Below are 56,812 nucleotides of genomic sequence, written 5' to 3'. Positions count from 1 at the left end.
GCTCACCTTCGCCGAGTTCGACGCGGCCGTGGACATGCTGGGGTCAGCTGGGTTCCGGGCCGAACGCCCGCCGAAGGAGGCGTGGCCGCACTTCCGGGGCTGGCGGGTGAACTATGAGGCGATCGCCTACGAACTGTGCCGCCGTTGCGACGCCGTACCCGCGCTGTGGACCGGCCCCCGCGACTTTCCCGGCGGCCCGATCCCGCCCGCGCGCCCTGCGGACCGGCGGCCTGATGGAGGGCGGGCGGAACTGCCCCCCGCCTCCGGGTAGTTCCCGGCCCGTGGCGGGAAGACCGCAGCGAAGTACAGGTCGGCTACAGGCAGTAGCCGCCGCCATGACGCCGAATACCGGAATCGGGCGCCAGGACGCGGTCGCAGTGGAGCGTGCGGGCTGGATTGTTGGCTCCAACCCTGATAAATGACCTTGTCATGGCCATGAATGCGATTGAACTGCACAGTATCAATCGTTGGGAGGCGTCCTTCCTGCGCGAGGAGGTGGGCGGCTACTTCACCCACGGCGTCGAGTGCATGCCGGGCGCGACGGTACTCGACGTGGGCGCCAACATCGGTGTGTTCTCGGCGGCCGTCTATGAGCGGCTGGACGGGGACGTGCGGATCTACGCCTTCGAGCCGGTACCGCCCCTCCACGCGACACTCGAACGCAACGCTCGCGAATTCTTCGACGGACGTCTGACCGCGCTCCCTTACGGTCTGGCGTCCCGGGACGACGAGCTCGACTTCAGCTACGTTCCGGCCGCCACGATCTTCTCGTCCTCCTCGCGGGATCAGGGGAACATCGAGGCAGAGCGGCAGCGGGTCACCGCCAGCGTTGTCGAAATGATCCGCCAGGGCGGCCTGGGGCCGGTCCCGCGCCGCATACCCGCTCCCCTCCTCACTCTTCTCGTCAGCCGCAAGCTGCGGGTCATGCGGCGGATTGAGACGCACCGGGTGAAGGTCAGGCCCCTGTCATCAGCGCTCGACGAGCAGGGCATCGACCACATCGACCTGCTCAAGGTCGATGTGGAAGGCGCCGAACTCGACGTACTCAGCGGCATCGAGGAACGGCATTGGCCGCTGGTCCGCCAGGCCGTCGTCGAGGTGGAGCGCTGGCAGCAGAACCGCGACACGGTCTGCGAGGTCTTCGTCACGCACGGCTTCACGGTCAGCACCGAGCAGGACCGGGTGCAGCAGGCCGGCGACATCGGGATGGTGTTCGCGCTCAGGCCCTGACCCCGACGGGCCCACGGATACGGGCCCCGGCCCCGCCGCCGCCCCGTATCAGCTGCTTCGTCCGAGCAGTGCTGGTGGGACGAGCACGGCCTCGGCCCTGACCACTTCGAAGGCCGTTCCTGGCCCGTCCGGTACCACCACGTCCCTCTCGTGACCGCCGCCTACGCCTTCCTCACCGAACAGTGCCTGGCCCCAACAGTGCCTGCACCGGTCTCGCCTTCTCCCAGGTCCCCGACGCCCACCCTGCAGAAGGTGCGCAGGCAGTCGACACCCCTGTCGGCGCCCATCTCCGGGCAGGTCCTCGAACTTCTTCGGCCAGGGAGTCCGGCGGTCTCTCCAGTGGGGGCACTCACGTTGACCGCTGTTCGGTGGACAGCACCGCCTGTTGTCCCCGCGCGCCGGGCCGGCCGAGTGGACAGTGGTATCCGTGGGCGAGACGGCTAGGACCGTCGGTATATGTCAGTACATGTCAGTACATACGGTCATGGCCGGGCAAGGAGGAGCATGGGGATCATCACGCAGGACATGCGCGGGATCGTTGACAGCGCGAAGCTGGCGTTCGTGGCGACGGTCTGTGAGGACGGCTCCCCGAACCTGTCGCCAAAGGGGTCGCTGCTCGTCTACGACGACGACCACCTGGTGTTCATGAACATGGCTTCCCCCACGACGGTGGCGAACCTCAGGAGGGATCCCCGGCTGGAGGTGAACGTGGTCGATTTCCTCCTGCGACGTGGTTACCGGTTCAAGGGCACCGCCGAGCTCCGTGGTGAGGGCGATCCGGTGTACGCCTGGTCGCGACAGTGGGTGATGGACAGGCACGGGCCCGCCTACCCGTGTCACGAGGCGGTGCTGATCCGGGTGTTGCGGGCGCTGCCCGTCGATTCGCCGGCCTACACGTTCGGGCACTGGAGTGAGGCGGACTTGAAACGGGCCTGGGCCGACACCTACGGCGTGGCACATGACTAGCCTGCCCGCGATGGTCACTGCCGCGTGCGTGGACGCCCACGGCGGCGAACCGAAGCCCACCGACCGGCCCCGCCGTGCTCCCTGCCCGTAACCGCGTTGTGCGAGAGGGGGAGTTGGTGTCTAGTGGCCTGGCGCATCAGACACCGAACAGGGGAGTAGAGTGATCAGACTCAGCAAACTCAGACGCGTGCTGGCGTCGATGACCGGCGCCGGAGTCGCGTGCGTGCTGAGCGCACCCGGGGCCGCCGCGGTGCCGCACGGCACGGTGGCACCGGGAGCCGCCTCGGCGATGGGGGTTTCGACGCTGTCGTTCAGCGCCAAGTCGGTCGACGCCACCTCAGGGTCGGCCACCATCGAACTGAGCTGGACGATGACCTCGTCCAACCCGAGCGCCTCCGGCTTCGGGGGTGACGTCCATCTGCGCAGGATGAACCCGAAGACCGGCGCCTACATCGGCACCGAACTCGCCGCCGGCTTCGACTCGCAGGGCTCACCGTCCGGCGACGTCACCGTCAAGCCGGGCGCCACCCCCGCCTCGGCCACCTACACGTGGACGGTCGCCGTCCCGCAGTTCGGGGCCACTGCGAAGACAACCTGGGCGGTCTCGGAAATCCAGGCGGGTGATGGGTCCGGCGACTCGATCGACTGGGACGCGAGCCGACTGTCCGCGTTCCCCCGCACCTTTGCCGCCCAGACCACCGCGGACAAGGGCTACCCGAGCCTGGACCGGATCGCCCTGGCGCAAGGTGCGCAGACCACCGTCTACGAGGCCCCGGGCCAAGGTGCCACGCTGCGCTACCAGCTCGACAGCCAGGAGCCCGAGTCCGGCGTGTACGGCGGAACTGTGGTGGCCACCGGGCCGGGGGGCCGCAAGGCCAGCGGATCGTTCGCCATCGGCTGGGACGACAGCGAGGGTTACCAGGGCTGCGGCTTCATCGACTGGACGCAGCGGCAGTTGCTCGACTGTTCCGTGACCGTACCGTTGCCGGCCGGCCTGCCGGAAGGTGACTGGAAGGTCACCGAGGTGGACCTGACCAGCAATGCCGGGGTCACCCATGCCTACACCGGGCTGTCCGAAGCCTCGGTGCACGTGACGTCCGACAGCGTGCTGTCGGCGAGCGGCTTCGCGTTCACCCCGAACCAGGTCGACAGCTGGCACTCGCCCGTCCCGACCGCACAGCTCTCGCTGCGGCCTTCCGGCGCCGTGGGCGGTGTCAGCTCCGTGCAGTTGACGAACTGGGGAAACAACGCCAACAACTGCCAACAGCTGTCCACCACTCCGACCGAGCACGCGGACGGCACGATCACCGTCCCGGTACGCGGGCTGCCGGGCCAGTTCAGCTGCCAGCTCACCGGTCTGGTGATCACCGACGGTCAGGGCGACCAGGCCGCGTACGGTTCCTCGCTGGGCGCCCCGGACATCGACGCGACACTGACCAACGTCCCTGACACCGTGCTGCCGACGGTGGACGCGGCCACGCTCAGCCCGGGTACGGTCGCGGCCAACGACACCCAGACATGGCTCAAGCTCACGATCGACGTGTCCGCCTCCACCGCCGGGGTCAACGGCCTCGACCTGTATCTGGTCGACGCATCCGGACACGCCGTCGAGGTGCAGTCCGGTGGTGTGTCGACCACCTTCTCCGGCCCGCTGGACGAGTACTTCACGCTGCCGCAGGGCACCGCCCCCGGCACTTACACCATCGGCTTCCGGCTCCAGGACCAGGGCTACAAGACCGTGAGCTACGGCCTGCCCGGAAGCGGTAGCCAGCCCATGCCCGGCGGACCGGTCACCCTTGAGGTGACCGACCCGCCAACCGCCGGCTAGCCACCCAGGACAGTCCGGACGCGCCCCCCGCCGCACACCTGCCGGGACCACGTCACACACGCCAAAGGGCCGGCTCGGGAGACCCCCTCCCGAGCCGGCCTTCTCCGCGCCCCGGCAGGATCCGAACCTGCGACACCCAGCCCGGCGCCTCACCCGCTCCTTTCTCCGCCGGGCCATGCAGTCCAAGTGCATGCCGACCGTCACCATCCCGCACCGATCGACGGCGAATCCCGCGCCGGTCACCCAGCACCAACGGCTCGTACTGCTGCGACAGCACGTAAACCGCGACGCAATCCCGCTCCAGGACCGCGTGGCCGCCGCCCTCGTCCTCCTCTGCGCTCAGCCACTTACGCGGATCACCAGGCTCAGCAGCGACGACGTCCAGCACGAGGACGGAGAAGTCCTCGTGTTGGTTCGGCGACCCACCGTCACCCGTTCCCGCCCCGGTCGACGGAATGCTGCTCAACTACCCGGGGCAGTGAGCGAACACCAAGACCGCGACCAACCCCAATGCCCGATGGCTCTTCCCCGGCCGCCGGGCCGGACAGCCCATGACCTTGGAAGCCGCGGCACCTCGGCTCCGCCAACTGGGCTTCCCTACCGGGCCAGGACGCACACCGGCGATACGCCAACTCGTCCTCCAGGCCCCGGCCCCAGTGATCGCCCGGATGCTCGGCTACACGAAATCACAGCCCGGCTCGCCAAAGAGGCCGGAGGAATCTGGAAACGCCATGCCCCCGGGGGTCACGCGCGGTGCCCCTTGGTCAGCGACGGATGCGGGAAGCCGGTCACGCACGACCTTCGTCGCCCCGCAGGTACGCTCCCGCACGCGCTGCAGCCACTGCGGCCTCGGCGGCCTGGTCCGCGGCGGCTTCGTCGAGGCCGTAGCTGCTGGTCAGCAGGCGGTAGTAGAGGGGGGCGGAGACAGCACGGATCACCTCGTGGACATCGGTGCCCTCGGGCACCTCTCCCCGGTCGATGGCCTGTTGGACGCAGGGTGCCCACTCCTTGACGCGGATGTCGTAGAAGCGGTGCAGGGCCTCGGCTGTCTTCGCCTCGCAGGTGGCGGCGGCGATCACTGCCTTGAACAGCGCTCCTTGCCGCGGGTCGGCCAAGGTGCGCTGCACGAGCCGGGCGTTGGCCTTGAGATCACCGAGCAGCGAGCCGGTCTCGGTACGCGGCAGTGACTGCTCGGCCATGTCCAGCAGCAAATCGGCCACCAGGCTGGTCACCGTTCCCCAGCGGCGGTAGACGGTGGTCTTGCCCACCTCGGCACGGCGTGCGATGTCGGTGAGGTCCAGGTGGACAAACCCGTGTTCCGCCAAGGCGTCCCCAGCCGCCTGCAACACCGCCGCCCGCACCCGCGCCGTGCGCCCACCAGGACGGATGGTCCCCGGATCCGCACCCTCAAACTCCATAACGGGACTCCAGTTCCATTAATCACTTACACCTGCTACGTTGAGGTACACACTAACGGAACTCCAGGACCATTAGTTGGGTCAGGCGACGAAAGGAACAGCTATGGAATACAGGCGGCTGGGCGCATCCGGCCTCAAGGTCCCCGCACTGAGCTTCGGTGCCGGCACCTTCGGCGGCCAAGGGCCGCTGTTCGGTGCCTGGGGCAACACCGATGCCCAAGAAGCACGCCGTCTCGTGGACATCTGCCTCGACGCCGGGATCACGATGTTCGACACCGCCGACGTCTATTCAAACGGAGCCTCCGAGGAGGTGCTGGGCGAAGCGATCAAGGGCCGCAGGGACCAGGTGATCGTGTCCACCAAGACCGGCCTGCCGATGGGCGACGGCCCAGGCGATGCGGGCTCCTCTCGTTCGCGCCTGATCACCGCATGTGAGGACGCCCTGCGCCGGCTGGGCACGGACTACATCGACCTGTTCCAGCTGCACGCCTTTGACGCCGGCGTGCCGATCGAGGAAGTCCTGTCCACACTCGACGATCTCGTACGAGCTGGGAAGGTCCGCTACCTCGGCATCTCCAACTTCTCTGGCTGGCAGGCGATGAAGTCCCTCGCGAGTGCGGAGAGATACGGCCACTCGCGCTATGTCGCGCATCAGGTCTACTACTCACTCATCGGCCGCGACTACGAATGGGAGCTGATGCCCCTCGGACTCGATCAGGGCCTTGGAGCCCTCGTCTGGAGCCCGCTCGGCTGGGGACGGCTCACCGGCAAGGTCCGCCGCGGCCAGTCGCTCCCGGCCAACAGCCGACTGCACGACACCGCGGACTACGGCCCGCCGGTCGAGGACGAACACCTCTACCGCGTGGTCGACGCCCTCGACGAGATCGCGCAGGAGACCGGCAAAAGCATTCCGCAGATCGCCATCAACTGGCTGCTGCAGCGACCGACCGTCTCCTCCGTCATCATCGGTGCCCGCGACGAGAACCAGCTTCGCCAGAACCTCGGTGCTGTCGGTTGGACGCTCACGCCCGACCAGACGGCGAAACTCGATGCGGTGAGCGGCAAGACAGCTCCCTACCCGTACTTTCCTTACCAGCGTCAGGAAGGCTTCGCTCGCCTCAACCCACCAGTTATCGCACCTCCGCCCGCTGCGTGACATCGACGTCAAGCAGATGAAGCGCATAGCCAGGCCGCCCCGGACTCGGACGGGGGGGCTGGCTCACTCAACGCCTGCCCGGGGCCTGGACAGCTGTGGTGACAGCCTCTCCCTCTGTCCGCCAACTTGTCGGCACGACCACAGTCGGTCACCAGGGAACCTCACGCACAGAGGAATACGCGACAGCCGAATACGCGGGGTCGCCGGTGCGATCCCCCCCCATGAGTGCATCGGCGTGCTGGCCGCCCAAGCTCCTGATCTGCACGAGGTGTTGGACCGCTGCCGCCCCGGAGCACAGTGTGGTGCAGGGGCCGGGGAGCATCCGCTCAGCTGTTGGTCCTGCCCGTAGCGGGATTCATCCCTGACAGACGCCGCGTGCGTAGTCGTACGTGGCCGTCGCCTGCGAGTACTGCCACTGCGGCGCGAGCAGCTTCGCCTTGAGCTGGGTCGCAGCGTCGGGGCTTTCGATCACATAGCCGAAGTCCTGGAGCCAGGACGGGTAGAGGTTCTTCGAGCCGATGTAGAAGGCCGCGTCGTCGACCGAGACCAGCTTGTGGTGTTGGGCGTAGGGGTGGCCGTCGGCCCACTTGGCGTCGTCCGAGCTGCGGAAGGCGGCCAGCTGGAGGGTGGAGCACATCGTCGTGCGGGCGGTGCCCTTGTCGCCGGTGAGCAGGGCGAGGCGGTCGCGCAGGGTGTCGCTGATCTCCGAGAGGGACTTGATCTGTGAATAGCCTCCGCTGCCGACCGCGCCCCGGTTGGCGGGATCGCTGACCACGATGCGTACCTTCACGCCCGCGGCCATCTTCGCGGCGAGGGCGTCGTAGAGCCTGATGTCGTAGCGTGGCAGTGGCGGGCAGGTCGCGTTGAGGTCTTGCTGGGAGATCTCGATGTGGTCGCGGGCGCTTGCGACGAGGGCGCGCAGAGCGCTCTCCTCGGGGTTGACGGTGTCGTAGTCGCGGTCGGCGTTGGTGTTGTCGTGCAGCCCGACGACGCACCTGGTGTCGGCGGCGGTGGGCAGGGTCGGACTGAACTTCGACGCCGGGTCGCTGTTCTTGATGCCGACGCCGAGGCCGCCGACGGCGATCGCGGGGACGTCACCGGTGGGGCTCGGGGTGCCGGCGTACCCGGCCAGCGACGGCATGCAGCCCGCACCGTTCGACGAGGCGAACCAGACGCTGGCGATGTTCGACTTGTTCTCGCATGTCCAGGACCACAGCGTGTCCAGGTACTTGCCCGCGGACTTCGCGGCGGGGCCGGTCAGCGCGAGGTCGACGTCCGTCACCGGGTGGGCGGTGTCGAGGTAGTCGTGCTTCCAGCCGTTGATGCCGCCGGTGACGACCGACTGGTTGTCGACGACGAGCAGCTTGGAGTGGTTCCAGGAGAACGCGGTTTTCGAGGTGGTCATCGATGCCACGTTCAGCTCGATGTTCTCGGCAGCCTTGCCGAGCTTGGCGGTCAGTTCGTCGCGGTATTTCGACGGCAGCACATTGAGGTGGTAGATCGGCGCGGCGCCGACGAGGATGCGGACCTTCAGCTTGTTGCCCGCGGCGGCCGATGCCTGGAGACCGTCGACGATCGCGTCCTGGAAGGCCCCGTCAGGGAACGGCGCGAGGGAGGATATGTCGACGGTGTGCGTGGCCTTGGAGATGTTCTCGGTCATCTTGGCGAGCAGTCGCCTGGTGCCGGGCCGGTCGGCGCACTTGTCGTCACCCCAGCAGCCGGGGGTCTGGAGAAGCCAGTCCGAGGGGTCGGCCGTCGAAGAGTCGAGCCGGTTGCCCGCGGTGCGCTCCCAGACACTGCCTTCGAGGCCGGGAGAGACGTTGCGTAGCGCCTGCTCCACCGCGTCGAGGTGCGGGGTGCCCGAAGGACCGGGGGAGTCCGCGAGAGCCGGAGCGGCGGGCAGCCCCGCGATGACCAGAGAACAGGCAACGACGCGGCCCGTGAGACGGAAGCGACGGCGAAGCTGACGGTGGTGAACCATTTCTTTTCGCATTCTGGCAGGCACCAAGGGGCGCACCTTCAAGATCAACTTTCGGAGACTACCAATGACGTGGAGACCGCCAGACCGCTCTGCGGCGCCGTTGGCCGAGAACCGCCTATCGCCCCCGGCGGTGTCGGTGAGCGCCCATCGGACGTACCCGCAGCGGTTGCTCGACCGTCACGTCCGTCCTCATCGCCGACGACCTGTCGTCCCCGCGCCTGCCGGGGCAGCTCCGGAGTCGTCAGCGATCACCGCGGCCCTCCTGTGCCGGACGCCGCCGTAGCCCTGGCGCGGGCCATAGCAGTTCGGCGAGCGGCGCGACGGACTGCCAATGCTTGGGGTACTCGACGGGTGCGTGCGGGTTCGTGTCGCGGTTCTTCACCATCCGGGTGCGCTCCGGCACGGTTTCGTTGTCCGGGAACAGGGCCCTCAGGTGCAGCTCGGCGATGGTGAAGTCGTCGCGGTCGCCGATGTCCACCCAGCGCTTGAGGCGGCCTGGTGAGCGCAACGGCTGTGGGTGCAGCGGTCGGCGGATGATGGAGCGCAGGCCGAGCGGTGAGTTGAAGGTGACCAGCAGCGGAACCGGCTGTTCGAGCCGGTGCAGGGCCTAGGGCGAGTATTCGGTCGTGATCAAGGGGTGGTCTTGGTGAGCCAAAGCGCGATAGGCGTCACCTAGGCAGGCTTGTTGTCACCTGCGAGGTTGGGCGCCGGACTCGGAGGTGTCGGCCGACTCCATGGTGGTGGGTCGGCGTCCGCCGCAGCAGGCCACCACTACTGTCGCCGTGGAGTTCAGGAAGATCGTGAACCAGGATGACCTGTCCACCGCGTCGATGGATCCGGTACGAAGCGGCTCTTCCCCGGCTCGCCGAAGGATGTCGACACTGTCGGCCAGGCCATCGATCGTGTGGCCACGCTTCAAGGAGTGGTGCATTCGACCCCGGAAGACGCCCGCGTGCCGGTTGGCCGGGACCAGGCCGTCCCAGACGACGAAGTCAGCCCCGGCGATCAAGGCGTTACGTGCAGGCCCGCATGCCGGAGTCTGTTCGCGGAGCATGGCGATGAGGTCGTCGCGAGTCACACTGCGCCCCGGCGACAGGAAGACCAGTGATCGGCGATGTGTGACAACTCCAGCGCCTCTCTGGTGACAGTCCGGCTGCTTCGACCCGGTTTCTGTGCAGCCTATGCGATGCCGTCGGTGACAACTACCGAGCCTCGGCACACTTGGCCAGGTCCTTGATCCAGACCATTACGCCGCGAAGGTGGACGCCGCCGAGGTAGCTCGCAGGGGTCTTGTCGTAGCGAGTGGCGATGCCTCGCCAGGCTTTCAGCTTGTTGATCAGGCGCTCGACGGTGTTCCGCTTCTCGTAGAGCTCGGCGTCGTGGCTGACGGGCCGGCCGCCCGTGGAGCCTCTCTTCTTCCGGTTGGCGGCCTGGTCCTTCTTTTCCGGGATGCCAACCGCCGCAGGAAGGGCTCGGCCGGCGGCCGCCCCGTTGCCTTCGACACCAACCGCTACCGGCAGCGCAACACCGTGGAGCGCTGCTTCCAGAAGATCAAGACCTGGCGCGGACTCGCCACCCGCTACGACAAGTCTCCCGAGAGTTACGAGGCAGGAGTGCATCTCCGAGGATCGCTCATGTGGTTGAAGCACATCACCTCAACCACATGATCCAAACCCCGAACAGCTCCTAGTAGGACGACGGTTCCGAGCGAGTGCGGGAGTACGGCCTTGGTGTCCGGGGCCACCTGGGTCAGTACGGCCTCGATGGCCCTCTCGCGGACGGTCTCGTCGTCCAGATACCCCGCAACTTGTCCGAGGTGGAACACGCCGGTGCCGCTCAGCGCCGCGAATCCGGAGCGGGCGACGGAGCCGAGCCGCCCCAGCATCGCGACGAACATGCGCAGTATCCCGGCCGGACCTTGTTCAAGGCCGACTTCGGCGCGGGTGGCAGGATCGGATGCGTGTTGCTGGATGCTGTTCATGATTTCGGCGGTGACGTCCTCGCCGGTCGCTGCTATCGGGTCGGGCAGCGGCATGGCCCAGTCGTCCTGCGGAACTTGGGGGGCGTGCAGGCGGCGGTAGTGCGCCATGGCGGTCGAGAGGGAACCGTCCTCCGGGCGGGCGGCCTGTTCGGCACGGCTGTTGTCCCGCAAGGGCTTTGCCGACGGACGCCTGCGGTCACCACGCAGTTGCTCCTCGGTCTCCTCTTCGGGACCGATGCCGTGCGCCATGACCAACTCAGCCCGCCCTGAGCCGGGCTTGTGGCCGGGTCGCGGGGCCGCTGTCGTCGGTGACGCGATCATGGTGACGCGGTGGCGCGGGGCGTGGTGTCATCGGGTGTGGGTGACTCGCGTCGGCCGGCGCCCTGCGCCCTTCCGGGCGAGCGTCTCCCGAACAACCACCCCGGTCCGGTCCGGACTTCTGCCCCCTTCCAGTCGGATCGGGTGATCGTTCCTCGCGGGCCCACAACCGATCGGCCGGATACGGTGGTCAGCCGCCAGTGCTGACCGCGGTCACCGGCACTCCTACTCGGTCGTGTGCGTCGGGTAGACCTCGACGTCGGTGTAGGCGCCCTTGATCGCCCCCGCGCCCGCGGGCCACTTCAGGCTCACGGTGTGGGTCTCGTTCGGGGGAGTCACCAGGATGTTGGTTGGGGACGCAAGGCTGTTGCCGCTGCTGTCGATGTCGTAGGCGAGGTCGAAGACAGCGGCGTCGCCGGGCTTCAGGGTGGTGATACGCGGCTGGGCGTGGCCGCGCTCGATGGGGCTCGAGGTGTGGTCGGCGTCCTTGATGTCGACGCCCGCGAAGCCCGTCGCCGAGCAGGTGGTCGAACCCCGGTTGATCATGGTGATGTCGATCCTGCCGGAGGTCTTGTCCGGCGAGGCGTCCCTGGCGTCGATGGCCAGGTCCGCCGTCTTGCAGAACGTGACCTTGCCGCCGGTCTTCGTCGTGCCGTTCGCGGCGCCGGCCGCGGTGTCCTTACCGGAGCCCGGCTTCGCCTTGCCGGCTTCCGAGCCGCCGGAGCCCGAGCCGGCCTCCGACTTCGAACCACCGTCCGAGGGCGAAGAAGACGTAGGCGAGGACGAAGAGGCGGACGATGAGTCCTTGGCGGACGAGTCCTTCCCGGAGTCGCCGTTGCCACAGGCGGTGAGTGAGAGGGTGACGGCGACGCCGATGGCGGCGAGAGCGGTGATGCGAGTGGACTTCACGGTGTTCCCCCAGAAGTAGCGCGGTGCACGTGGTCGGAAGTATTTGTATCTCGCAGCCAGTTACAGGCGGTTCTCCGGATTGTCTTCGTTCCGTCACTGACGTATTGACCTCACGGTCCGCCAAGGCGCCACCGCACGGTCACCATCCTGGCCCGAGCTCGCTCATCCGGACCTTGTCCCGCGCACCGGTCGACATGCCGCGTACTCGACTACGAGCGGCCACCACGGCGGCCAGTACTGGAAGTTGTCCGTAGGGGACAGCACCGGCGTGATGTCCATGAGCGTCTCGCCGACCTTCTCGGCGTCGAACACCCCTGAAGCCGCGCTCAGTTGCTGCACGTGCGTGCTGGTCGTCGTCTTGCCTGGGCCACGGGTGCCGTTGGGCCGTACGATCACGAGATTCGACGCCAGCGTCGAGCGGGCCGCGGGAACAGGCACATCAGAAATCCGGTATGGCTTCGGCGTGGCGGTGACCGGCCACGGTGTTCGTGACGAGCCGAATGCCTCGTTGATGTCAACCAGGCTGTCCCGACGAAGCCCTGTCCTCCGGCTCCTCCGGCCCGGCTCCTCCAGCTTCGCCGGTGACAACTATCGTGCTTCGGCTCAGCAGTGGACCGGCGGGGCAGTCAGCACAGCTTCAACGCCGCGCACGCGATCAGCGCCGCCGCGAACAGTTGCTCGCGGCGGTGCGCACCGTCCCCGCCCCGGCCCGCTCGGCCGTCGCGTCCGAAACGGGGCGGACGCGCCCGGGCGCGCTCTGCGTTCTGCCAACTGCCCTATGGCACACGGCTGTTCACTGATCCGGGCCCGCAACTCGACCAACTGCTGGCGTTGGCCAGGTCGGCGCCCGCGGGCAGCGCCTCCGGCACGGTGGTGATCTCGGCGAACGTCGGCATGGACGGTGTGGGCAAATCGGCGCTGGCCATGCGCGCCGGGCACCGGGCGCGTGAGCAATTCCCTGGCGGGCGGCTCTTCGTGGACCCCCACGTCTCTCGGGAGGCGGCGGAGCAGGCAGGCGAGGATCACGCGGTCGGCGTCGGTGAACGCGGCCGGCGCGGCAGCCGTCGCGGACTGGGCACCATGGAGACTGCTGGTTCCCCGATGCCGGCTCAGGTGGTGTTCGCGTGGTCCAGGTCGAGCAGCAGTCTCTCCACGTCCGTCATCAAGGAGCCGTAGATGTGCCACGCGCCCGGTTTGGTGAGGGTGCCTCGGCCGATGAGGTCGGTCATGGTCTCGTGCCATGTCAGGGCGCCGTCGATCGCTCCGCGAAGTCGCTCCCGGGAGGCTGCGTCCGGTGTGCCGGTGGTCGGGCGCGGTTCGGCGAACTCCTCGACTGCCGTTCCCGCCAACCTCAGGGTTTCGGCGTACTGATCCAGGAACTGCTGGCCCAGATGGTGATCGGTGTGGTCGTCGTGCGCGTTGTCGGCCAGTGTCCGCGCTATTCCGCGTACCTGGAGAAACACTCCGCGCAGGGTTCTGAACGCCTCGCCATGGGTCACGTCCTTGCGCCGTGCGTGTGCGGTGCACCGGGTGTTCCAACGCAGGCTCTCGTCCGCCTGCCGTACCTGCTCCTCCGCGCCCACCAGCTCTTTCTCCAGATCGCGCGCCTGGTGCAGCCATGTGTGCGCCCTCGCCGCCAGCTGGCGCTCGCCCAGTCCGGCACCCATCTCGCGCAGCAGCGTTCCCATCGCCCGGGCGAGGCTGCGCACCGCAGAGTCGGATTCGTCGAGGTAGAGCGGTGGCAGCACGAGGGCGTTCACGACGATGCCCACCACGGCACCCGTCAGGGTCTGGACCGCAGGGGCCACCAGACCGCCCACCGGTGCCGCTGTCGTGGCGGCCAGGGCGATGAGCGCGGTCGAGGCGATCTGAAGACGATCGTCAACGGCGCGACGAGGCCCGACCACCACTGCGATCACAGCAATGGCCGCGACACTTCCCGCGGTCGATCCCAACAGCCAGGCGGTCACCAGGGCGAGGGTCAGGCCGGCCAACCTGGCGACCACGCTGTGGAGCGCCTGTGTCACGGAGCGATACACCGTGGGGGCATTGGCCATGATCAGTGCCGTGGCGACAGCTAGATACGGGCGGCCCCCGGGGGACCACGGAGCCACCACCCCCCAGGCCAGCAGCGCCGCCGTCAGGCTCTTCACGCCGTGCACCGCATGGCCGGCTCGCCTGCGGCCGGTGCGGCCGGCGGGGCGGGCGCATCCCGCTCCGGTTGTAGTCACGAGGGCGCGCAACGGCCAGATGGTTGAAACTTGCATGACCGGATGCTGGCATGTTTGTCCCTTTTGCGGTATGGCGCGCCTCACGCCCGTCAACCTTGCTATCGGGCGGACGGGCGAGGAAAGGGTGCGGGCGCCCCGAAAGTCGGCGCGACTTATTGCCCTGTCTATTCCGGGCCATTTGGGTGATTTGCTTCACGCGCAAAGTTTATTGTTCAACTATGAATATGTGCGTAGCTTTGCCAGGGCCAAGACAGCGGGGCGTCCGCCGCCGGCAGACACGGAGCGGCGGACAGTGCAAGGAGGAAAGATCATGAAGAAGCTCATGCGACGCACCGCGACCGTGAGCGCTTCCGCGGCACTCGCCGCAGGCGCTCTCCTCGCCGCCGCCGGCTCCGCGGCTGCGGCCACTGCGCAGGACGCCGGGCCCACCCGTGCCCAGGCCGTCCTGACCGCGGACGCGAAGACCACCGGCCTCCACGGCGCACATCACGACCGCTGCGGCCATGTGTACGGTCACCGGCTCCATGGCCGCGGTGTCCAGGGCTACGGCAGCTCGCATCAGGACTACCGCGGCCTGTCCGGCGACGGCCACGTCCACACCGGCACATACCGGATGGCGAGTGTCCGCTTCGACCCTTGGGTGGAAGGCCAACTGCTGGCATTCGACCCCTGGATCGAGGATCAGTTGGCGACGTTCGTCCACCCCGGCGAACCCGGTCACCGGCACTTCGTGAACGACTGGCGCCGTAGCATGCACACGCACTCGGACCGCTCGGGGCAGAGTACCCGCCGCTGAGTGCTCGCCTGCGGCACGCTGAGGTGCGTCCGCCCCTGCGTCGGCGAGGTCGTCCCTCCGCCGACGCCAGCAGCCACCGGCTCGAGAACCGTCTCCAGGTCATCGAACGGGACACCGACGTGGTCTGATTGGTGCACATATCCCGTGTTTGGTGGCGCACTCACACGAGTACGGGGAAGACACCTCGCCGACGACACCGACCCGAGCATGTTCGCACCGGCTTCCCTGGCCCGCCCCCGCCCGTCGGCGCGAGGCCGAACCCGGACCAGCCCCCTGGCCACATGCCTGTCCGCGCGGCCTCTTAATATCATTTCGCATTCTTCGACGGACGCTGATGCCTGCTTGGCCGTGCCCGCCGTCCAACGCCCAACGCGACACAACGGCTCCACGTATGGCGATGGAACCGTGTACCGAGGAGGAACGTTCATGCACGCTCGGAGGATCGGCACGGCCGCCGCAACGGCAGTGGCGCTTCTGGCTGCCCGTGACCTCATCCAGAAGAGGCACGCATTGCTCCGGAACTACCCGGTGATCGGGCACGCCCGCTACCTGTTGGAGACGATCGGGCCGGAGTTGCGGCAGTACATCGTGACGTCCAACGAGGAGGAGCGGCCGTTCAGCCGTGACCAGCGGTCGTGGATCTATGCGTCGGCGAAGGAGGAGAACAACTACTTCGGGTTCGGAACCGAAGTCGACGTCGAGCACGTGCAGGGGCACGCCTACCTGAAGCAGCGCACGTTCGCCGGCACACTGCCCGACGCGCACGACCCGCAGGCGCCACTGCCCTCGGCCAAGGTGCTGGGCGGGCCGCGCGGGCGTACCAGGGCGTTCCGGCCGGCGAGCGTCGTGAACATCTCGGCGATGAGCTTCGGATCGCTCTCCGGCGCGGCCATCACTGCGCTCAACAAGGGGGCGGCGCTGGCGGGCACGATGCACAACACGGGCGAGGGCGGCCTGTCGCCGTACCACCGCAACGGCGGCGACCTCGTCCTCCAGATCGGTACGGCGTACTTCGGCTGTCGCAACGAGGACGGCAGCTTCAACATCGACAAGCTCAAGGACGTGGTCGCGGGCGCCCCCGTCAAAGCAATCGAGATCAAGCTCTCCCAGGGCGCCAAGCCGGGGCTGGGCGGAATGCTGCCGGGCACGAAGGTGACCCCGGAGATCGCCCAGATCCGCGGCATACCGGCCGGTAAGGACTGCGCCTCACCGTCGCGGCACACCGCGTTCAGCGACGTCGACTCGATGCTCGACTTCGTCGAACTGATCGCCACCGAGACCGGTCTGCCGGTCGGAGTCAAGAGCGCGGTCGGAGAGATGGGCTTCTGGCAGGAGCTGGCCACGCTGATGGCACGTGGTGACCGTGGTGTCGACTTCGTGACGATCGACGGCAGCGAGGGCGGCACCGGAGCGGCGCCCCGGATCTTCGCCGACTCGGTGTCGCTGCCGTTCCGGATGGGCTTCTCCCGGGTCTACGGCACCTTCGCAGAGCTGGGGCTGACCGACGAGTTGACCTTCATCGGCTCCGGCAAGCTCGGCCTGCCCGAGAACGCCGCGGTCGCCTTCGCCCTGGGTGCCGACATGATCAACGTGGCCCGTGAGGCGATGCTGTCGATCGGCTGCATCCAGTCGCAGAAGTGCCATACCGACAAGTGCCCCACCGGCATCGCCACCCAGAACCCGTGGCTGGCCCGCGGCCTCGACCCGGCCTCGAAGGCCACCCGGGCCGCTGTCTACCTGCGCACCCTGCGCAGGGAGCTGATGAAGGTCTCGTCGGCCGTCGGCGTCGCCCACCCGGCCCTCATCACGGCCAACGACGTCGAGATCATGAACGGCGACTACGAGGCCCGCACTCTCGCCGGCGTCTACGGCTACAAGGACGGCTGGGGCGAACTCGGCCCACACCTCGCCAAGGAGATCACGGCACTGCTCGCCACCCAGCCGGCCGACGTCCCGAAGCCGGCCGTCTGACGCACCGACAGTGACAGGCACAGCGCTCGGGCCTCCCCTGCGCGGAGCACGCGCGCGGCGCCGTCGGGTGTGTCACGTTCGCCCTGCAACCTGCCGGAGAACTCGCGGAGTTCGGGTCGCTGTCGGGCAGCCGCTCATCGAATGCCCTCTTCCCGGCCGGGCTGAAGGAGGCGGCGCGGTGTTCGCCCTTGCCGGCGTCCGGGCCAGGGTGACTCCGACGTCGCCGGCGTCGATCCACCGTACGAAGAACCTCCCGGCCTGTGACCAAGCCGGCCGGGAGGCACGCCCCTGACTCGTGCAACCCGTGCAGGGCCGTCAGGCTGGCCGGAGCAGCGTGGGCTCTGTCCGGTGAACGCGCTCGTCCAGGACGGCTGCGACGCCGTGATCTCACGAGCCACGGTGGTGACCACTTCACCTCGGTCCGGGTTCCTCATCCAGCCTCCCGACCGCCGGCCAGACGGCGCCTCCACCAGAGGTCGGAACGCCACTGCCGACGAGTGGCGAAGGGATCAGGCAACGTGCGCTCGACGTACCTGGCATCCAGGACGCGCACTTGGCGTTCGAGTTCGGTGCGGGACCTGGGAGGCAACCGCCGTACGACCTCCTCAAGCACGTCGCGTGAGTGCCGCACGTCGTCGAAGGCACAGCCACGGCAGGAACACTCCGCATCCTGCGGATACACGGGCCGACGTCCCGACGGTTGAAGAAACACTCGATACCGCCGCAGCGCACGGTCGGTGGCGCCGGGGTAGATGTAGTAGTCGTCTGCAAGCCGCTCAACTCGGTCTATCGCGACGCTGGTTCGGACAGAGAGCCCATGGATCCGCTCAGGAGGCAGGCTCCACGCGACACGGGGCGTCTGTTGGGCGCGCAGCGCGCCGGGCCGCTTACGCGGCATCGGCCTTTCGGGTGGCTGGCATGAGGACCATCATGCCAGCCCCTACGGTCCACCGGCGGCCGGACAGCCGCATCCGGTACCGGCTCGCCGCACCAGGGGCCAATCCCACGCGGTCCGGAGCGGAGTACTGGGACAGTGCTCAGGCCACCCGAGCCGCTCAAGCCGAGCCGTTCGAAGCCGTACGCCGTCAGCCGGGACCCGCCCCAGGCGATGCGCCGGACCTGTCCATCGACCGTCTGCCCCTCGACCGTCCGCGTCTGGCGAACGTGCGCTCGCGCTCGCGGGAGCCGGGCCCCCGGGGGCATCGGGCCGGGCCGCCTGGACCGGCTGCACGGCGGCCCGGGCGGGCCCGGTGGGGTTCACGGGTTCAGGGGGTTCAGGGGGCCAGGGGTTCACCACGCTCCAGCGTTCGGCCAGGATGTCGTTGCACGGGGCGAGGCTGACGCTGCCGACGCTCCGCGCCCAGGTGGACCAGGTGATCAAGGGCGGCGCGGACAGGATCGAGCGGACGCCGCCGGACCTCGCCCAGCGATGCGCACCCACTGCCTCAACTTCTGTGGGGCGCTGAAGAAACATCACGGCGGCGAGGACATGGCCATGTTCCCGACGCTGGCCAAGCAGTTCCCCGCATTCGCCCCGGCGCTGGTGCAACTCGGCGAGGAGCACAAGGTGGTGGCGCGGATGCAGGAGGGCATCCAGCAGCTCGTCGACAGTGTCGTCCCAGGTGTCATCGACCCCGTACGGCTGCGCGCCGACCTGGAGCGGCTGGCGAACCAGCTGGAGTCCCACTTCAGATACGAGGAGGAGACGATCGTGACGGCGCTCAACGCCACGGCCCCGGCGCCCGACTACGCCTGATCATCCACCAGCGCCGTCTCCGGGCCGACCCATTCCTCGGCCCGGAGGTGTCCGCTGCGCGCCGGAGCGCGGCAGGAGCGTGCCGGGGCCCGGAAATCCGGGTTCCGGTCGCCCTCGACTGCTACCACGGGCGGATGAGGACGGTGCCGTCTTTGCCGGGCCGTACCGCGTGCGCCACGGCGTCGGCTAGCTCGCCGAGGCCGTACGTGGCGGCCACGTCGAACTGCTCATGGAGCGCCAGCGCGATCTGTTTCGCGGTGGCGATGTCGGACGCCCGCCTCTCGGGAGACGCCTCAGACGGCCACCCGCTGATGATGTTCTTGCCCCGCAGCGTCAGGGACTTGCCCAGCAACGTCGATGCATGCACCGAGATCGGTTCCTCGGCGATCAGGCCGTAGCTGACCAGCTTCCCGCCTGGTGCCAGGAGGTCCACAAGGCTCCCGGCCATCTTCCCGCCGATCGGGTCGAAGGCGACACTCAGTGGACGGCCGCCGGCTGCCTCGCGGACCTCGTCGGCCCAGTCCGGATGTTCCGTCGACACCACCGGTACGTCCGGGAACCGCTTGCGCAGCTCGGCGGCACCGCGCTCGCTGCGGACGATGTTGATGAGGGCGAAGTCGTGGAACCGGGACACGCCCGTCACCAGCCGTCCGACCGACGATCCTGCGGCGGTCTGTACCAGACAACCGTCGTAGCCGAAGGCCAGGTGCTCCTGCGCCTCACGGCGTAGCATCACCGCGGTGAGGGGGTTCGCCAGCATCTGCGCGGCGACCTCGTCCGACATCTCCCGCGGAACGGCGACGACCGCCTCGGCATCCGCCGCGATCCACTGGGCCCACGTTCCCGGCTGCGGGAAGACCGTTACGCGCGCGCCGACCTCGACACCCGGCGCCACGCGCGTGTCCGGGCCGATTGCCTCCACCACACCGGTGGCCTCCACGCCGGGTGTCACCGGCTCCGCAGCCTCCTCCGGGGATGCCTCGATGGCGAGGAGATCACCGGGGTGTACCGGGAAGGCCGTGGTGCGGACGAGGACCTGGCCGCGCTCGGGCGCTGGCTCCGGCTCCTCGATGACGGCCAGGACGTCCCTGGGAGCCCCGCCACGGGTGTAGACGACACGACGGTTCACGATGTTCCTCCTGCGCGCCGGCATGTGGTCACGCTCGCACGGTGGGGACTGCGCAGCACAGCCGAAGAGGCCGACCGGGTCATAAGAGGTCCTGACAAAGGCGTTGGAGGTGTCGGTGGGTGGTCAGGCAGGTCGTGAGGCCGAGGAATGCCTCATGGATGTCATCACGTCGCTCCCAGCGGAAGCGCAGGAGGCGGAAGCCGTGCAGCCACGCGATCGTGCACTCAACCACCCAGCGGAAGACGCCGAGGCCAGAACCGTGGGGTTCACCTCGTTCGGCAATGACAGGACGGATGCCGCGCTGCCACAGCAGTCGGCGGCACTTGTCGTGGTCGTGGTCGTGGCCGCGGTCCGCGAGGAGTGCATCTGGTCGGTGTCTGGGACGGCCGACGGCGCCCGGCAACGGAGGGGACCTTGTCGACAAGGGGCAGGAGCCGGGTGACGTCGTTGCGGTTTGCGCCGGTCAGCGACACCGCGAGGGGGATGCCCTGGGCGTCGGTGAGAACGTGGTGCTTGCTGCCCGGCCGTGCACGGTCGACCGGGCTGGGGCCGCTCTTGGGCCCCGCCGAGCGGCCCGCAGGTGGGAGGAGTCGATCACCGCCCGCGACCAGTCCAGCTTCTTCGCGGCCCGCAGCTTCTCCAGCAGCACCAAGTGGAGCGCGTCCCGGACACCGGCTTCGTTCCACGTCGCCAGACGCTGCCAGCACGTCACCCCCGAGCCGAAGCCCAGCTCCTGGGGCAGGTACTCCCACTGGATGCCGGTATGCAGCACGAACAGGATCCCGCGCAGCGCCTGCCGGTCCGGGATCCTAGGCTGCCCTCCACCAACTTCGGACCCGGTTGAGGCAGCAACGGCTCGATCAGCGCCCAAAGTTCATCCGACACGGTCCAAGGTCGCGACTGACGTTTCCCCACGAGCAGATCGACGACCGCTCAGCCGAAAGTCACATGATCAACGGCTTCTGTTAGGACCTCTTAGGGGTCGTAGGCGGTCAGTGCGCGCATGACCGGCCGGCCGTGCATGAACGTGGCTCCACCCGTCAGGCCCCCTTGGAACCGATCATCGAGGGAACCGGGAGGCGCTCTACCGGCGGACCGCCGTGATCAGCCCGCCGGGCCGCTCCTCGCGCTGCGGCGGGGTGCTGATCGGGCGGCCGTAGGCGGCAGCGCGCTCGCGCAGGGTGTGGCTGCTGGCTTCCCAGCCGTGCCCGGCCAGCCAGCCCACCGGGTCGTCGGGTGTCTCCGAAACCCACATGGACGCCGCCGATCCCGGCACGGCGTCCGCGCCGAAGCGCTCGATCACGCCGCGCGAGCCCAACGTCAGCCCCATCCGACTGCCTGCCGCGGACTGCGCGCTGATCCGGGCCAGCAGCAGCTCCACCGCGTCCTCGGGCAGGTAGATCAGCAGTCCTTCGGCGATCCACACGGTCGGCACCGTAGGGTCGTGCCCTGCGGCGGCCAGCGCGCCTGGCCAGTCCTCACGCAGATCCACCGCGACGGTGATCCGTTCGCAGCGTGCGACGGCCTGCTCCTGGCGCAGCACCGAAGCCTTGAAGTCCAGTGGCGCGGCGGTGTCGACCTCGAACAGCCGGGTACCCTCGGGCCAGTCCATCCGGAAGGCCCGGCTGTCCATGCCGGCGCCGAGCAGCACGACCTGCCGGACCCCGGACGCGGAGGCCTGCTGCAACAGGTCGTCGAGGAACTTCGTCCTGATGACGATGGAGAACGACACGGCCAGCCGACGGCGTCGCGCGGCCTCGTCATCGGGTCGCGGCGGCGAGGAGGGCCACATGCCGCCGGCGGCGGCGAAGGCCTGTGCCAGTGGGTCGCGGAACAGCGCGTTCTCCCGCTCGGTCTCCAGCGCCCGCACCCTGGCCACCCCCACCGCCGTGGCCCACACTCCCGACGGCTGCACCCGCTCCTGCTCATCAGTCACCGCGCCAGCCTAGATGATCGATTCCAAGGGCCTGAAGAGTGGAGCCAGGTTCATGCGCGGCCAGCCGGTCATGCGCGCCCTGACACAGGTACTGAGCTTGTTCTCCAACCTCCGTCCGCCTGGGTCTGCGGGCGCCTCTCCGATAGGGCGTGGCTTCTGATCACGCGGAAGGGGAGAGCTGTTCGCGCACCCATGCGGGATCGGGGTTGGTGTGTGGCCGGCCCGCCACGACGACGGTCGGCACGGTCTCGTTGCCGTCGTTGGCTGCCCTCACCGCTGCGGCTCCTGTTGGGTCGCGCCAGATGTTGACCCAGTGCAACTGGCTGGCGCTGCGGCCCAGGCGGATGCGCAGCCGCATGCAGTACTTGCAGCCCGGGCGCCAGAAGACGACCGGTCGGCCGTCTTCTGCGCTGCGGCGTTGTGCCTCCCGTGCACCGATCGATCCCGGGAAGATCAGGGGCGAGTGCATGCCTGCGATCACCAGGAACACCAGCAGGAGTGCTGCGGCTGCACCGGGTTTCTCCTCGAAGACCAGCACGGCAGCGACGGCTGAGCCGCAGAGCACAAGCAGCGTCGGCAGGATCCAAGCGCGCATCATGAGGACGAAGGCTATCGATGAGTCGGAATCCTCCTCGAACCCGTGCCGCATCAGGCGACGTTCGCCCTGGCTTTGCGAACGGTCGCGGTATCCCCTGGGGAAGTTCACGGACTTCTTCAGGGGATACCAGACGCAGTTCGGTGGGTGTCGGGTCCTGCTGGCATGGCGGCGCGCTTCCCGGGCCGTCCGGCAGTCGTGCCGCTGGTCCGCTGACGTCGGTCAGTAGCCGATGGTGAAGCGGCGTTGGACGAAGCGGGGCAGCTCCGCCTCGTCGACAAGGGCGACGGCGGCGTCCTCCATGGAGATCCGGCTGCGCCCGTCCGCGTCGAGGACGGGCTGATCGCCGCCGGTCCTGAACCGGCCCGTACGTTCGCCTGGCGCGATGTCCTCTGCGGGGCTGAAGTAGGTCCACAGCCGGTTGGAGGTTCGTAGGACGTTCAGGGCGTCCCGGTGCCCGCGCACTGCGGCGGCGTACTCCCTCGGCAGACCGATTGCGTCGAGGGCCTCGTGCAGGAGGTCGTCGGAGTCGGCTCGTACGACTCCGGGCTCGACCTCCAGGCTGCCGGCGCCGCCGATGACGATGAGCCGGGTCCGCGGGTGGCTCTCCAGCGCCTTGAGGAGTGCTCGCGCGGCGGTGGCGTACACCGTGGGATCGGCGATCGAGCGGGCCACGGTGTCGGCGATGTCCTGGGCGGCGTTGCCGGGCTGGAATCCGCTGATCAGCACGTCGAGGCCGGGTATGGCGGCGGCGACGCTGTCGGCGTCGAGGACGTCGATGCTCTTCCAGACGACGTTCGTGCGGCCCTCGTCGATCTGTGTGGCGTCGCGGCTGAAGGCCGTGACGTGGTGTCCCCGTTCGAGGGCTTCGGCCACGACGCGACTGCCGATGCCGCCCGTGGCTCCGATGACTCCGATGTGCATGGCTCTCCCCTGGTAGCTGCTCATGCGCCGCCCTCTGCTTCACGGCACGCAGAAACTATACGGCGTGTAGTTAAAATACGGTGAACTGCATGGTGACGCTGTAGAGTGAGCAGTCATGAGAAGCGCGGGCAACACCAAGGGGCGCCGGGAGCGGCTGCGGGCCGAGACGACCGCCGAGATCAAGAAGGTCGCACTGGAGCTGATGGCCTCAGGCGGGCCCGACGCGATCACGCTGCGGGCCATCGCGCGCGAGATGGGTATGACGGCCAACGCCATCTACGGCTATTTCGCCACCCGAGACGACCTGGTCACCGCGCTGATCAACAACGTCTACACTTCACTGGCCGACACCGTGGACGCCGCCTGGGACGCCGCCCCCGTCCCGGACCCGGCCGCCCGGATCGAGGCATGGGCCCGCGCCTTCAGGGACTGGGCACTGGCCAACCCGGAGGGCTTCCGCCTTATCTACGGCGACCCTGTCCGCGGTTACCGTCCCCCCGAGGGCGGCGCCGCCCCGGAAGCCGCCCACCGCGTCTGCACCGGCATCACCGCACTCGCGGCCGCAGCCTGGCCACACGCCGAACCCCGTTACAAGGACAGCGACTTCGTGTGGTCCGACTTCGACCCCGGCCTGCTGGACAAGGTCCGTCCGGCCTTCCCCGACCTGCCCCCGGCCGCCGTGGCCCTTGCCCTGCGCATCTGGAGCCACCTGCACGGCTTGGTGTCGTTGGAGATCTACGGCCACCTGCAGACCCAGGCCGTCAGTCCCGAAAAGCTCTACCATGAAGAACTGGCCCAGCTCATCCGCGCCTTGGGTATCACGCCGCAGGGTTGACGGCCCCGCACATGTGGTTGCCCGGAGGGTTGCTCCCCGATGCTCGCGGGCACATCAACCTTCGTCGGCGCATCGATCCCGCCAGCCTTGCGCACCGGCCTGACGGAAGCACCACTCCGGGGGACGCCCGGCGCAGGTCCTGTCCTTGTCCGCTGATTGCCACCAGGCTGTTGGCCCGTGGCAGATCGAGTGCGGGTCCGTGAGATTGATGACGACGAGGGCGGGCGGTTGCTGCGGATCATCCGCAGAGGATCCGGCGCCGTGGTGACCTGGCGGCGGCCCCAGATGGTGCTGCTGTCCGCGCAGGGCGTGCCCCCGGCGAAGATCGCCGAGGTGACGTTCACCAGCGCGGACCGGGACCGGGACGTGACCCACAACTTCAACGCCGACGGCTTCGACTCGCTCCGCCCGAAGTACGAGGGCGGCCGGCCCAGGACCTTCACCCTCCCCGAACGCCGGGAGACCGAGAAGATTGCCAAGTCCAGGCCGGCCGAGCACGGCCTGCCGTTCTTGACCTGGAGCCTGGCCGAGCTGGCCGACTTCCTCGTCGCCGAGGACCGGTCCGGTCAGTGCGGGCCGCCCTTCGACAAGGCGATCGAGGCGCAGCGGCACCACGCGGTGATCGCCTCCCAGCTGCGGCCGTTCGGTTACAGCGGTCCCACGAGCATCCGCGAGCACCTCCTGACCGCCCGCGCCACTGCCGGCCACGAGCAAAGAGTTCAGTCCCCAAGGCTTCTACCCGGGGACTGAACTCTTTTTTTGCGTAGCTGTGATCGCCCATCTGCGCACTGATCTGTTCAGTGCGCAGATGGCCTACAGGCCGTCGCGAATCACGCCTCGTCTCATGAGCATCTCGCACGGTCGCGGAGGCAGTAACAGGCGTTGCGACCACGGCACGTACCGACTTCGAGCCCCACTGCTGCCCTCGCCTGCCGAGCTGGTCCTGTGCAAGGTCGACGTACCGCTCCGCCGTGGCGTGACGGTCCTCTCTGGTGATGAGACGGAACCCGAGGTGGGATGGCACCTGCGACCAGCAGCGGATGAGCTATGTCGTCGTAAGCCGTAGGACCTTCACCGCGAGGCCGACTCGGGTCTGCCGCCTCCTCGTTCGCGCTGGCGATGGCGGGATCGGCGTCGTGGAACATGTCTGACGAGCGGAACTTGAGGGCGATTTCGACGAGATAAGGGAATTGGAACAGCCGCAGTGCGGCTCTGACGCCGGGATGTGTGGACGCGCCGTGCCCGAAACCGTAGTCGATCGACTTCCGGATGCTGAGCAGTACTGGATCAGTGACCGGGGTGGGTGGGACGGAAGACCTCGTGGTCAGTGCAGGCGTACGGCCACGCGACCTTCCAGCGCAGGTACCAGCGGCCGTTGTTCTCTGTGATGCACGACGGGCACCAGCGGGAGTGATCGCGTGGGAGGAAGCGGCTACGGATGAGGCTGAGTGCCTGCCTCGCTCTCCGGGCAGGGTGCGGGCGCCGACGACTGTGCCCTGGAAGCCTTCGTTGCGACGGCCGACCTGATGAGCCGGCGCCACGACTGTGACCTCTTCGCCCCTGATGGATGCCGCCGACGATCTCGTTCGCCCGATCCAGGACCGGGTGGTCCGTATCGACCGCGAGACCCTCACCTTCGGCTACGCTGGCGTCTACTCCGGCTTTTTGCGCCACGCGGAGTCAGCCACCTGCCGCTACGGGTGGTCACCAGCCCGCGGTATGAAGCGGACCTCGCAGAGGCGCTCCGGACAGGAAGACGTCAGTGGGGCAACGGGACAGCCACTGGCTCCTCCTGGCCGTCCCATTTCACCCAGACCTCGCCCGGCAGTGGGTGTCCGAGTGAGGGGACCATCAGGAACTGCACCGACTCGCCCGACCGTACCGTGGCGTTCTCCGGCACGTTGCGCACAATCGCTGACATCCGGTGGCGGTCGAGATGTACTCCGGTAGCCGTCTCTGCGCCTCCGTTGCGCAGCAAGTAGGCATGTTTGCCCCGGCGCTGCAGGTCCCATCCCACCGCGGGACGGCCGGACGGCTCAGGTGTCGCGAGCAGTTGCGGGGGCGTGGTGCCGTTCTGCGCCTGCGCGAGCAGCTTCAGAGCCTCGGCAAGGCTGTCTTCAACGGCGATCGCTCTGCGCTCGGCCGCTTCGACCTTTGCCTGACTGGCGATGTTCGCTTCTTCGGCGATGTCCGCTTGCCTCCTGGCATCGCGGCGCGTGATGAGAGAGATCACCATTGTGATCACGAGGCCGACCCAGGTGGCGATGTTTCCAGGCTGCATATCGAAAACCACGGCGGAGGATTCCGCCTTCTTCCTTGCTGGTACTGATCTTCAAAGCACGGTCGTGTGCCGAGCGTGTCTGCCGACGACGCTCAGCCAGGGTCACGACCTGACGTGGGCGAGGAGCGCCGGATACCAGGCGACCAGCGCCGCGCAACTCACCGCGGGGACAAGCTTGGGCAGGCCGTCGCCCTTGCGAACGTGCGTGGTCACGGCACCGGCGAGCAGCGCCACGAGCCCGATGCCGGCCAGTCCTCCACACAGGGGCACGACCGGACCGAGGGCCACGCCGATGGCGCCTGCCAACTCCAGCGCGCCGATGACCCGGTAGGCCGCGGTCGTGAAGCCGGCGTGGGCAGCCAGCTCAGACATCGGGCCCAGGGCCAGGATCTTTGCCACGCCCAGCATGGCAAAGATCAAGATGATGAGGCAGGTAACAGAGGCGGAGAGGATCATGAGGCGTCCTCGACAGGATGGAGACGGGCCTGTGTGCGGACGCGCTGTTGGCTGCGTTCGGCTCCCAGGCGGGCGAAGTGGGCGACCATGTCGGGGTTGTCGACCGCGGCGGGGTTGAGTACCTGCTCGGCAGGAGCGCCCTGGAGGAGGCGCTTGACCGGGACTTCGAGTTTCTTGCCGGTTTTCGTGTGTGGGATGGCCGGCACGGCGAGGATCTCGTCGGGGACGTGGCGGGGTGAGGCACTGGTGCGGATCGCGTCGCGGATCCTGTCCCGCAGGGCATCGTCCACAGTGACGCCGGGCGCGGGGACGACGAACAGGGGCATCCAGTAACCACCGTCGGGTTCCTCCGCGCCGATGACGAGTGCCTCGGTGATCTCGGGGAGGCGTTCGACGATGTCGTGGATGTCGGCGCTGCCCATGCGCACGCCGTTGCGGTTGAGGGTGGCGTCGGAGCGGCCGTGGACGATCAACGAGCCGTGGGAGGTGAGGGTGATCCAGTCGCCGTGCCGCCACACACCCGGGTAGGCGGCGAAGTAGGCGTCGCGGAAGCGGCTGCCGTCAGGGTCGTTCCAGAAGTACAGCGGCATGGAGGGCATGGGGCGGGTGACGACCAGTTCGCCGACCTGGTCGACGACCGGCCGTCCCGCGGCGTCGTATGCCGCCAGCGCCACCCCGAGGTTGGGGGCGGACAGCTCCCCCGCCCAGATGGGAGTCGTAGGAGCGCTGCCGGCGAAGCCGGAGACGATGTCGGTTCCGCCACTGGTGGAGGCCAGCTGGATGTTTGTGCCCACGCGGTCGCGGACCCAGGAGTAAGCGGAGGCGGGCAGCGTCGAGCCGGTGCTGCCGATGACGCGGATGGCCGAGAGGTCGTACCCGGAAGGTTCGACACCGAGCTTGGCCATGGCCAGCAGGTACTGGGGGCTGGTGCCGAAGACGGTGACCCTGTGGCGGGCCGCCAGCTCCCACAGGATGTCCGGGCGCCCGACAGGCGCCGGGCTGCCGTCATAGGTGCAGGTGGTGGCACCGGTCAGCAGAGTGGAGACGACCAGGTTCCACATCATCCAGTGGGTGGTGGTGTACCACAGCAGGCGGTCCCCGAGGCCCAGATCGCAGTGCAGGCCGAGGATCTTGAGGTGCTCGAGCAGGACGCCGCCGTGCCCGTGGACGATGCCCTTGGGCAGGCCGGTGGTGCCCGAGGAGAAGACGATCCACAGCGGATGGTCGAACGGCACTTCCGCGAAGGTGAGGTACTCGGTGCGGGTGGCCGCGTCCTCCCACGGAACCGTCAGCCCGGCGTACCGGGCCTGCGGCCAGGCGAGGCCCAGATGCTTCACGAGCACTGTGGCCTTCAGCGTGGGCAGGGCCCCGGCCAGTTCCAGCGAGGCGGCGCGGCGATCGTGTGTGGCGCCGTTGAAGAGGTAGCCGTCCGCGGTGATGAGCACGGTGGGGCGGAGCTGGGCGAAGCGGTCGGCAGCAGCCTTGGGTGCGTAGTCCTGGCCGCACACCGACCACACCGCGCCCAGGCTGGCGGTGGCGAGGAAGGCGATGATGGCGTGAGGGGTGTTGGGCAGGTAGCCCACCACTCGGTCGCCCTGTCCGACGCCCAGGTCGCGCAGGGTGGCGGCGACGGAGGCGACCTGGGCGCGCAGTTGCCGGCCGGTGATCTCGTAGCCGGTTCCGGTCTCGTCCAGCGCATTGATCGCTGGCGCGTCCGGCTGCAGGTTGCGCAGCGCGTGGTGGGCGTAGTTCAGCGTGGTGCCTGGGAACCACCGGGCACCTGGCATGGTGTCATCGGCCAGCACCCGCTCGTACTCGGTCACCGAGTCGACGGCGAAGTACTCCCACACCGCGGCCCAGAAACCTTCCAGATCGGTGACCGACCAGCGGTGCAACGCCTGGTAATCGGTGGGGTCCTGGACTCCTTCGGCGCCCTGATACCGGGCCGCCCAGCGGGCGAAGTCCGCGATGCGGCTGCCGGCGGCCGTCTTCGGGTCGGAAGTGAGGAAGGGTTCCGGGTGCGGGGTGGTCATGGTGTGGTGCTCCTCGTCAGGGGGCGGGCCGGGGTTCTGCGGGGCTGCGGGCAGTGTGCAACAGCGGTGCCCAGGCGGCGGTGTCGGTGAAGTCGCCGGTACCGGCGGGGACCGTGTCCAGTACGACGCGGTCAGGGCGCAGCAGGACGGCGTCCGCTCGGCCACGTGCCAGCCAGGCGGCCAGGGCGCCGTCGTCGCCCAGGTCGTCGACGCGAAGGGTGGGTGCGCCCAGTGCCGTGGCCACGGCCGTCATCTGCGCAGTGGGCGGCGCAGCGGTCAGGACGGCGAAGGAGTCCCCGAGGACGTCGTCGAGGGGCACTCGCTTGCCGTCGTGCAGCACCCAGGGCTGCGGGCAGAAGGTGCCGGCCAGCACGCGGCCGGTCAGCCGCGGGCGGCGCCGTACCAGCGGACCGGCGGTCAGGGCGGGGCTGAGATCGCGGCTCACCGTCGTGGTCACACCTGGGATGCGGCAGGCCGCGGCCACGGCGCCCCGGCGGAGTGCCGCCGCGCGGTCCTGGCCGCCGGTCATGGCCCAGCCGACGGCGACCGCCGTGCGGATCACATGACGCGCATGCGGCTTGCGCTCGTGCTCATATGTGTCCAACAGCCGGTCGTCCGCTCCCCCTTGGAGCACGCGGGCGAGTTTCCAGGTGAGGTTGTGAGCGTCGCGCAGGCCCGCGCACAGACCCTGCCCGATGAAGGGCGGAGTGAGGTGCGCGGCGTCGCCGAGCAGGAAGACGCGTCCTCGGCGCCACCGGTCGGCGAGGCGGGCACGGAAGGTGTACTGCGCCTGCCGGATCACTTCGAAGTCGTCCCGCCACGAGGCATCGGACGGCCGGCCCACCCAGGGAGCGATCAGCTCACGCAGGCGCTCCAGCCCTCCTGGGCCGTCCAGGGACTCGCCGTCGGCCAGCCGGAACTCCCACCGATAACGGTCCTCACCGAGGCGCATGAAGGTGGCGGGCTGGGTGGGACAGCAGATCTGGTCAACGCCTTCCCAGGTACGCACCGGGCGGCTGGTGCGCACGTCTATGACCCGCCAGCTCTCCTCGAAGTGCAGGTCCTCCCATACGGCGCCGATGGCGTCGCGGGTGAGGCTGCCCGCACCGTCGCAGCCGAGGACGACATCGGCCCACAGGTGCTCCTCCTCGTCGCTGCCGTCGCGGCGGAAGGTGACCCGGACCGGCCCCGTCGAACCATCCGGTCCGTCGATGTCCTGTGCGACGGACCGGATGACGGACATGACCTCCACCCCGCCCCACAGTTCGCACTCGGGTCGGCGCTTCAGGGCGTCGCGCAGCAGACGTTCCAGTTCGGGCTGGTCGAACATGCTGGTCTGCGGGAAGCCGTGATGCCCGTGCGGGGATCGCTTGAATTCGGCGATCACGCGGTGCTGGGCATTCAAGAGCCGCAGCCCGCGGGCGGGACGGGTGAGGGCGGCGAACTCCTCGTGGATGCCGACACTCTGCAGGATCCGGCGGACCTCGTCGTCCACGACGACGGCGCGCGGCAGGGGGTAGATGTCCTTGTGGCGTTCCAGGAGCAGGCTGCGCACTCCACGCCGGGCGAGCAGGAGCGCGGCCATGACCCCCACGGGCCCCGCGCCGATGATCACCACCGGTCTGTGGGTTGCGGCGCTCACCTCGCCTCCGTCACAGCGGTGCGCTGCTCGCCGAGGTCGATCCGCCCGTCCGGGGTGGCGATCGTGGCGGTGATGACGTCGCCATCACGAAGGTAATGGGGGTTCTTGGCCTGGCCCTTGAAGAACGCCTTCCACTTCACCGCAGGCGGCAGCAGGGCAGCGATCTTCTCGACCGGCTTGGACGGGGCCTTCAGGGCGGTGCCGCCGGGCGTGCCGGTCAGCAGCAGATCGCCTGAGTCGAGGGTCTGGAAGCGGGCGAGCAGGGTGAGCGCCTGCGCGGGCCGCACGATCATGTCGGCGAGCGTGCGGTCCTGGCGCGCTGCGCCGTTGACCGACAGCCGCAGCCGCAGGTCGATCAGATGGGCGAAGTCCTCGGGCTCCAGCAGGGCCAGGTACGGCCCCGTCGGCGTGAAGGTCGGGTAGGACTTGCTCTCGTAGAACTGGGTCTTGGTCAGCTGAACGTCGCGGGCGCTGACGTCGTTGGTGAGGACGAGTCCGGCGACGTAACGTGGCAGGTCCCGCTCTTCCACGACGGTGCCCACGGGCAGAGGGGCGCCCATGACGAGGCCGAGTTCGACTTCGTAGTCGAGGAACTTCACGTGCGCGGGGCGGACGATCGTCTCGTGCGGGCCGCTGACCGAGCCGGACGCCTTGCGGAAGAAGGTGGGCGGGATGTCGCCGGTGAAGCCCGAATCGCGGGCGTGACTGCGGTAGTTGACCATCTGGGCGACCACTCGGCAGGAGGTGGTGACCGGAGGCAGCGCCACCAGGTCGGCGACGGGCGTGCCGCTCTCGGCGGAGGCGGCGGCCTCGCGGACCGCGTCCCGGTCGACGAGCAGCTCGGCGGTGGTGACCGCCTTGGTCTCGATGCGGACGGCGCGCTCGTCCCGGACGACCCACCAGCCGTCAGGGGTGCGTAGAACGTTGGTGCTCATGAGCTCATCGCTTTCATCAGGCCCAGCAGACGTGCGGGGTCGAGTTCGTTGTCGCTCCGCAGGGCCGTCATGACCTCGCGGAGCTTGGCGGGGGACGGGTTGGCGCCGAGGAAGTCGCGGGTGACCGGCGGGCCCCACTGGGCCAGGCCGCTCGCCGACATCGGCGCCCATCCCGGTTCGAGGTCGCAGGAGAACAGGTCGCCGTCGGCGAAGTGCTCCAGCATGAAGCGGTCGGGGTCGCGCCAGTAGTCGAAGAGCTGGCTGCCCTGGACGTGCCGGCCGATGCCCCAGCTGCGCTGGTAGCCGCGCTCGGCCAGGTACTCCCCGCCGGCGGCGATCACGTCGAGGTCGGTGACCTGGTAGGCGGAGTGGACGTAACCGGTTCCGGGCCCCAGGTGCAGGGCCAGGGTGTGGTGGTCCACGGCCGTACTGCCCTGGTCGCAGCGGACGAATGCCATGGTCGGCCCGCGTCCCCGCTGCCCGTCCAGGAACAGGAAGTCGCTGACGATCATGCCCAGGGTGTCCAGGTACCAGTTCAGGGCCCGCATGAACACGCGCGTTTCCAGCACCACATGGCCGAGCCGCTGTATGCGCGACGGCTCGCGGGGCGGCCGCTGGGTGGCGTTCGTGCGGCGGCCTTCGATGCCCGTATTGAGAATCAGCGGCTGCTGCCCGGACAGAGCGGGCAGCTGCTCGGCGCAGTGCACGACCCGGACCGGGAAGCCCGAGGGATCGAGCAGGGTGACCGACTGTCCACCGCCAGGTACGCCGATGTCCCGGACATCGCTGCCGGTGGCGCGGGCAAGACGGTCCAGATCGGCGCGTTCGGCCGCGCGGAACGCGGGCCCGATGAAGCGGGACGCCGGCCCGCGGCGGATGACCATGCATGGTGAGCCCGCGAAAGTGCCGCGCAGCCACAGTTCCTGCTCGGTACGGGCGGCGATCGCGAATCCGAAGTCACGGGCGAACACCTCGGCCCGGTCCAGGTCCGGCTTCTCGAACTCCAGCCATGCCAGGTCAGCGACCTTGATGACGGGGTTGCGCGCGCGTCCGGGGTGCTCACCACGCAAGGCGCCCAGCTCGCTGTGAAGGTCTTGGTGGGGCGTCTGGAGATCGTCTCTGTTAACGGGGGTGTGGGACATGGTGTCCTCCAAGCAACACTGCCGTAATGAGGAAATCATCAACTTTGCCGTTGCTCATCGTCAATAGAGTCAGCGCAAATAATTGAGGGAATCATCAGTCATGCTGGGTTCATCGGTGAGGTTGTTACACTCGCCGTATGCCGACGTCAGCCCCGCCCAAGAACCGCTTCGAGCGGCGCCGCGCCGAGACCCGTCAGGCGCTCGTCCGCGCGGCCCGGCAGATCCTCGCTGAGACCGGGGACACCAGCGCCAGCATCCAGGCGATCGCCGAGCGCGCGGATGTGGGTTTCGGCTCCTTCTACAACCACTTCGCGTCGAAGACGGAGCTGTTCGACGCCGCGGTGACGGATGCGCTGGAGGAGTTCGGCCAGGTCATCGACGAGCGCGTACAAGGGATCGAAGACCCGGCCGAGCTCGTCGCGGCAGGCTTTCGGCTCACCGCCCGGATGGCCGACTCGCACCCCGAACTCATGCGGATCCTGCGTGATCGCGGTCTGGCCCACATCCACTCCGACCGGGGTCTGTCCCCGAGAGCGCTGCGCGACCTGGAGCGCGGTATCGCCTCGGGCCGCTTCACCTGCGCCGACCCGACCACGGCCCTGTCCGCTCTGGGAGGGACCCTGCTGTCCCTGGTGGCGTTGAGGCTGGCCCGCCCCGATCTCAACGGCGATGAGGCTGCCTCCGACCTGGCCGAGATGGTTCTTCGCATGCTCGGCGTGCCATCGGACGACGCGCACGAGGTCACCCGGCGCCCTCTGCCTGACCTGACCTGACAAGGAGAGGTGCCCGTGCCGGGTTCCGAACTCGGCACCGATCCGCTCGGTGTCGTCCAGGTCATGCGGGCCCGAGAGGTCACTGCCTCTCCGACTCGTGCAGGACGTTCCGAACGCGGAGTGCGGCCTCCTGGGGTGTTACGCCGACAGCGACGAGGAACGCGGTCGCCGTGGCCTCACCCACGTGGGATCCGTCCAGGTGGACGCGGCGTTCTCCCCGGCGAGGGCCGGCATCAGCGCTTCCAGCGCCTGGGCGAGGACAGGCGCTGGGACATGGTGTGCGAACACGCCCTCGCGCTGACCACGCCGTATGGTCGCGATGGCCTCTTCGCGGGCCGGTACCAGGTGGCCGCGGATCGCCTCCTCTCCCAGATGGCAGCGCCCCAAGGAGATGAGCATGCGGTACTGGTCGCCCACCGCCCATGCCGCCAGTGCCATCCGCGTCATCGCCTCCAGCGGGTCAGCACCCGGGAGACGGGCTACGGCGAACGCCTGTTGAAGCGCTTGGCCTGCTTCCTGCGTCAAACCGGCGATCAGCGCTTGCCGACTGCAGAAATGTCCGTAGAAGGTGCGCCGCGCGACGCCGGCCGCGAGAGCGATGCTGTCCAGACTCGCGTCGGGGTTGTCCCGCAGCATCTGCCGAGCGGTCGCGAGAATGCGTGTGCGGTTTGAGCGAGCGTCTCTGCGCTGGCGAGCATCACTGTGCTGGGCGGTGCGACCCAAAGCGTCGGGCATCTGCATGACTCCATCTCCACGCTTTCTGGCTACCGGAAAGCCGTGGGCGCCGGTGCACCCTCAAGCACCGGCGCCCACTCACCCCTGCCCAGGGTGGCTTGATGTCCTGCTGACAGGCGTCAGGGGACGAGAATGAGGCGGATCGGGTCGCCGATCTTGTTCTCCAGACGGCTGATCGCGTTTGCCGCGTCCACCAGCGGGATGTGGTCGGTGATGGAGGGGGCCAGGTCGAGGCGGCCTGCCGCGGTGAGCCGTACCAGCTCGGAGACGGACTCGGGGCTGCCGCCGTAGTGACCGCGGACCTGCTTGCACATGTAGTTGAAGGTCAGGCCCTCGGTGATGGTGAGTGGCCGGGGGGTGATGCCCACCAGGATGAGGGAGCCGCCCAGGCCGAGCACGGAGGCGGCCTGCTCGCGGACGGCGGGGACGCCGGCGCAGTCGAAGGCGAAGTCCAGGCCCCGTCCGTCGGTGGCCGCGCGGACATGGTCGGCGAAGTCGGGTGCGGCCGGGTCCAGGGCGTAGTCGGCGCCGAAGGCGAGGGCGCGCTCGCGGGCGCTGGGCAGCGGGTCGACGGCGATGATCGGGGCGGCGCCGACCAGGCGGGCGAGGCGTACGTTGTGGGCGCCGACTCCGCCCACGCCCCAGATGCCGACGGACTGGGCGGGACGGACACCTGCGGTGGTGACGACGGCGGCGTAGGGGGTGGAGACCGCGTCGGGGATGATCGCGGCCTGGTCGAAGGGGAGGTTGTCGGGGATGGGGATGAGGGTGTCCTCGCGGGCGATCACGTACTCGGCCCAGCCGCCGTCGTAGTCGATGCCGGCGGTGAGCATCTGGGTGCAGGGACGGCGGCGCACGCATCCGGCGCACTTACCGCAGGTCTTGCCGGCCTCCAGGGTGACGCGGGTGCCGACGGGCAGGCCGCGCTTGAGGTCGGGGCCGAGCGTGTGGACCACACCGGAGACCTCGTGGCCGACGGTGACCGTGTCGGAGGTCGCGAACAGCGGGACGAGGGAGCCGTCGATCAGGTGGACGTCCGAGAGGCAGACGCCCGCGGCCCTCACCTCGATGAGGACCTCGCCCGGGCCCGGCACGGGGATGGGTACCTCCTCCACGGCGAACTTCTTGCTGTCCAGGTAGAAGCGTCCGGCGAGCATGGTGTCCATGAAGATCTGCTTTCTGCGAGCGGCACCGCCCGATGGGTCGGGACATGGGTGCCATCTGGTGTCCGAGTGGCTTGTGGTGGCAGGGAGACGTACGGCCGGCAGCGGGGGATGCCGCACGCCTCCAGGCGGCTGGGGGTCACACGCCTTCACGGCGTGCGACAGTCAGGCGAAGACGTCCTGCTGGTAGCGCTCATCGGCCTCGAGCTGGGCGAGCCACTGCTGAGCGGTCTCGTCGTCGCAGCCGGTCTTCTGGCGGTAGATGGCGGCCAGTGCCTCGCGGACGGCGGGTGCCATGCGGCGGCCGTCGCCGCAGACGTAGATGTACGCGCCGTCCTCGATGGTCTGCCACACCGTGTCGGCGGCGTTGGCTATGGCGTTCTGCACGAACCGGGCGGGGTGGCCGGTCACCGCGGAGAAGGCGGTGTGGATCTGCGCGATCCCGGCGTGCTCCCAGTCCTGCATCTGCTGGCGGTAGAAGTAGTCGTGCTCCGGGTAGCGGCAGCCGACGAAGACCTGTGACAGACCGACCTGCGTGCCGTTGGCGTGCTGCCAGGCCCGCTCCTCCAGGAAGCCGCGCAGCGGCGCGATGCCGGTGCCGGGGCCGATGAGGATCAGCGGCGTGGCGGGGTCGGCGGGAGGGGCGAACGTCGGGGAGGGCACACGGACGTAGCCGTACACGACGTCCCCGGGCTCGAGTCCCGCGATGTAGGAGGAGCAGGTGCCGCGGTACTGGCCGTCGCCGGACAGGGCCGGACCCTCCAGCAGGCCGACGGTCAGGCGCACATGGCGCGGGTTGGCCGACGGGGCGGAGGAGATGGAGTAGAAGCGCGGACGCATCGGGCCCATCATCTCCAGGAAGACCGCCAGCGGCAGCTCGATCGCCTCGAAGCGCTCCAGCAGGCCCAGCACCGAGACCCGCTTGCCGAGGATCTCCTTCTGGTAGCGCTCTTCGGCCTCCTCCGTGTCGGCGGTGTACGCCTGGAGCTGCGGCCGGGTCCACGGGCACTGGGTGTACTCGGTCAGAGTCTGGATCTGGGAGCGGGTGGCCACGTCCTGCAGTTCCAGGAACTCGGTGAGCAGGATGCCGGCGGTGACCGGGGTGCCCACCGGCAGGTGGGTGCGGCCGCCGGCTGGCTGGTCGAGCCGGAGCACCTGGTCGTAGTCGACACCGAGCCGCCTCAGTGCCCGCTCCACCAGAGCGAGTTCGTTCTTGGCGAAGACGGCCAGGTGGTTGCCGGTGTCGTAGGTGACGCCCGCGGGCAGCTCGAAGGTGATGGACTTCGCGGACGGGCGCGGCGGCTCGATCTGGAAGTCCCACAGGCCGGTCGCGTCGGCCACGAGCTCCTCGTTGGCCACCACAGTGAGCGGGTACGCCTGCTCGGAGACGATGGCGGGGCGCACGTCGGACTCGGTGAGCAGCTGGACCTGGTAGCGGGGGCCGCTCGCCTCGGAGGTGTCGGCGGCGTACTCCTCGGCCAGGGTGGCCCACAGGTTGTCCATCCACCGAGTGGCCATGCCGTCGAAGTCACCGGCGGCGTCCGCGATGCCGCGCTCGACGACCGGGGTGGCGCCGGCCGCCAGCAGACCTTCCTCGATCCGCTTGGGAAATGCCTGGTAAGTGGCCACCCACTGGGTGTTGCCGGCGCCCAGCAGCGCGAACCGCACGTTCGCCAGCGCGCCCTCCGGCAGTCCGGCGGCGAGGAGGTCATCGAAGCGCTGGGCGTTGTCGGGGGCCTTGCCGTTGTAGCTGGCGGCGACGACGGCGAGGAGGCCCTCGGTGGGCAGGTTGTCGCCCAGCTCGTCCAGGCTCACCAGGGTGGTGCCGAAGCCGGAGCGTTCGCTGCGGTCGGCGATGGTGCGCGCCAGGTCCTCGCAGGAGCCGAGGCTGGAGGCATAGGCGACAGTGAGGTTGACGCCGATGCCGCTGACCGCTGTCTGCGCCTGTGTGTCGCCGGTCTGCAGGTCCGCGGCGCCGAAGACGGCCCGCTCGTGTTCCTGACGGCGACGGACGATCAGCTCGAAGTTGCCGGGCTTGCGCGTCAGCGCCTCCCGCACGTCCATCTTGTAGTCGTTGGTGTCCGAGAGCTTGAACTTCTGCAGTACCAGCGCGAGAGCGAGGCGGGCCTCGGTGAGTGCGAACTGTCGGCCGATGCAGGCACGCACGCCGTTGCCGAACGGCTTGTAGGCGTGCGGGTGCTGCTGAGCCCGCTTTTCGGGCAGCCACCGGTCGATGTCGAACTCGTCCGGACGCTCCCAGGCCGTGGGGTGTGTGTGCAGCGGGCCCTCGAGGATGTTGACCCGCGTGCCCTTCTTGAGCAGGTAGCGGCCGCCGATGACGGTGTCCTCCAGCGGAGCCTTGCCGAACGCCGGGATCGGAGCCCACAGGCGCAGGGTCTCGTCCAGGATCCGCGGGATGACGTCAAGCTGCATGATCGTGGCATAGTCCGGCACGGTGTCGCCGGGCATCAGGCGGTCCACCTCGGCGTACGCCTGGGCCAGGACGTGCGGGTTGCGCATCAGCGAGTACGTGGCGAACGACAGCAGGCCACTGGTGGTCTCGTGACCGGCGATCAGGAACGTCAGCACCTGGTCGCGGACGTTGTCGTCGGCCAGCAGCTTGCCGGTCTCCGGGTCGGTGGCCTCCAGCATCAGGCCCAGCAGGTCGTCCTCACCGGTGCCCTTCCCTTCCCGGCGCTCCTTGATCACGCTCTCGACCAGGTCCTGCATCAGCCGGATGTCGTCGCGGTACTTCCGGTCGTCTGCCTTGCGGAGCTTGGTCATCATCGGCAGCTCCTGCGAGCGCCGCAGCGACTCCACCAGCGCGCCCAGCAGCGCGTTGAGGAAGGGGTGCAGCTCCTCCTTGTCGAAGGACTGGAACCGGTAGCCGAATCCCGACAGAGCGATCGTGTCCAGCGTCAGGCGGGTGTAGTCGTCGGTGATGTTGACCGGCTGCCCCTCCTTGCGCTCCCACTTGCCCGCCAGGTTCTGGGCGATCTCCAGCATCTGCCCGAAGTACGCCTTCATGGCCCGCTGGCTGAACGCCGGCAGCAGGACACGGTGGGCCATGCCCCATTCCTCTTCGTGCTGGTGGGCGGTGAACAGGCCCGTGCCCGCGAAGTCCCGGACGTGGTGCAGCGGCGTCTTGTCGATCTGCTTGAAGAACCGCGTCTCGTCGCAGACCTCGGCCACCAGGTCCGGGTCGTAGACGAAGACCTGCTCGATGCCGGCGATGTCCATGCCGTAGATGCCCTCGGGGAACTGCTTGGACAGCTCACCGAAGTACTCCACCGGGTTGGTGTCGGGGATCTGCGGCGTGTTGCCGAGGAGAGGGATCCCACGCGGGGACCGGATGGGGCGAAGGTGGTTCGCGGAGTGCGTGGTCATGGCTTGCTCCTCTGCGTGGAGGGGGATGGGCAAGGGCGCGTTGCGCAGGTCGATGCCTGGCGCCGTACGGAAACATACGCCGTATGGAATTGGTACCGTACGGCGTATGGAAACTTGAAGCAAGCCCGGCCGCCCCTGCTGGTGCTGTGATCCAGATCATTTCCGTACACCGTATGGAACTGATACCGTACGTGGTATGGAAAAGAAGGTGAGGCGTCCCCCGCGGGGAACGAGGAAGAGAGACGTGCCTCTGACCGAGGCCGGGATCCATGCCGCCGCCCTGCGGCTCATCGACGAGGACGGGGTCGAGGCGCTCACCATGCGCAAACTCGCCACCGTGCTCGACGCGAACCCGATGTCGCTGTACCACCACGTGCCGAACAAGGAAGCCGTGCTGCGCGGCGTGGCGAGGATGGTCGGTGCCCAGTTCCGCACCGTGACACTGGAGGACGCGCCCTGGCAGGAGCGCATCCGCCTGCTCGCCATGGACTTCCGGACCCTGGCGCACCGTCACCCCGAACTGATGGCCTACTCGTTCAGCCAGCCGGACTTCATCCAGCCCGACGACCCGTTCTGGACCGCGCTCACCGCGATCGTGGCCGCTGCCGGGGTGTCGCAGCCGGACGTCCCGGAGACCGCGGCTCTCATGGTCGCCGTCGTCGTCGGTGTCCTCGGCGCCGAACTCAACGGCTCGCTCCAGCAGTGGGCGAGCCTCAAGCCCCCCGGGGCCGCTGCCGGCGCGGACGAGGTCACGGACGCAGGCCAGGCAGGCCCCGATCAGGACCACATGTTCCGGTTGGTGATCGACACGCTCATCACGGGCCTGGAAGGCCGGCTCGCCGCCGGTCGTAACGGCCAGGGCGCCGGCCGCTGAGTCGGTGGTTCCAAGGCGTCGCAGCCTGGGCACGTCCATCGTCGGGCGAGTCCAGGCCGCAACGCGCCGTGACGCACGAGGAGCACCCCTATCCCCTCCGGAAAGACCGTCCAGATGCGGCCCGCAGCGTTTCGCCGACATCCCCGGCCGTCTCGGGCTCACCTTTGCCGCCGGCGTGTTCGCCTGGGCGGTGTGCATGGCTCCGGGGCTCGGACGATCCGAGGAACCGCAGCGTCTGGCGGTGGGCAGGGTCCTGGACGCCGCCGTGCGGCTCGCCCGCACCCCGGACGACGACCCTGCCCATGCCTCGGCCTGCCGAACTGCCGACACGGCAGCAGCCGAAGCCTGGCGCACGCTGTCGCTGATGCCCGTCCGCTCGCCGGAGCACGAGGCCCTGACCCTGCTGCTGGTCCATACCGAATCCGGCGGTGTCGGCCACCAGGAGCTCGTCCGCTCGGCGCAAACCCTGCGTACGACCGCCCCGCTGCCGGATCTGATGCCGCCGGTCACAGGAGGCGACAGGGCATCGGCGCCGCTTGGGGCGGATCAGGGCCCGTAGGTCAGCCAGCTCCGCGTCAGATTCGTCTGGGCAGCGTTCCCGTCCCGGCTCCCGCCTGCTCCTCGGCGCTCGGGTCGCGGTCGGCTGCGCCCTGGCCGGATGGTCCTCACAGGCGCTGGGCGTCGGTCGACGGTACTGGGCCGTGGTCGCTGCCGCGTCGGTCTTCCAGTCCAACCTGGCCCTCACCTGGACACGCGCCCTCAATCGGGTTTTCGGTAACTTCGTCGGCCTCGCGTTGTTCGCTGCCCTGCTGCCGATCATCCGTGCCGGAGGATCACTCGCCCTCGTACTGGCGGTCCTGTTCTTCCAGGTCGCCACCGAGGCGACGATCAGCCGCGGTTACTGGCTCGGGCAGGTCTGCGTCGTCCAGATGTCCTTGCTGATCCCTCAGTTCGCGCACGAGCAGCCGGTCGGCGAGCTGCTGAGGGACCGGGCCCTCGACACCCTCACCGGCTGCGCGCTGGGGCTGCTCGTCGCCATCCGGATCTCCGACCGCCGCGCCGTGGACCGCATCGAGACGGCCCTGGCGGCGGCGAACACCTCCCGGGCGGCCGCGGCACGGTTGACGGACCCGACGTCCAGCCCCGAGCTCGCCGCTATCGCCCATGCACGTTGCCGTCTGGCGAGCGCCTTGGCCGAGTTGAGACAAGCCGCCGAGGCGGCCTCCGGCGAACGGGGGCGATGCGCCCTTCCCCGGGAGCGCATCGCCGTCGCCGAGCAGGAGAGCCGCCGGATGCTGGCCCCTCTGGCGGCGTCACTCGTCGCCGGACGGCCGTCAGCGCAAGGGGGAGTCCACGGTGGGTGTCAGCAGCGTCTCGTCGAGGCCGGCGATCTGGCCGATGTCGAAGCCCTCCATGTCCGCGCGGAATTCAGGACTCGACAGATACGCCTCCAGCCGCTCCCGCACGTCGTCGGCGTCCCTGTAAGAAACGAGGGCGTAGAGCCGGGGAGTCTCGCTTCCGGGCGCCGCGGGCACCGTCCAGACGCCGTGTGTGGTGATCCGGTGCTTGGCCATACCGGGAATGTGCTGGGCCCAGATCTTCTCGTAGGCGGAGAGCGCGTCGGGGCTGCGCAGGGTGTAGACGCGAAGCTGGTACTGGGACATAGACACTCGTTCCTCTTCTTCAGGGTGTGGATGGTCGGCGGTCAGCCTTGCGAGCGCAGGTGCGCCAGTCCGGCGTCCCAGTCGATGTGTCCGGACTCCGTGCCGCGAGGCACCTGAGCCTCGGTTTGCTCCAGGAAGGACCTGATTTCCCCCGCGGAAACCTCGAGCAGGGCGGTGTCCGCGGACGATCCGAAAGCGATGTACATCGCGGTGTCGCCACGACCCACGGCCGACCAGATCCGGACGTCCGCGCAGCCCGCGGGGCCCTTCAGGCCGTCGGCCAGAAGATCCCGCCCCAGGACCCATTCGACCGGCTCGTCGCAGTCGGCGAAGAAGATGGCGCGGACGACATAGGGATCAGTGGGCTCGTACCGAAGACGCAGGCACAGGGACAGTGAGTAGTCCCGCGAGACGACCAGCTGCACGGCCACCCGCCGCTCCACAGACTTCAAGGACTTCCTCATCGGCTTCCGCTCCTGGGCGTGCCTCGGCGGCGCCTCGCGTCCGGCCGGCGGCACAGCGGCGGTGCGGGCGGAGGCGGTACGGCGGGGCGCGGGCGCCGGACGGCACCGGCGCATCGCACGATCAGTGGGGCGGTCCCGCTCAGCCGGCGGTCGGAGACGTCGATCCCCGACCGTCGGCCTGATCCCTGCCAGTGGCAGCGATCAGGCACGCCCGGGCCCATGGCCTCGAGCAGTACCCGTCTCACCGGTCGCTGTGGCCCGGGTCGTGGTGGTTCCAGCCCCGGCCGTCGTGCTCGAAACCGTATTCGTCGTGCTGGTATGACCTGTCAGACGTCCAGCCGTGCCGCTCGTCCTCCCAGCGGCAGGAGTGACCGTCGCGGTAGAAGTGACCCTCGCGGTAGAAGCGGCCGTCGCAGTCGTGCCGGGTCGCGTCGGTGACGCGGTGCCAGCCATGGACCTCGTCGCAGGAGTAGCCCCGCTCGAGCAGGTACCCGACTCCGTTGTCCCAGCTGTGGTCGGCGGTCTCGACCTGAACGGTCGACCGCTGGACGTGCGTGGGCTCGAGGGCCGCGGCCGAGGCGGTGCCCCCGGCACCGAGGACGGAAACCCCTGCGACCGCCACGGAGGAAACAGTGAGGGCGACGCGCTTCGCGAGCTTCTTCATGATCTTTCCTTCCCGGTCGGCGCGGTCTGCGCCGACGGTTTTTCGGTCAGGCGATGTGGGGCGCCTGGCACGGTCGTGCGACTATTTCCATACGCTGTATGGAATCACCCTTCGAGTATAACCATACGTCGTATGGAAATGTCGATGTGACGTAGGCGACTGTCGTGGACGGCTTCTGCGGGAGTGGTCAACTCACGTTTGACATAGGTGAGTTGACCGATTTCGCGCCCTCGGCGCGTCGGTGGTTCCGTCCTCGCCCCGCGACATGCGGGCCCGCGGTTCCCGGCCCATGCTGGAAACGAGGGGGGTGGGACAGCGGAGGATGTGGTGACGATGCGGACCGTTGTCGACCTCACGCGCTGCCAGGGCTATGCGCAGTGCGTGTTCCTCGCGCCGGAGGTGTTCGAGCTGCACGGCGAGGAGGGACTGCTCTATGCGACGGCCATCCCTGACGACCAGGCCGAGCGCGTACGCCAGGCTGCGGCGGCCTGCCCAGTCCAGGCCATACTCCTCGGGGAAGAGGTGAGCAGTGGTGCCCGGTGACCTGAAGGAGGGCCGGATCGTCATCGTCGGCGCGTCGCTGGCCGGGCTCAGGGCCGCCGAGGCACTGCGCGAGGAGGGCTTCACCGGCCCGCTGACCGTGGTCGGCGACGAGCCCCACGTGCCCTACGACCGGCCGCCACTGTCCAAGCAGGTGCTGCTCGGTCAGGCGACGGCGGACTCCACCGAGCTGCCGATGCGCCGGGATCCGGGCGCCGAGTGGCGCCTCGGCGTGCGCGCCACCGGTGTAGATCTGCTGGCGAAACGCGTGGTGTTGGAGGAGGGGGAGTCTCTGCCGTACGACCGGCTGCTGATCGCCACCGGCACCAGGGCGCGTCCCTGGCCGAACCCGGAGGAAGGCGCCCTGGACGGCGTGTTCACCCTACGTACCCGGGAGGACGCCGCGGGGCTGGCCGCACGTTTGGACGCGCGGCCGGAGCGGGTGTTGGTGATCGGCGGTGGCTTCACCGGCTCGGAGATCGCCTCGGCCTGCCGGGAACTGGGGCTGGAGGTCACGGTCGCCGAACGAGGCCCCGCACCGCTGGTCGGCGCTCTCGGCGGCACCCTGTCGAAGCTCGCGGCCGTCATGCAGCGCAACCACGGCGTGGACCTGCGCACCGGGGTCACGGTCACCACCCTGAACGGCAACGGCACCTTCAGCGGCGCGGAGCTGTCCGACGGCAGCCGCGTCGAGGCGGACGTGTGCGTCGTCGCGTTGGGCGCGGTCCGCAACGTCGAATGGCTGGCGGAGTCCGGGCTGGCGGCGGGCCCGCGCGGAATCGCCTGCGACGCCGGATGCCGCGCCTTCAACATGTACGGGATCGTCACCGACGACGTCTTCGTGGCCGGCGACGTCTCCCGCTTCCCCCACCCGCTCTTCGGCTACCAGATGCTGTCCCTGGAACACTGGGGCAACGCCGTCGAACAGGCCGAGGTGGCCGCCCACAACATGGTCAACCCCGGGCCGCTGCAGCGCCCGCACCTGTCCATCCCGGTGTTCTGGTCGACCCAGTTCGGACTCAACATCAAGTCGGTGGGCGTGCCCACCTACTCCGACCACGTGGTCATCGCCCAGGGTTCCCTCGAAGCGCGCCGTCTCGCGATGGTCTACGGCTACCAGGGCCGGGTCACCGCAGCCGTCACCGTCGACATGGCCAAGTCCCTCGACTACTACAAGCACCTGATCGAGACGGCCGCCCCGTTCCCGCCCCCGCCCGGCGCGGCGGACCGGGCGATCGCGGCCGACATCCCGATCCCCTCCCTCGTCCCTGATCCGTCGGTGCTCTCCCACGGCCCGACCGTCGCCCTCACCGGCCATCTTCCTGACCGCCGGCTGACGGTGGTGTAGCCCGCGTCCCGCCGACCAGGAGGATCCGCCATGGAATCCGAGACCTTGCTGGCACGGATCACCGACTTCGCCAGCCGCCCCAACCCCTACCCCTTGTACGCGGAACTCCGCGAGGCCGGTCCCGTGGTGCAGCAGGCAGACGGCAGCTACCTGATCGGCACCTACCACGAGATCGCCGCTCTGCTCCACGACCCGCGGATGAGCGTCGACCCTCGTACCCGGGGAGAAGTAGCCCACAAGCCGCCCTTCCTCCGGCTCGATGATCCCGAGCACCACAGACTGCGCACGCTGGCCATGCGGCCCTTCGGACCTCCGCACAGCCCCGCCAGGGTCGACTCCATGCGGGGCGAGATCGACCGGATCACCAAGGAACTGCTGGAGCCTTTCGAGGCGGGCCGGCAGATCGACATCGTCGACGACTTCGCCTATCCGCTGCCCGTCACGGTGATCTGCCGGTTGCTCGGCGTGCCGCGCGAGGACGAACCGCTGTTCCGGGCTTGGTCCGACGCGATCGTCGCCTCCGCCGACGTCCGGCCCGAAGACGACTCCACCGAGACGGACAAAGCCGGCGACCAGGCACGGATGGAGATGGGCGGGTACCTGGTGAACCTCGCCGAACAGCGCCACGGCAAGCCGAGCGACGACATGCTCTCCGCGTTCGTCAATGAACCGGACCCGGCCCTGCGGCTCACCCAGGAAGAACTCGCCGAAACCGCCGTGCTGCTGCTCATCGCCGGGCACGAGACGACGGTCAACCTGATCACCAACGGCTCGCTCACGCTGTTGCGTCACCCCGAGCAGTTGGATCACCTGCGCCGCGAACCCGATCTGCTGCCGCGAGCAGTGGAGGAACTGCTGCGCTACGAGCCCCCGGTCCACATGCGCGAGCGCGTCCCGCACGCGGACATCGACGTCGCCGGCACCAGGATCCCGCAACACGCGTCGGTCATCCTGGCGCTGGCCTCGGGCAACCGCGATCCCGTCCGGTTCCACGAGCCCGACCGGTTCGACCCCGCCCGCCCGGACATCGAGCACCTCGGCTTCGGCAGCGGAATTCACCTCTGCTACGGCGGACCCCTGGCCCGGATCGAGGCATACATCGCGCTCAGTGCGCTGCTTCCCCACCTCGACAGCGCCCGCCTGGTCGAGGACCCGCCCCCCTACCGCCAGAACGCCATGCTCCGCGGGCCCCGCCATCTGCCCATCCAACTGTGAAGCCGCGTCGTCGGCAGACGGCACATCGTCTTCACGCCGCAGCGGGAAGGGGCCTCCGGGCGAGGTCACGGGCCTCGTCCGCGGAGACGCCGAGCATGTGCAGGAGCATCTCGGCCATCTTTCGGGCTGCATGGTCCCTGTCGGCCTCGGGTTGATGGAACCAGAGCTGCAGGAGCGCTAGCAGGTTGCCGTTGGCGGGGCCGCTTTGACGACGGGTGGCGTGTCTGTGTCCGGCCGGGTACCCACCGGTGGGTGGTGCCCTGGTGTGGTCCCGGCCGGGACCACACCAGGGCACCGGGGGCATTACGGGCTGACATTGACATAGAAGGCGACGAACTTCCGGCCCGGCAGGGATTTGTTCTCGCCCACGATGAACTTGTTGCCTCGGCAGTGGGCTTTGTCGTAGACCTTGATCTCCACGTCAGTAGCGTTGTCGGGTGTATAGGCCGCTGTGGTCGTCCCGTTCCCCACTTCGGGGACCTCGTAGCAACGGCCGTCCGGTGGGCTGGTCACGGTGACGCTGTGCTCCGCACCGTTCGCATCTTTGTAGCGGTAGTAGAAATTTCCGTCCGCGTTGGCGGAGGCGGAGCCGGGAATGGCGAGGAGCAGTGCCAGGGCGGAGACGGCAGCGGTGGGCGATGACGCGCGGACCGGCCAAGGTGGAATCCTCACGGGGCAGGTACGTGCTCAGACACCTCCGGACTGCCCAGCGCGGTCTCCGGCCAACCGTCACTTCACTCGAACCGGGATGACGAACCTGTGTCCACGCCCTGTTCGGATCGCCCCTGGCCAAGCCCGCCCTGCCCCTCCTGCGGGACGTCCGCCCCACCGTGAGGGCGGGGCGGTCGCCGTTGGGCGTCACGGCACAGTCAGGGGAACCAGCGATGCCCCGTGCCGGGTCGGCGACGAGCCGGTGAGGTTGAGGTTGGCATCCGTCCCAACTCGTCAAGCATGTGCCGAAAACAGCGGAGTCCGTGACCGGGTGACGGTCACGGCCTCCGGTCGGCTCAGTGCCGGCCGTTCTGTCAGTGCGGGTCCTCCGGGAAGGCCCTGCCGACCGGGACAGGCGGACCAGGACGAACGTCCCCGTCCGTGCCGTCCTTCTGCCGATCTGCCGCCAGCCGTTCGCCCTCGATGTCGAGGTCGGGCAGCAGACGGTCCAGCCACTTCGGCAGCCACCAGCCCGCCCGGCCCACTAGTGCGAGGACCGCGGGGACGAGCGTCATACGGACCAGGAAGGCGTCGATGAAGACTCCGACGGCGAGGGCGAAGGCGATCGGCTTGAGCATGGTGCTGCCGCCGGGGACGAAGCTCGCGAACACCGCGAACATGATGAGGGCGGCGGCGGTGACCACGCGGGAGGCGTGGCGCGAGCCGGCCAGGACGGCCTCTCGCGGTGCGGCGCCATGGACGTGTGCCTCGCGCATGCGGCTGACCATGAACACCTCGTAGTCCATGGCGAGTCCGAACAGCACGGCCATCACCAGGATGGGCAGGATGCTGACGACCGGCCCGGTCCCGGCCACGCCGAGCGCGCTCGCGAACCAGCCCCACTGGAAGACGGCCACGACGACGCCGAAGGTGGCGGCCACCGACAGCAGGAAGCCCAGGCTGGCCTTCAACGGGACGATCACCGAGCGGAAGACCAGCAGCAACAGCAGCAGCGACAGGCCGACGACGACGAGCGCGAAGGGGATCAGAGAGCTCGCCAGCCGGTCGGAGACGTCGATGTTCACGGCGGTCGTACCGGTCACCGAGACTTGGGCCCGGGTCTGCTTCTGCCAGGTGGGTGCCTCGTCGCGGATGTGCTGTACGAGGTCCTTCGTCTTCTGGTCCGAGGGCCCGGTCTTCGGCACCACCTGGATGACGGACGCGTTCCCGTGCTCGATGACCTGCGGCTTGCCGACGGCAGCGACGCCGTCGGCGGCCTTCAGATCCTTGACGAGCGTGGCGGTGGCCGCTTGCGGGTTCGCGGCACGGGAGGTGTCGGCGTGGACGAGCAGCGGGCCGTTGAAGCCGGGCCCGAACTTGTCGGAGACGGTGTCGTACGCCTGCCGCTGGCTGCTGCCCGTAGGGGCGGAACCGTTGTCGGGCAGGGCCAGTTGGAGGCTGCGGGCCGGGACTGCGACCGCGAGCAGGCCGATGAGGACGGCGAGCAGCGTGAGCAGAGGGCGGCGGATGGCGATCCTGCCCCAGCGTTCGCCCATCGTCCCGCGCCCGCCGTGTCCGCCGCCGTGGGCGGCCTGCTCGCGGCGGGTGGCGCGCGAGCCCGGTTTCGGACGCAGCCGTTCACCGGCGAAGCCCATCAGCGCGGGTAGCAGCGTGGTGGAGACGCCGACGGCGATCAGTACGGCTGCTGCACCGCCGACGCCCATGACGGTGAGGAACGGGATGCGGACCACGGCCAGCCCGCACAGCGCGATGATCACGGTCAGGCCGGCGAAGACGACCGCGCTGCCCGCCGTGGCGGTGGCCCGGGCGGCGGACTCCTCGGTGTCCATACCGGTGGCGAGCTGGGAGCGGTGGCGGGAGAGGATGAACAGGGCGTAGTCGATGCCGACCGCGAGGCCCAGCATCGAGGCCAGGGACGGGGCGGTGCTGGAGATGGTCAGCACGCCGGTGAGCGCGGACAGGCCCAGCAGGGTGACGGCAACGCCCGTGATCGCCGTCAGCAGCGGCATGCCGGCCGCGAACAGCGAGCCGAATGTGATCGTGAGGATGACGAGGGCGACGGCCATGCCCATGAGTTCCTTGGTGTGGCCGGTGCTCTTGCTGCTGCCGTACGCAGATCCGCCGACCTCGACCGTGAGCCCGGCGTCCTGTGCGGGCCGGGTCGTCTTCTCCAGCGAGGTGAGGCTGTCGTCGTGCAGGTCGGCGCGGCTGACCTGGTACCGGACCTGGCCGAGTGCGGCGGTGCGGTCCGGCGACATGACCTTGCTCTGCACCGGGTCGGTCACGCCGACGACCTGCGGAGCGTTGTCGGCCTTCGCCATGGTGACACTGACCGCCTCGGCGTACTGCGGTTCGGTGATCGTGTGGCCCTTGGGGGCGACGAAGACGATCTGGGCGCTGGTCCCGGCCGCCGAGGGCAGCTCCTTCTTGAGGGTGTCCATGGCGGTCTGGGCCGGTGAGCCCGGGACGGTGAACTCGTCGTTGGTCGTGCCGCCGAATGTGATCACGCAGGTGACGACCGCGGTCAGTATCAGCAGCCAGGCGGCCAGCACCGCCCGGCGGTGCCGAAAGGCACCGCGGCCGAGCCGGTAGAGGAGGGAAGCCATCGAAAACGTGCTCCTTGAGGGTGACTTGCGGGGTTGGGCGGCACGCGGGAACCCGCGTACGGGGCCGGGCAGCGCGGGGTCAGGTGCGGAACGCGGCGTGGCCGCCGCTCAGGGTGAGCCGAAGGCCGGTGTCGGTGACCGTGAGCCGACGCGGCCGCAGATCCAGCGGGAGGCCGGTCAGGGAGACGGTGCGGGAGACCCTGGCCGTGATCTTCTTCGCCAGGTCATCGGGGAGGGGGCTGCCGGCGAACGTGGGTCTGCCGGGTGTGACGTGGATCGTCCGGTCGGCCAGGACAGGAGTGACGGGGATGGCCAGGGCACCGGCACGGCCGATGTGCACGACCAGCCGTCCGTCCGAGGGATCGGGGACCACCACGTTGTTCAGACGGCTCCCGCCGGCGTCAGCCAGGGACACGGAGTCGACGGTGACGATCACGCTGGACGAACCGACCACGCCTCCCCTCCCGCTTCGGCGCACCTGACGCAGGTGGGCGTCGACGGCGAGGCCGGTCATGTGCCGTGCGGACACCCCGTCCGCCGTCAGCTCGACGTCCGGGAAGGTGCCCCGTGCCAGCTGCCACAGCGCGGGCGTGGCGCCCAGCCCGACGCCAGGGGTGGTGCCGAGGCGCTTGCCGGCCACGGTCGCGATCCGTTCGGCGATCAGATGCCGGACCAACGTTTCCGTCGTACCGACCAGGGCGGTCAGGGCGAGGACGGTGGCCAGGACGAGTGCCGTACGCCGTCGCGGGCGCAGCCTGGAGAGGATCCGGCCGGAAAATGTCATGACTGACACGATACACAAACTGTCATGGCTGACACTTTCCATGGGTGCGGCATGCGGAGCCGGGGCGAACGACGTGTCAGGATGAACGGGTGGTGGAGGAGCGGGCCGTACAGAACATGCAGGACTCAGACGACGTGCAGGAGATGGGCAGACGGGACCGGAAAAAGGCGGCCACCCGCCGGGGCCTGCTCCGTTCGGCCGCCCGGATGTTCGCGGAGCGCGGCTATCAGGAGACGACGGTCAAGGACATCGCCGCCGCGGCCGGTGTGACCGAACGCACCTTCTTCCGCTACTTCCCGTCGAAGGAGGACCTGGTCTTCGCCGAGATCCTCGACTTCGTACCGCTGCTCAAGGAGGAGATCGCCCGCCGCCCCGCGGACGAGCCCCCGTATCCCGCCGTGCTGGGCGGGTTGCTCGCCGCCGCCGGGCGCCTCGACGGGGGCCTCGGCATCCTCTTCGTCGGCGTGCCGCCGCGCGCCATGTCCACCGGCGCGCGGCGCGGCAGTGTGCTCGCCGGCTTCGAGGACGGCATCGCCGATGTCATCGGCGACCGCCTCGCGCGCCAGTCGCCCAACGAGCCGACCCGGACGCGAGCCCTGCGCGCCTCCGTCCTCGCCCGCGCTTCGGTCGCCGCCGTGCGTGGCGCGCTCATCGCGTTCACGACCCGCGATGACGCGCCGGCCGATCCGCCTCCCTCGGTCGAGGACTTCGCGGGGCTCCTGCACGAGGCCTTCGCCGTACTGCGCAGTGGCGGGGAGTGACGCAGGCCGACAAAGTGTCAGCCCTGTCGCATCTGTCACACGTGTCACCAAGTTCCACGGAGCCGCTGACCGTCGGTCAGCTCGGCGAGGGCCCGCCGCCGGTGGACCTGCGAGAGGACCGACACACGGTCAGTCCGGTCCACGTCGCGTGCGGGTACAGCTCCGGGCCGTCCGCGTGCGGTTGCGGGTGAGGTCGGGAAGTGCGGTGCAGACGGACCCGGACCGTACGCAGAGTCATGCGCGTCGTGTCTCCCCGGGCCGTCGGCAGGCGCTGCGTGCCGCCCCGCCCGCCCCAGCAGTCCTGTGTGTGCCGGTCGTGGCCTGCTGGCCGTGAGGTGCAGGCTACGGGCCCGACGGGGTCTGACCGAGATACGCGTCAAAGGGGCAATGAGTCGATCTTGAAGTCCTGAGCGTCCCGGCCCGTCACCCATTCGGCCCAGCGTCGTTGGTGGTGATGTTGACGTCATCTGGGGCCTGGGGGGTGACATCGATCGAGAGGACCGCGTATCCGCGGTTCAAGCGGCTGATCACCGCGCACGAGCTGCATCTCTTCTTCTCGCCGAGCCGCGATGAGCTTCAGTGGGCGGCTGATGCGACGGACTGCGATGAGCATCTGTTGGCGCTGCTGCTGATGCTGAAGTCGTACCGGCGTATGGGGTGTTTTCCGGCGCTGGAGGACGTCCCGGAGATGGTGGTGGACTTCGTCCGGCGGGCAGTGGAGCTGCCTGAGGGCACGCTGCTGGTGTACCGGGCGGAGCGGACCGCCACCATCACCGGGGCCTGGTCCGCAAGCAGGCCGGCGTGACATACGGTCCACGCGGACACACAGGGCCAGAGTTTCGCTGTCTTTGCGCTCGCCCACCTGCTGGGCTTCGACCTGATGCCCAGGATCAGGAACTGGAAGGAACTGACCTTCTACCGGCCTTCCCAGCAGACGGAGTACGTGCACATCGACGCCCTGTTCGGCGAGCCGGGCAAGCACACAATCGACCTCGACCTGATCGAGGCCCAGTTCCGCCACCTGATGCGCGTGGCCGTCTCCGTACGCGAGGGCACCATCTCCTCCTCCACGCTGCTCAAGCGACTGTGCTCCGGGTCGCGGAAGAACGCCACCTACGCCGCCTTCCGCGAGGTCGGCCGCGTGATCCGCACCGTCCAGCTGCTGCGCTACCTCTCGGGCGCGCCGCTGCGCCGGCGGGTGACGGCGGCAACCAACAAGGTGGAGTCGTTCAACCCGGTTCTCCCAGTGGATCGGCTTCGGCAACCGCGGCGTCATCGCCGACAACGACCCCATCGAGCAAGAGAAGGCGATGAAGTTCAACGCGCTGCTCACGAACGCGGTGGTCTTCCACAACGCCCTGGACACCGCGGAGGTCGTGCGGCAGCTGCTGGAGGAGGGATGGGAGATCGACCCGGAAGACCTGGCGCACATCTCGCCCTATCTGACCGAGCACATCAACCGGTTCGGCGGGTACTCCACACACGAACTCGGCATCCAGCCCGACGCGTACGACCCGAAACTCGACGTCGACTTCACCCCGCTGCGCGACCAAGACCTGACCGCCTCTGGTCTCGGCCAGGCCGCCTGCACCGTGAGGTGAACCAGCTGGTGACGCCCTTCACAGGAGCGGGCCGGGATACTCCAGAATCCTGCCGCGAGGGTCAGCCTCCAACACCGTGGCCTGGCCGAGTGATCCGATAGCGCTACCGTGGGAACGGGGTTTGTGACGGTTCTTGTGAGCCATCGCCGTATTTCGGAGGGACACCCGGGGTGTTCTGCCAGCGGCAGAACACCGGCCGGACCGGGCTCGATGATCACTACAGTCCAGTCTCATGACAACGATTTCGACGCGTACGGTCGATTATCCGGCCGACGGTTTGACGATGGTCGGGCACCTCGCGCTCCCGGCCGGTGTCGACCGCCGGCCCGCGGTCCTGGTCGGGCCTGAGGGGATGGGGCTCAGCGACGTCGAGCGCCGCCGAGCCGATGCTCTCGCCGAGCTGGGATATGTAGCGCTGGCCTTCGACCTTCACGGCGGGCGCTATTTGGGTGAACCCGAGGAGATGCTGGCCCGTTGCATGCCGCTGCTCGCTGATCCCGACCGGATGCGGGGCATCGGCCATGCGGCGCTCGACGTGTTGCGCGCCGAACCGCGGACCGACCCCGACCGGATCGCCGCCGTCGGCTACGGCACCGGGGGCGCCGTCGGACTGGAACTCGGGCGCGACGGCGTCAACCTGCGCGCGATCGGGACAGTCAACGCATTGACCACGGGCCGACCGGGCGAGGCGGCGCGCATTCGCTGCCCGGTGTGGGCCGGGGTCGGGTCGGAAGACCCGATCATGCCACCCGCGCAACGGAACGCGTTCACCACTGAGATGCAGGCCGCGGGCGTCGACTGGCGCCTCGTGGTCTACGGCGGCGCCTTGCACGCCTTCCACCACCCGCCGGTCGACCACACCGTGCGTCCCGGCGTCGGCTACCACCCACGGCACGCACAGCGAGCCTGGCGCGACGTCGTCGACTTGCTCGCCGAGTGCCTGCCCGTGACGGAGGACCTGGCGGTATGACCCAGGCAAACATGCTGGCGCCAGGCCTGGTTCGCGTCGGGCACTGACAGTTCCCTCCCTTCTAGTCCGCACAGAAGAGCCACATTCGAGCAGATGCTCGATTGTGGAGACGTATGCACAACTGCCGCAGTAAAAGCCGGATTTACTGCGACGGAGCCTCTACCGTGATTGTGACCTTCAGGGCTTCACGGCGCCGAACCTTCAGCGGTATCTGGCGTCTCGGGGGTGCGGAGGCAGTGCCGGACGGTTGCTTGGCTGGCGTCGAGGAGCTGGGCGATCTCGGTGATGGCGTGGCGGGTGGCATAGAGCCGGTGTGCGAGTGCTGCCTGTTTGTCGTCGAGTGCGGGCCGCCGTCCCGGGTGATGTCCGCGTTGTGCTGCTGCGTGGAGGCCGTCGCGCGTGCTCTCACTTCTGAATCGCTGTTCAGCCTGTGGCGAAGACTGCTGGCCACGCGGATGACCTTGGGGACGACGAGGACGTCGCTGGGCCGCAGCACGTAGGCACCGGCCAGCTGCGGTCCTTGGCGACCTCGACGGTCCGCCGGTGCACCCATGTCACGTGCGGAGCCGGGCGACGCAGAGCCAGCCCCTCGACCGGATGCCGGAGCTCCTCTGGCATCCGCCGGCGCCCGGCATCCGAGCGCCGGGCACGCACCGGGCCAGCAAGACCCCGGTCCCGGTAGGCGGCGGCCCACCGCTGGAGGGTGCGGCAGGCGATGGCCGCCTCAGCGGCGGCCCTCGTGAGCGGCAGGCCGTCCTCGATGTGCGGCCGGAGCACCGCGAACCGGCGCATCGCCGCTTCGCGCTCGGCCGCAGTCCGCCTGCCCAGCGCCGTGGACTCGATGGCGGGTGTCGCCATGCTGCCCAGCGTGCCGCCCGGCCCTGGTTCTCCTCAGCGGCGCATGGGCACGCGAAACAAGCGCGCGGAAACCCCACGCTCCGCACGGAGTGCAAAGGGCCAGCCGGGAACACAACTCGCGATGGAGTTCGAAAGCGATCGTCCACGAGCGCCATCGCGGCCGGCGCGCCGGGACTGCCAACGTCCCAGCTCGCCACTCCGGCAATAAAGTTCGCGCAATCTTGGTGCCACAGCCCGTTCGGCTATGCGACACCGACGAGTGGCAGCATGTCGAGCCCAAACTGAGGTCTCAGCGATACGCGCGCCTTAAAGAAATGCTTGAAGCCCTCTTTGACGGCGAAGTACCAGGCCCGTCGGTCAGTCGATGCCTTCGACGATGCGGAAGTCGCGCTCGAAGCCGTCGGGGAGGGCCACCAGCGCCTTCTGGTATGCCTCGCTCTCGTATGCCGCGACCGCCTGTTCAAAGCTGTCGAACTCGATCAGAACGACGCGTTGCGTGATTCCGGCCTCGTGGGCGACGACTCGACCGCCACGGGACAGGAGGCGCCCGCCCGCAGCTCGGACGGCCGTACCGGCCAGCTTGTTGTAGGCAGTCAGCCTCTCAGGGTCGGAAATGGCGGGGTAGACACTGGCCCAGTAGCCCTTGGCCATGGAATCCTCCTGTGTTCGGCCGGACATGTCCGACTTCGAATTGACGCTCAGAGAATTGACGCTCAGATTGCTCGATCCCGGCGACGGAGCACCGGGCATGTGTGAGGACGTGCGCTGATCCGGCCTGGTTCGGCTCTGCCGCCCGCGGCTGCCGGTTCGCGTCGCGGCGAAGTCTTCCTCAGCGCCCCGGGCGCCTTCGGCGTGAGACGGGAGAAACAGGTGGACCACGACTTGGCCGGCAGCATGCGCGGCCTTGCCTCGACCATGCCGGAACGAACCACAGAGGCATGGCCTCGGCTGCCGGGCTGAGGAGATCTTCGAGGAGAACACGCGGCTCCTGACCAACCCGCTAGCCTCGCCCGAGGACATCGAGGACATCGAGGACCTGGACGGCTGGACCCCGCACCGGCTTCGGCACAGTGCCCTGACGCACGACGCCGAGGACGGGACCTCGCCCCCGATGCTGCTGGCCCGCTCCCGCCAGCCTCCGTCCGCTCCCTTGAGCGGTGCGCCCGCCCCGGCGTCTACTCGGTCGCCCGGCACGTCGCCGAACGCGACCCCGCTGCACGCCGCCGCACGTGAATCCGAGCGGATCAGGGCTTCAAGACCATCCCGTTGCCCCTTTGACGCGCATCTCGGTCAGACCCCTCGACGGCGCCGGAGTGCGGGCCCGTCGCATCGACATTACTCTGGAGCAATCGTCATTACTCTGGAGTAGGGGTTCGGGCAGCCGTCAGCAGACGGTCGCGTCCGTCCCGGACGCATGACCAGGGAGTGGCCGGTGTCCAGCACTGAGGTGATCCCTTCGGCTCCCGGGTCGTTGCCACTGGTGGGGCATGCTCTCGCCCTTGCGCGGGACCCGCTCCGCTTCGTCCTGGCCCTTGCCGCGGTCGGGCCCCTGGTCCGCTTCCGTCTGGGGACGCTGCCCGTGGTCATGGTGTGCGAGCCGGATCTGACCCGGCAGGTGCTGCTCGACGCCCACACATTCGACAGGGGCGGACCACTGATCGATCTGGGGCGCGAGATCTTCGGCAACGGCCTGCTCACGTGCCCGGCCTCGGCGCACCATCGCCAGCGTCGGCTGTGCCAGCCCTCCTTCCATCCGCGGCGACTCGCCGACTACGCGCCCGTGTTCAGCGCCGCTGCCCAGCGCCTCACCCACTCCTGGCACGACGGACAGGTCATCGACGCCAACTCCGAGATGAGGCAACTGACGACACAGACGGCGGTCGAGACGCTGTTGGGCAGTACTGCTCCGCCTTCTGAGACGAGGGCTGTTCTCGTCGGCGACCTGGAGACCATCAGCACCGGAGCGTTGCGCAGGATGCTGTGCCCCCGGCCGCTGAACGCGCTGCCCATCCCGTTCAACAGGCGCTTCGGCCTGGCACACCAGCGGCTGCGACACGCCCTGGCCTCAACTGCCGCCTCCCGCCGTGCGGATGGGAAGCGCAGCAACGACCTCCTGGACAGCCTCCTGACCGCCGTCGACACCGATACCCCCGGCGCCGGCAGCGTTCTCGACGAGCACGAGGTGGTCGACCAGGCACTCACCTTCTTCGCCGCCGGCATCGAGAGCACTGCGAACACCCTCGCCTGGGCACTGGTCAGCACGGCCGCCAGCCCGGACGTCGCGACCCGCCTCGGCACCGAGGCGGACACGCTCCTGGGCGAGCGAGCGCCCACGATGGCCCTCGTCCCCGCGCTCACGACGGCCGCCCGCGTCGTCGCCGAGACCCTCCGCCTCCACCCGCCCCTCACCATGGCGAACCGGGTGGTCATGCACGCCACCGAACTGGGCGGCCACCACTTCGCGCCGGGCACGACGATCGCCTGGAGTCCATACCTGATCCACCACCATCCCGGCCTCTACCCCCACCCCGACCGCTTCGATCCCGACCGCTGGCAGGACACCACCCCGGACCGCCGGACCTACCTCCCCTTCGGCGCGGGCCCCCACCGGTGCATCGGGGACCATTTCGCCCTCACCCAGGCCACCCTCACCGTTGCCTCCATCGCCGCGCACTGGACCCTGACTCCCGTCACCGACCAGGTGCCGCGGCCCACCGCCGGCCTGGTCCCCAGACCTCACCCGGCCCGGCTGCGCGTGACCGCACGCCGCTGACCGACCCGGTGACCTTCAGCGGCGGTGCGCGCCTGCCGGAATGTGCCCGGGAGTGCCGCAGCGGTCCCTTGCGGCGCGGCCGCACACCGCGAGAGTCCCACCGCTCACGGGAGCCGTGGCGCCCTTTGGCCGTCGGACGAGTCCGGCCGCCGTCGCAGATGCGGCCAGGGTGAAACCGAGGGCGGTCGGCCCGCCCTGCCCTCGTACAGCGCACCGCGTGTCCATCTCGTATCCGGTGATTCATCAGATCCAGTGAAAATTCGCCTGATCAGTCACGATTGGTAATGAGAAGCCCTAGTGTCCATGACAAGAAGTGGCATTACACACCATGGGGGGTATGGTGACCGTCGTCGTCACGTTCACGGGCCGGACTCAACTGCCCGCCGGCGGCCCGGCGTTCCAGCTCTGGTCCTACCGCCTCGATCCGAGCAGCCCGGACGACCTGACGTCCGGGCAGCAGGTCGCCCTCGGCCTGCCGGACGACACGGACATCCAGGATCCGTCCGGCTAC

The 56,812-nt window shown here is 68.9% G+C and carries 50 protein-coding genes and 8 pseudogenes (2 of these 58 cut by a window edge); 26 read left to right on the top strand and 32 right to left on the bottom strand.

The annotated features are described in order from the left end of the window. The 5 genes and pseudogenes from ADK64_RS37395 to ADK64_RS37380 form a co-directional block, all read left to right on the top strand. Window positions 1-271: the end of a hypothetical protein gene (locus ADK64_RS37395; RefSeq protein ID WP_053666522.1), read on the top strand. The gene continues 842 nt to the left of window position 1, outside the view; only the last 271 of its 1,113 coding nucleotides appear in the window; its start codon lies off the left edge, out of view; its stop codon occupies window positions 269-271. A gap of 128 nt (window positions 272-399) precedes the next feature. After that, entirely contained in the window at window positions 400-1,230 is an 831-nt protein-coding gene (locus ADK64_RS37390) for an FkbM family methyltransferase (RefSeq protein WP_199829812.1), read from the top strand. Between the two features lie 81 nt (window positions 1,231-1,311). After that, window positions 1,312-1,473: pseudogene (locus ADK64_RS49365) on the top strand (IS701 family transposase); the annotation flags it as partial. Window positions 1,474-1,734: 261 nt separating this feature from the next. After that, complete coding sequence (locus tag ADK64_RS37385; RefSeq protein ID WP_053666520.1) at window positions 1,735-2,196, top strand: pyridoxamine 5'-phosphate oxidase family protein; 462 nt, start codon at window positions 1,735-1,737, stop codon at window positions 2,194-2,196. 187 nt (window positions 2,197-2,383) lie between these two features. Further along, a complete protein-coding gene (locus ADK64_RS37380; RefSeq protein WP_053666519.1) occupies window positions 2,384-4,024 on the top strand; it encodes a hypothetical protein in 1,641 nt (546 codons plus the stop codon). Between the two features lie 788 nt (window positions 4,025-4,812). Here ADK64_RS37380 and ADK64_RS37375 read toward each other — a convergent pair. Next, the gene (locus ADK64_RS37375; protein ID WP_053666518.1) at window positions 4,813-5,442 is read right to left on the bottom strand and encodes a TetR-like C-terminal domain-containing protein; all 630 of its coding nucleotides are present in this window, start codon (window positions 5,440-5,442) and stop codon (window positions 4,813-4,815) included. A 103-nt stretch (window positions 5,443-5,545) separates the two neighbouring features. Here ADK64_RS37375 and ADK64_RS37370 point away from each other — a divergent pair, with 103 nt between their 5' ends. Further along, a complete protein-coding gene (locus ADK64_RS37370; protein WP_053666517.1) occupies window positions 5,546-6,598 on the top strand; it encodes an aldo/keto reductase in 1,053 nt (350 codons plus the stop codon). 355 nt (window positions 6,599-6,953) lie between these two features. Here the strand turns inward: ADK64_RS37370 and ADK64_RS37365 are convergent, their stop codons facing one another. The 8 genes and pseudogenes from ADK64_RS37365 to ADK64_RS37330 all read right to left on the bottom strand — a co-directional run bounded on the left by ADK64_RS37365 (window position 6,954) and on the right by ADK64_RS37330 (window position 14,102). Then, on the bottom strand, window positions 6,954-8,579 hold the full coding sequence (locus tag ADK64_RS37365) for a phospholipase D-like domain-containing protein (protein WP_053666516.1): 1,626 nt from the start codon (window positions 8,577-8,579) through the stop codon (window positions 6,954-6,956). 241 nt (window positions 8,580-8,820) lie between these two features. After that, window positions 8,821-9,087: a hypothetical protein gene (locus ADK64_RS37360; protein WP_159046438.1), complete on the bottom strand. Its 267-nt coding sequence runs from the start codon at window positions 9,085-9,087 to the stop codon at window positions 8,821-8,823. 180 nt (window positions 9,088-9,267) lie between these two features. Further along, window positions 9,268-9,588: a hypothetical protein gene (locus ADK64_RS37355; RefSeq protein ID WP_234384878.1), complete on the bottom strand. Its 321-nt coding sequence runs from the start codon at window positions 9,586-9,588 to the stop codon at window positions 9,268-9,270. A 193-nt stretch (window positions 9,589-9,781) separates the two neighbouring features. After that, window positions 9,782-10,030, bottom strand: a pseudogene (locus ADK64_RS37350) (IS5/IS1182 family transposase); the annotation flags it as partial. Between the two features lie 149 nt (window positions 10,031-10,179). After that, a complete protein-coding gene (locus tag ADK64_RS37345; protein ID WP_053666513.1) occupies window positions 10,180-10,809 on the bottom strand; it encodes a hypothetical protein in 630 nt (209 codons plus the stop codon). A 294-nt stretch (window positions 10,810-11,103) separates the two neighbouring features. Continuing rightward, entirely contained in the window at window positions 11,104-11,787 is a 684-nt protein-coding gene (locus ADK64_RS37340) for a DUF4232 domain-containing protein (RefSeq protein ID WP_053666512.1), read from the bottom strand. A 198-nt stretch (window positions 11,788-11,985) separates the two neighbouring features. After that, a pseudogene (locus tag ADK64_RS37335) lies at window positions 11,986-12,183 on the bottom strand (ATP-binding protein); the annotation flags it as partial. 713 nt (window positions 12,184-12,896) lie between these two features. Continuing rightward, on the bottom strand, window positions 12,897-14,102 hold the full coding sequence (locus ADK64_RS37330; protein WP_159046437.1) for an aromatic acid exporter family protein: 1,206 nt from the start codon (window positions 14,100-14,102) through the stop codon (window positions 12,897-12,899). A gap of 226 nt (window positions 14,103-14,328) precedes the next feature. On the opposite strand from ADK64_RS37330, the gene ADK64_RS37325 reads away from it, so the two are divergent. The 3 genes from ADK64_RS37325 to ADK64_RS48555 all read left to right on the top strand — a co-directional run bounded on the left by ADK64_RS37325 (window position 14,329) and on the right by ADK64_RS48555 (window position 18,541). Beyond that, on the top strand, window positions 14,329-14,814 hold the full coding sequence (locus ADK64_RS37325) for a hypothetical protein (protein ID WP_053666510.1): 486 nt from the start codon (window positions 14,329-14,331) through the stop codon (window positions 14,812-14,814). A 426-nt stretch (window positions 14,815-15,240) separates the two neighbouring features. Further along, complete coding sequence (locus ADK64_RS37320) at window positions 15,241-16,785, top strand: FMN-binding glutamate synthase family protein (RefSeq protein WP_053666509.1); 1,545 nt, start codon at window positions 15,241-15,243, stop codon at window positions 16,783-16,785. A 1,108-nt stretch (window positions 16,786-17,893) separates the two neighbouring features. Next, window positions 17,894-18,541 carry a hemerythrin domain-containing protein gene (locus tag ADK64_RS48555; protein ID WP_078993087.1) on the top strand — a complete coding sequence of 216 codons (648 nt, stop codon included), beginning with the start codon at window positions 17,894-17,896 and terminating at the stop codon, window positions 18,539-18,541. A 121-nt stretch (window positions 18,542-18,662) separates the two neighbouring features. Here ADK64_RS48555 and ADK64_RS37310 read toward each other — a convergent pair whose 3' ends face one another. From ADK64_RS37310 to ADK64_RS37285, 5 genes and pseudogenes are all read right to left on the bottom strand, one after another. Beyond that, on the bottom strand, window positions 18,663-19,670 hold the full coding sequence (locus ADK64_RS37310; protein WP_053666507.1) for a zinc-binding dehydrogenase: 1,008 nt from the start codon (window positions 19,668-19,670) through the stop codon (window positions 18,663-18,665). A gap of 79 nt (window positions 19,671-19,749) precedes the next feature. Next, window positions 19,750-20,585: pseudogene (locus ADK64_RS44275) on the bottom strand (IS5 family transposase). Between the two features lie 169 nt (window positions 20,586-20,754). Beyond that, window positions 20,755-21,570, bottom strand: a complete 816-nt coding sequence (locus tag ADK64_RS37295) for a class I SAM-dependent methyltransferase (protein WP_053666506.1) — start codon at window positions 21,568-21,570, stop codon at window positions 20,755-20,757. Window positions 21,571-21,766: 196 nt separating this feature from the next. Beyond that, entirely contained in the window at window positions 21,767-22,204 is a 438-nt protein-coding gene (locus tag ADK64_RS37290; protein WP_053666505.1) for a glutaredoxin domain-containing protein, read from the bottom strand. Window positions 22,205-22,423: 219 nt separating this feature from the next. Beyond that, window positions 22,424-23,149, bottom strand: coding sequence for an NAD(P)-dependent oxidoreductase (locus tag ADK64_RS37285; RefSeq protein WP_234384877.1), 726 nt, complete (start codon window positions 23,147-23,149; stop codon window positions 22,424-22,426). A gap of 91 nt (window positions 23,150-23,240) precedes the next feature. Between ADK64_RS37285 and ADK64_RS37280 the strand changes: the two genes are divergently transcribed. Together ADK64_RS37280 and ADK64_RS37275 are read left to right on the top strand one after the other, a co-directional pair. After that, a complete protein-coding gene (locus ADK64_RS37280) occupies window positions 23,241-23,960 on the top strand; it encodes a TetR/AcrR family transcriptional regulator (protein WP_053666503.1) in 720 nt (239 codons plus the stop codon). Between the two features lie 177 nt (window positions 23,961-24,137). Beyond that, a pseudogene (locus ADK64_RS37275) lies at window positions 24,138-24,515 on the top strand (IS630 family transposase); the annotation flags it as partial. Between the two features lie 732 nt (window positions 24,516-25,247). On the opposite strand, the gene ADK64_RS49360 reads toward ADK64_RS37275, so the two are convergent. Continuing rightward, window positions 25,248-25,400, bottom strand: coding sequence for a TniQ family protein (locus tag ADK64_RS49360; RefSeq protein WP_420713099.1), 153 nt, complete (start codon window positions 25,398-25,400; stop codon window positions 25,248-25,250). Window positions 25,401-25,408: 8 nt separating this feature from the next. Between ADK64_RS49360 and ADK64_RS48080 the strand changes: the two are divergent. Then, window positions 25,409-25,721, top strand: a pseudogene (locus ADK64_RS48080) (4-hydroxy-2-oxovalerate aldolase); the annotation flags it as partial. On the opposite strand, the gene ADK64_RS48075 reads toward ADK64_RS48080, so the two are convergent. From ADK64_RS48075 to ADK64_RS37245, 6 genes are all read right to left on the bottom strand, one after another. Continuing rightward, entirely contained in the window at window positions 25,720-26,253 is a 534-nt protein-coding gene (locus tag ADK64_RS48075) for a hypothetical protein (RefSeq protein ID WP_053666502.1), read from the bottom strand. The pseudogene ADK64_RS48080 and the gene ADK64_RS48075 overlap by 2 nt on opposite strands. Window positions 26,254-26,343: 90 nt before the next feature. After that, the gene (locus tag ADK64_RS37265; protein WP_053666501.1) at window positions 26,344-26,697 is read right to left on the bottom strand and encodes a DoxX family protein; all 354 of its coding nucleotides are present in this window, start codon (window positions 26,695-26,697) and stop codon (window positions 26,344-26,346) included. After that, window positions 26,694-28,730 (bottom strand): acetoacetate--CoA ligase, encoded by a 2,037-nt coding sequence (locus tag ADK64_RS37260; RefSeq protein WP_053666500.1) that lies wholly within the window; start codon window positions 28,728-28,730, stop codon window positions 26,694-26,696. The genes ADK64_RS37265 and ADK64_RS37260 overlap by 4 nt, the downstream gene beginning before the upstream one ends. 16 nt (window positions 28,731-28,746) lie before the next feature. Continuing rightward, window positions 28,747-30,315, bottom strand: coding sequence for a bifunctional 3-(3-hydroxy-phenyl)propionate/3-hydroxycinnamic acid hydroxylase (locus ADK64_RS37255; RefSeq protein ID WP_234384884.1), 1,569 nt, complete (start codon window positions 30,313-30,315; stop codon window positions 28,747-28,749). 53 nt (window positions 30,316-30,368) lie between these two features. Further along, the gene (locus ADK64_RS37250) at window positions 30,369-31,307 is read right to left on the bottom strand and encodes a fumarylacetoacetate hydrolase family protein (protein WP_053666498.1); all 939 of its coding nucleotides are present in this window, start codon (window positions 31,305-31,307) and stop codon (window positions 30,369-30,371) included. Further along, window positions 31,304-32,449 (bottom strand): VOC family protein, encoded by a 1,146-nt coding sequence (locus ADK64_RS37245; RefSeq protein WP_053666497.1) that lies wholly within the window; start codon window positions 32,447-32,449, stop codon window positions 31,304-31,306. The genes ADK64_RS37250 and ADK64_RS37245 overlap by 4 nt, the downstream gene beginning before the upstream one ends. A gap of 137 nt (window positions 32,450-32,586) precedes the next feature. Between ADK64_RS37245 and ADK64_RS37240 the strand changes: the two genes are divergently transcribed. Next, entirely contained in the window at window positions 32,587-33,222 is a 636-nt protein-coding gene (locus tag ADK64_RS37240; protein ID WP_053666496.1) for a TetR/AcrR family transcriptional regulator, read from the top strand. Between the two features lie 138 nt (window positions 33,223-33,360). Here ADK64_RS37240 and ADK64_RS37235 read toward each other — a convergent pair whose 3' ends face one another. The 3 genes from ADK64_RS37235 to ADK64_RS37225 form a co-directional block, all read right to left on the bottom strand. Further along, entirely contained in the window at window positions 33,361-33,963 is a 603-nt protein-coding gene (locus ADK64_RS37235; RefSeq protein ID WP_199829811.1) for a TetR/AcrR family transcriptional regulator, read from the bottom strand. 113 nt (window positions 33,964-34,076) lie between these two features. Then, the gene (locus ADK64_RS37230; protein WP_053666495.1) at window positions 34,077-35,123 is read right to left on the bottom strand and encodes a zinc-binding dehydrogenase; all 1,047 of its coding nucleotides are present in this window, start codon (window positions 35,121-35,123) and stop codon (window positions 34,077-34,079) included. Window positions 35,124-35,285: 162 nt separating this feature from the next. Next, window positions 35,286-38,507 carry a bifunctional cytochrome P450/NADPH--P450 reductase gene (locus tag ADK64_RS37225; RefSeq protein WP_053666494.1) on the bottom strand — a complete coding sequence of 1,074 codons (3,222 nt, stop codon included), beginning with the start codon at window positions 38,505-38,507 and terminating at the stop codon, window positions 35,286-35,288. Between the two features lie 244 nt (window positions 38,508-38,751). Between ADK64_RS37225 and ADK64_RS37220 the strand changes: the two genes are divergently transcribed. The 3 genes and pseudogenes from ADK64_RS37220 to ADK64_RS49355 form a co-directional block, all read left to right on the top strand. Continuing rightward, window positions 38,752-39,381 carry a TetR/AcrR family transcriptional regulator gene (locus tag ADK64_RS37220; protein WP_234384875.1) on the top strand — a complete coding sequence of 210 codons (630 nt, stop codon included), beginning with the start codon at window positions 38,752-38,754 and terminating at the stop codon, window positions 39,379-39,381. 241 nt (window positions 39,382-39,622) lie between these two features. Further along, window positions 39,623-39,940: a hypothetical protein gene (locus ADK64_RS37215; protein WP_053666492.1), complete on the top strand. Its 318-nt coding sequence runs from the start codon at window positions 39,623-39,625 to the stop codon at window positions 39,938-39,940. A gap of 142 nt (window positions 39,941-40,082) precedes the next feature. Further along, window positions 40,083-40,355 (top strand): annotated as a pseudogene (locus ADK64_RS49355) (FUSC family protein); the annotation flags it as partial. Window positions 40,356-40,715: 360 nt separating this feature from the next. On the opposite strand, the gene ADK64_RS37210 reads toward ADK64_RS49355, so the two are convergent. The 3 genes from ADK64_RS37210 to ADK64_RS37200 form a co-directional block, all read right to left on the bottom strand. After that, a complete protein-coding gene (locus ADK64_RS37210; RefSeq protein WP_053666491.1) occupies window positions 40,716-41,045 on the bottom strand; it encodes an NIPSNAP family protein in 330 nt (109 codons plus the stop codon). A gap of 41 nt (window positions 41,046-41,086) precedes the next feature. Then, window positions 41,087-41,509 carry an SsgA family sporulation/cell division regulator gene (locus ADK64_RS37205; RefSeq protein WP_053666490.1) on the bottom strand — a complete coding sequence of 141 codons (423 nt, stop codon included), beginning with the start codon at window positions 41,507-41,509 and terminating at the stop codon, window positions 41,087-41,089. A gap of 241 nt (window positions 41,510-41,750) precedes the next feature. After that, a complete protein-coding gene (locus ADK64_RS37200) occupies window positions 41,751-42,173 on the bottom strand; it encodes a hypothetical protein (RefSeq protein ID WP_053666489.1) in 423 nt (140 codons plus the stop codon). Window positions 42,174-42,506: 333 nt separating this feature from the next. Between ADK64_RS37200 and ADK64_RS37195 the strand changes: the two genes are divergently transcribed. The 3 genes from ADK64_RS37195 to ADK64_RS37185 are packed head-to-tail and all read left to right on the top strand — an operon-like array spanning window position 42,507 to window position 45,276. Further along, a complete protein-coding gene (locus ADK64_RS37195) occupies window positions 42,507-42,716 on the top strand; it encodes a ferredoxin (protein ID WP_053666552.1) in 210 nt (69 codons plus the stop codon). Further along, window positions 42,706-44,061 carry an NAD(P)/FAD-dependent oxidoreductase gene (locus ADK64_RS37190; RefSeq protein ID WP_053666551.1) on the top strand — a complete coding sequence of 452 codons (1,356 nt, stop codon included), beginning with the start codon at window positions 42,706-42,708 and terminating at the stop codon, window positions 44,059-44,061. The genes ADK64_RS37195 and ADK64_RS37190 overlap by 11 nt, the downstream gene beginning before the upstream one ends. A gap of 30 nt (window positions 44,062-44,091) precedes the next feature. Beyond that, on the top strand, window positions 44,092-45,276 hold the full coding sequence (locus ADK64_RS37185; RefSeq protein WP_053666488.1) for a cytochrome P450: 1,185 nt from the start codon (window positions 44,092-44,094) through the stop codon (window positions 45,274-45,276). Between the two features lie 31 nt (window positions 45,277-45,307). Here the strand turns inward: ADK64_RS37185 and ADK64_RS48815 are convergent, their stop codons facing one another. The 4 genes from ADK64_RS48815 to ADK64_RS37175 all read right to left on the bottom strand — a co-directional run bounded on the left by ADK64_RS48815 (window position 45,308) and on the right by ADK64_RS37175 (window position 49,338). Beyond that, a complete protein-coding gene (locus ADK64_RS48815; RefSeq protein ID WP_324614488.1) occupies window positions 45,308-45,580 on the bottom strand; it encodes a hypothetical protein in 273 nt (90 codons plus the stop codon). Beyond that, on the bottom strand, window positions 45,580-45,948 hold the full coding sequence (locus ADK64_RS46370) for a hypothetical protein (protein ID WP_159046434.1): 369 nt from the start codon (window positions 45,946-45,948) through the stop codon (window positions 45,580-45,582). Before ADK64_RS46370 ends, ADK64_RS48815 begins: the two co-directional genes overlap by 1 nt. A gap of 353 nt (window positions 45,949-46,301) precedes the next feature. Next, on the bottom strand, window positions 46,302-48,554 hold the full coding sequence (locus ADK64_RS37180) for an MMPL family transporter (protein WP_053666487.1): 2,253 nt from the start codon (window positions 48,552-48,554) through the stop codon (window positions 46,302-46,304). 79 nt (window positions 48,555-48,633) lie between these two features. Beyond that, the gene (locus ADK64_RS37175; RefSeq protein WP_053666486.1) at window positions 48,634-49,338 is read right to left on the bottom strand and encodes a DUF2993 domain-containing protein; all 705 of its coding nucleotides are present in this window, start codon (window positions 49,336-49,338) and stop codon (window positions 48,634-48,636) included. A gap of 89 nt (window positions 49,339-49,427) precedes the next feature. On the opposite strand from ADK64_RS37175, the gene ADK64_RS37170 reads away from it, so the two are divergent. The 5 genes and pseudogenes from ADK64_RS37170 (at window position 49,428) to ADK64_RS37150 (ending at window position 52,670) form a co-directional block, all read left to right on the top strand. After that, complete coding sequence (locus ADK64_RS37170) at window positions 49,428-50,099, top strand: TetR family transcriptional regulator (RefSeq protein WP_053666485.1); 672 nt, start codon at window positions 49,428-49,430, stop codon at window positions 50,097-50,099. A gap of 481 nt (window positions 50,100-50,580) precedes the next feature. Further along, window positions 50,581-50,904, top strand: coding sequence for a DUF4158 domain-containing protein (locus ADK64_RS37165; RefSeq protein ID WP_234384873.1), 324 nt, complete (start codon window positions 50,581-50,583; stop codon window positions 50,902-50,904). A 15-nt stretch (window positions 50,905-50,919) separates the two neighbouring features. After that, a pseudogene (locus ADK64_RS49350) lies at window positions 50,920-51,324 on the top strand (Tn3 family transposase); the annotation flags it as partial. A gap of 25 nt (window positions 51,325-51,349) precedes the next feature. Beyond that, the gene (locus ADK64_RS37155; protein WP_199829817.1) at window positions 51,350-51,700 is read left to right on the top strand and encodes a Tn3 family transposase; all 351 of its coding nucleotides are present in this window, start codon (window positions 51,350-51,352) and stop codon (window positions 51,698-51,700) included. A gap of 232 nt (window positions 51,701-51,932) precedes the next feature. Then, entirely contained in the window at window positions 51,933-52,670 is a 738-nt protein-coding gene (locus tag ADK64_RS37150; RefSeq protein ID WP_053666482.1) for a dienelactone hydrolase family protein, read from the top strand. Window positions 52,671-53,885: 1,215 nt separating this feature from the next. On the opposite strand, the gene ADK64_RS37140 is transcribed toward ADK64_RS37150, so the two are convergent. Further along, a complete protein-coding gene (locus tag ADK64_RS37140; protein ID WP_053666480.1) occupies window positions 53,886-54,179 on the bottom strand; it encodes a DUF1330 domain-containing protein in 294 nt (97 codons plus the stop codon). A gap of 781 nt (window positions 54,180-54,960) precedes the next feature. Here ADK64_RS37140 and ADK64_RS37135 point away from each other — a divergent pair. Both ADK64_RS37135 and ADK64_RS37130 read left to right on the top strand, forming a co-directional pair. Continuing rightward, window positions 54,961-56,301 (top strand): cytochrome P450, encoded by a 1,341-nt coding sequence (locus tag ADK64_RS37135; RefSeq protein ID WP_159046433.1) that lies wholly within the window; start codon window positions 54,961-54,963, stop codon window positions 56,299-56,301. A gap of 337 nt (window positions 56,302-56,638) precedes the next feature. Then, window positions 56,639-56,812 carry the 5' portion of a hypothetical protein gene (locus tag ADK64_RS37130; RefSeq protein ID WP_199829810.1) on the top strand. It continues 2,469 nt past the right edge of the window, so only the first 174 of its 2,643 coding nucleotides appear in the window; it begins with the start codon at window positions 56,639-56,641; its stop codon lies off the right edge, out of view.

This window comes from Streptomyces sp. MMG1121, from assembly GCF_001280015.1.
In the GTDB taxonomy this organism is placed as follows: Bacteria; Actinomycetota; Actinomycetes; order Streptomycetales; family Streptomycetaceae; genus Streptomyces.
The sequence above is the reverse complement of the archived record's forward strand: the minus strand, read 5'-3'. Positions and strand labels throughout refer to the sequence as shown.

Excerpts from the sequence above, each read along its gene's own strand:
- ADK64_RS37245 (WP_053666497.1), bottom strand. The coding sequence starts at position 32,449 with ATGTCCCACACCCCCGTTAACAGAGACGATCTCCAGACGCCCCACCAA.
- ADK64_RS37250 (WP_053666498.1), bottom strand. The coding sequence starts at position 31,307 with ATGAGCACCAACGTTCTACGCACCCCTGACGGCTGGTGGGTCGTCCGG.
- ADK64_RS37370 (WP_053666517.1), top strand. The coding sequence starts at position 5,546 with ATGGAATACAGGCGGCTGGGCGCATCCGGCCTCAAGGTCCCCGCACTG.
- ADK64_RS37175 (WP_053666486.1), bottom strand. The coding sequence starts at position 49,338 with ATGACATTTTCCGGCCGGATCCTCTCCAGGCTGCGCCCGCGACGGCGT.
- ADK64_RS37320 (WP_053666509.1), top strand. The coding sequence starts at position 15,241 with ATGCACGCTCGGAGGATCGGCACGGCCGCCGCAACGGCAGTGGCGCTT.
- ADK64_RS37345 (WP_053666513.1), bottom strand. The coding sequence starts at position 10,809 with ATGGCGCACGGCATCGGTCCCGAAGAGGAGACCGAGGAGCAACTGCGT.
- ADK64_RS37180 (WP_053666487.1), bottom strand. The coding sequence starts at position 48,554 with ATGGCTTCCCTCCTCTACCGGCTCGGCCGCGGTGCCTTTCGGCACCGC.
- ADK64_RS37240 (WP_053666496.1), top strand. The coding sequence starts at position 32,587 with ATGCCGACGTCAGCCCCGCCCAAGAACCGCTTCGAGCGGCGCCGCGCC.
- ADK64_RS37140 (WP_053666480.1), bottom strand. The coding sequence starts at position 54,179 with ATGGCCAAGGGCTACTGGGCCAGTGTCTACCCCGCCATTTCCGACCCT.
- ADK64_RS48815 (WP_324614488.1), bottom strand. The coding sequence starts at position 45,580 with ATGCCCCCGGTGCCCTGGTGTGGTCCCGGCCGGGACCACACCAGGGCA.
- ADK64_RS37205 (WP_053666490.1), bottom strand. The coding sequence starts at position 41,509 with ATGAGGAAGTCCTTGAAGTCTGTGGAGCGGCGGGTGGCCGTGCAGCTG.
- ADK64_RS37255 (WP_234384884.1), bottom strand. The coding sequence starts at position 30,315 with ATGGCCGCGCTCCTGCTCGCCCGGCGTGGAGTGCGCAGCCTGCTCCTG.
- ADK64_RS37230 (WP_053666495.1), bottom strand. The coding sequence starts at position 35,123 with ATGGACACCATGCTCGCCGGACGCTTCTACCTGGACAGCAAGAAGTTC.
- ADK64_RS37290 (WP_053666505.1), bottom strand. The coding sequence starts at position 22,204 with ATGATGCGCGCTTGGATCCTGCCGACGCTGCTTGTGCTCTGCGGCTCA.
- ADK64_RS37200 (WP_053666489.1), bottom strand. The coding sequence starts at position 42,173 with ATGAAGAAGCTCGCGAAGCGCGTCGCCCTCACTGTTTCCTCCGTGGCG.
- ADK64_RS37260 (WP_053666500.1), bottom strand. The coding sequence starts at position 28,730 with ATGACCACCCCGCACCCGGAACCCTTCCTCACTTCCGACCCGAAGACG.
- ADK64_RS37385 (WP_053666520.1), top strand. The coding sequence starts at position 1,735 with ATGGGGATCATCACGCAGGACATGCGCGGGATCGTTGACAGCGCGAAG.
- ADK64_RS48555 (WP_078993087.1), top strand. The coding sequence starts at position 17,894 with ATGCGCCGGACCTGTCCATCGACCGTCTGCCCCTCGACCGTCCGCGTC.
- ADK64_RS37325 (WP_053666510.1), top strand. The coding sequence starts at position 14,329 with ATGAAGAAGCTCATGCGACGCACCGCGACCGTGAGCGCTTCCGCGGCA.
- ADK64_RS37225 (WP_053666494.1), bottom strand. The coding sequence starts at position 38,507 with ATGACCACGCACTCCGCGAACCACCTTCGCCCCATCCGGTCCCCGCGT.
- ADK64_RS37285 (WP_234384877.1), bottom strand. The coding sequence starts at position 23,149 with ATGAGCAGCTACCAGGGGAGAGCCATGCACATCGGAGTCATCGGAGCC.
- ADK64_RS37185 (WP_053666488.1), top strand. The coding sequence starts at position 44,092 with ATGGAATCCGAGACCTTGCTGGCACGGATCACCGACTTCGCCAGCCGC.
- ADK64_RS37365 (WP_053666516.1), bottom strand. The coding sequence starts at position 8,579 with ATGGTTCACCACCGTCAGCTTCGCCGTCGCTTCCGTCTCACGGGCCGC.
- ADK64_RS37235 (WP_199829811.1), bottom strand. The coding sequence starts at position 33,963 with ATGCAGATGCCCGACGCTTTGGGTCGCACCGCCCAGCACAGTGATGCT.
- ADK64_RS37210 (WP_053666491.1), bottom strand. The coding sequence starts at position 41,045 with ATGTCCCAGTACCAGCTTCGCGTCTACACCCTGCGCAGCCCCGACGCG.
- ADK64_RS37375 (WP_053666518.1), bottom strand. The coding sequence starts at position 5,442 with ATGGAGTTTGAGGGTGCGGATCCGGGGACCATCCGTCCTGGTGGGCGC.
- ADK64_RS37280 (WP_053666503.1), top strand. The coding sequence starts at position 23,241 with ATGAGAAGCGCGGGCAACACCAAGGGGCGCCGGGAGCGGCTGCGGGCC.
- ADK64_RS37150 (WP_053666482.1), top strand. The coding sequence starts at position 51,933 with ATGACAACGATTTCGACGCGTACGGTCGATTATCCGGCCGACGGTTTG.
- ADK64_RS37265 (WP_053666501.1), bottom strand. The coding sequence starts at position 26,697 with ATGATCCTCTCCGCCTCTGTTACCTGCCTCATCATCTTGATCTTTGCC.
- ADK64_RS37195 (WP_053666552.1), top strand. The coding sequence starts at position 42,507 with ATGCGGACCGTTGTCGACCTCACGCGCTGCCAGGGCTATGCGCAGTGC.